Here is a 55,030-nt window from a genome sequence, read left to right as displayed (position 1 = left end):
GCTAACGATTCTGCCGCGTCCGGGCGGCGCCAAACTTCATGCTCAAAGGGGTGTTGCGCCACGCGCGCCCCGCCAAACGAGCAGAAGGCGCCGCGATGGAGTTTGCATTCAGCGACGAACAGGAAATGATCCGCGCATCGGCCGAGGGTTTCCTCGCCGATGTCTCGGATTCTGCCGCCGTGCGCGCGGCAATGGTCAGCGAACGGGGGTTCGACGAAGCCCTCTGGCAGCGTCTGTGCCAGGAAATGTACTGGCCGGCCATTCATATCCCCGAAACCTATGGGGGCCTGGGCCTCGGCTTTGTCGAGCTGACGATCCTGCTGGAACAGATGGGCCGGCGTTTGCTGTGCTCGCCATTTTTCGCCACCGCCTGCATGGCCACCCCTGCGCTGTTGCTGGCGGCCAATGATCAACAGAAGCAGCGCTGGTTGCCGTCGATTGCCGATGGCAGCGTGACCGCGACCCTGGCGTTCAGCAGTGCCAACGGCTGGTCCGCCGACGATGTCCAGGCAACGGTGGTGGCCGAAGGCGACGGGTACGTCCTCGACGGCACCCTCAAGCATGTGCTCGATGGCCATGGCGCTGACCTGTTGATCATTGCCGCACGGCAACCCGGAACCACTGGCGAAAAGGGCATCAGCCTGTTTGCCATGAGCGCGGAGCGGGCCGGCATCGAACGGCAAATGCTGCCGACCATGGACCAGACCCGGCGCCAGGCGCGGATCCAGCTCAAGGGCCTGTACCTTGAAGCCGACTGCCTGCTGGGTGAGTTCGGGAATGGCTGGTCGCACCTTGAGCGAGTCCTGCAACTGGCCTGCATCGGCCTGGCTGCCGAGCAGACCGGCGGCGCGCAGCAGGTACTCGACCTCAGCGTGGCCTACATGCAGGAACGCCAGCAGTTCGGTCGCCCGATTGCCAGTTTCCAGGCCCTCAAACACCGTGCCGCCGACATGATGCTGCAAGTCGAATGCGCCCGTTCGGCCAGTTATTACGCCGCGTGCGTGGCCCAGGAAGTCCTCGATCCCCAGGGTGATCCGCAGGTCGCGGCCGAACTGCCGCTGGCGGCGGCGCTGGCCAAGGCGCAGTGCTCCGAGACCTACTTCTCCTGCGCGTCCGAATCGATCCAGCTACACGGCGGCGTCGGTTTCACCTGGGAATACGACCCGCACCTCTACTTCAAGCGCGCCCGCGCCAGCGAGAGCTTCCTCGGGCTACCGGCCTGGCATCGCGAGCGCATTGCTTCGGTGATTCTGGGAGAGCAGCCATGAAAATCAGTTTCAGCGAGCAGGACGAACGCTTCCGTCGGGAAGTCGCCGACTGGATGAGCGCCAACCTCTGCGGCGAGTTCGAAGCCCTGCGTTTTCGCGGTGGTCCAGGCGATGAGCATATGTTTCCCGAAGAGCGCAAAGCCTGGGAGCGCAAACTCGCCGAGGGTGGCTGGACCTGCGTCGGCTGGGCGCCGGAGCATGGCGGGCGTGGCCTGTCGATCACCCAGCAGGTGATCTTCAACGAAGAATACGCCCGCGCCGGCGGCCCCGGCCGCATGGGGCATATCGGCGAAGGCCTGGCCGGGCCGACCATCGCCGCATTCGGCACGGTCGAACAGCAACAGCGTTTTTTGCCGGGGATCGTCAGCGGTACGTCGTTCTGGTGCCAGGGCTATTCAGAGCCGGGCGCCGGTTCCGACCTGGCCAGCGTCAAGACCCGTGCAACGCTGGATGAAGCCACCGGCAGTTGGATCATCAATGGCCAGAAAGTCTGGACCTCCCTGGCCCACGAATCGGACTGGTGCTTTGTCATCGCCCGCACCGAACCGGGTAGCGTCGGCCATCGCGGTCTGTCGTTCCTGCTGGTGCCCATGGCCCAGACAGAAATAACCGTACGACCCATCGAGCAACTCACCGGCACCTCGGAATTCAACGAAGTGTTCTTCGACGATGCCCGCACCGACGCCACCAACATCATTGGCGCGCCGGGCGAAGGCTGGAAGATCGCCATGGCACTGCTGGGCTTCGAGCGGGGTGTGTCGACCCTCGGCCAGCAGATGCAGTTTCAGAACGAGCTCAACGAAATCATCGCCATTGCCAAGACCAATGGCGCCGACCGCGACCCGATCCTGCGTCAGCGCCTGGCCGAGGCCTGGAGCGGGTTGCGGATCATGCGCTACAACTCGCTGCGCATGCTCTCGGGTAGCCAGGACGGTTCGCTGCGCAAAGAGGCGACCATCTACAAGCTGTTCTGGTCGACCTGGCACGCCAGCCTCGGCAAGTTGGCGATGGACGTCCTCGGCGCCGAGGCGGAATTGCTCGAAGCCGCGCCTTACCAGTTGACCCGTTTGCAGTCGCTTTACCTGTTCAGCCGCGCCGACACCCTCTACGGCGGCAGCAACGAAATCCAGCGCAACATCATCGCCGAGCGTGCCTTGGGCATGCCCAAAGAGCCGCGTCCGCGCGCCTGAAAGGAGAGAGTTCATGTCTGTACCTCAATATGTTGAAGGTCGCGGCCTGCTGCGCGGCAAGTCGGTGCTGATCACCGCCGCCGCAGGCGCCGGGATCGGTTTTTCCGCCGCCGTGCGTGCCGCCGAAGAAGGCTGCCGTGCGCTGATGATCAGCGATATCCATGAAGGCCGGTTGGCCGAAGCGGTGCTGAAAATCCGCGAAACCACCGGGCTGCAACACGTGTTCGGCCAGGTCTGCAACGTTGCCGACGAAGCCCAGGTACAGCAGCTGATCGCCTGCGCCGAGCGTGACCTGCAAGGCGTCGATGTGTTGATCAACAACGCCGGGCTTGGCGGCTCGCGGTTGCTGGTGGACATGGCCGATGAAGAGTGGAATCGGGTCATCGACGTGACGCTCACCGGCACCATGCGCATGACCCGCGCCATGCTGCCGAAAATGATGGAGCGGCGTGCCGGAGTGATCGTCAACAACGCCTCGGTGCTGGGCTGGCGCGCGCAGAAAGAACAGGCGCACTACGCCGCCGCCAAGGCTGGCGTGATGGCGCTGACCCGCTGCGCAGCGGTCGAGGCGGCTGACTACGGCATCCGTATCAACGCGGTCAGCCCGAGCATTGCCCTGCACGATTTCCTGCGCAAATCCGCGCCCCAGGCAGTGCTCGATCAACTCGCCGCCAACGAAGCGTTCGGCCGCGCCGCCGAAGTCTGGGAGGTGGCCAACGTGATGATGTTCCTGGCCAGCGACTACAGCTCCTACATGACCGGCGAAGTGTTGTCGGTGTCCAGCCAGAGGGCGTGACCATGCCACGTATTTTCGACACGCCGATGGCCTTGTTCGACGCCGTGGGCCAGGAGCTCGGTGTCAGCGAATGGCTGCTGCTGGGTCAGGACCGAATCAATCTGTTTGCCGACGCCACGGGCGATCACCAGTGGATTCACGTCGATCCGCTCAAGGCCGCCAACGGTCCGTTTGGCGCCTGCATTGCCCATGGCTACCTGAGCCTGTCGCTGGTCAACCTGTTCTTGCCGCAGATCGTCGAGGTCCGTGGCCTGGCCATGGGTGTCAATTACGGCTGTGAGCGGGTGCGCTTCCCCTCGGTGGTGCGCGTCGGCTCGCGGGTGCGCGGCAGTGCGCAACTGATCGCGGTCGAGGAAGTGAAGGGCGGCGTGCAGGCGACCATCCGCGTCAGCGTCGAAATCGACGGCGAGGAACGCCCCGGCTGCGTGGTCGACACCATCAGTCGCTATTACCCGGCCTGACCTTCAACAGCATTTTCGAGGAATCAAGCATGAAAGAAGCCGTCATCGTTTCCACCGCCCGCACCCCGATCGGTAAAGCCTTTCGCGGTGCGTTCAATGACACCGAAGCGCCGCAACTGGGTGGACATGTGGTGCGCGAAGCCGTACGCCGTGCCGGTATCGAACCGGGTGAAGTGGACGACGTGATCATCGGCGCCGCCGCGCAGCAGGGTACGCAGTCCTATAACCTGGGGCGCCTGTGTGCAATTGCCGGTGGCTTGCCGGCATCGGTTGCCGGGATGGCCGTCGAGCGCCAGTGCTCGTCGGGCCTGATGAGTATCGCCATGGCCGCCAAGGGCATCATGTGCGACGAAATCGACATCGCCGTGGCCGGTGGCCTGGAGTCGATTTCCCTGGTGCAGAACAAGCACAAGAACCTGTATCGCAATCAGTCGGGTTCGGTGATCGAGCTGGACCCGCACGCCTATATCCCGATGATCGAAACCGCCGAGATCGTCTCCGCGCGCTACGGCATCTCCCGCGACGAGCAGGACGAATACAGCTACCAGAGCCAGCTGCGTACCGCACAGGCCCAGAGCGCCGGACGCTTCGACCGGGAGCTCGCGCCGCTGACCAGCCGCAAGGCACTGTTCGACAAGGCCACCGGCGAAACCAGTTATGAAACCGTCACCTTGCTGCGCGACGAGTGCAACCGCATCGACACCACTCTCCAGAGCCTGAAGGCGCTGGAGCCAGTGTGGCCGGGCGGTCAGTGGAGCGACAAGGGTGGTTTCATCACCGCCGGCAACGCCTCCCAGCTCTCCGACGGCGCATCGGCTTCGGTACTGATGAGCGCAAAAATGGCCGAGAAACGTGGCCTGGAACCGCTGGGGATCTATCGCGGCATGGCCGTCGCCGGCTGCAATTCCGACGAGATGGGCATCGGCCCGATCTACGCGATTCCGAAACTGCTCAAGCGTCATGGCCTGACCATGGACCACATCGGCCTCTGGGAGTTGAACGAAGCGTTCGCCTGCCAGGTGCTGCATTGCCGTGACACCCTGGGCATTCCGGCCGAGCGCCTGAACGTCAACGGCGGGGCGATCGCCATCGGCCATCCGTTCGGCATGTCCGGGGCGCGGATGGTCGGCCACGCATTGGTCGAAGGCCAGCGTCGCGGCTTGCGTTACGTGGTGGTGAGCATGTGCATCGGTGGCGGCATGGGCGCTGCTGCTTTGTTCGAGGTGGTCTGAATGATCAGCGCACAACATATCCAGACGACAATGGCGCGTTACGTGGAGTTGGTGGATGCCGGCGACATCGACGGCATCCTCGCGCTCTATGCCAAAGACGCCACCGTTGAAGACCCGGTCGGCCAGGCGCCGTTGCAGGGCATCGACGCTATCGCGCGCTTTTACCGTGAAGGGCTGGGGGCGATGAAAGTCTCCGCAACCCGGACCGGCCCGGTGCGCGCAACGCTCAACGGTTGCGGCGCGATGCCGTTCCGGGTCGACATGGAGTGGGGCGGGCAACCGTGCTCGCTGCATGTGATCGACGTGATGGAATTTGATACCGACGGCAAAGTCCGCTCGATGAAAGCCTACTGGAGTGAAGTTAACGTAATCGCGCGAGGTGCAGCATGAACCTGGAGCAGCGGATCGCCCGCCTGGAAGCGCTGGAGGATATTCGCCAGCTCAAGCATCGCTACCTCAACGCCTGCGATCTCAAGCAGGTCGAGGTGATTGCCGACTGCTTCGCCGAAGGTGAAGTGCTGATCGATTACGGCCCGCTGGGGATCTTTCGTGAGCGCAACAGTTTTGTCGCGCTGTACCGCGAACTGGCTTGCCATGAGCGGGTGATCGACCTGCATCACGGCGCCAATCCGGAAATCCAGGTGCTAAGCGAAGATGAAGCCCAGGGCCGTTGGGCCCTGTGGTATTTCAACCTGGATGGCGAGAGCGGGGCGACGCGGCAGTTGGGTGGGTTCTATCAGGACCGTTATCAGCGTATCGCCGGCCAATGGAAGATCGTCGCCACCCGCTTTACCGCTCACTCGGAAGTGGCGCGTTCCTGAAGGTTGCTCACTCCAGAGGTGGCTCCTGTAGGCGCGAACCTGCTCGCGATGGCGGCATGTCAGGCAACATCAATGTTGAATGTGCCGACCTCATCGCGAGCAAGCTCGCTCCCACAATTTTTGAGGTGACGCCGGCATTGCGAGCCCCCAATCCCCTGTGGGAGCGGGCTTGCTCGCGATGGTGGTGTGTCAGGCAGCATTGATATTGGATGTGCTGACAGCCATATCCGGATTCTGCGTTCGGCCGGTTTCGTAGTAGGCCTTGAGGTTCTCGGCAATCTGCCGAACGACCTTGTTGAAGGCCTTGGCCAGCAACCCTTCAAACAGCTTGCCACCGCGCAGGCTGTAACTCATTTGCAGAGTGATGCGGGTCGCGTTGCCTTCGGCTTGCAAGGCATAACTGAAACTCGCCTGGCGAAACGGAAAGGGCGAGTCATTGCCGCCCTTGTGCAACCGCAGTACGAACCCCGTGCCTTCCTGCCACTGCACCACGCTTTCATCCAGATACTGACCGCCCTTGCGCAACACCCGGCGACTGGCGCCGATACCTTCCGTTGCGCCAGGATGAAACTGGCAACCGGTCAGGCCTGGTACATAGTGCGGGGCAAGGCTCAGGTCGCGCAGTTTAGTCCATGCGGCTTGTCGCGTGAGGTTCAGCACAACGCTGTGGCTGGCTACGGGCATGTCGAAAGTCCTCTTATGGATGGGATTGAGCCGCATCGAGAAATGCCGGGCGTTCTCCCGCGCCATGCACCGCGATGTCCGCGCCGCTGACGTAACGGGCCAATGTCGATGCCAAGTACAGACAGGTGTCGCCAATGTCCTCCGGGGTCGCCAGGCGTTGCAACGGAATGGTCGCGGCCACCCTGGCAATGCCCGCGTCGTCACCATAATGCATGGCCGCCTGCTCGGTGAGAATCAGCCCGGCGGTCACGGCGTTGACCCGCACCTTGGGCGCCCATTCCACCGCCAGCGAGGTCGTCAGGTTGAGCAAGCCGGCCTTGGCCGCGCCATAAGCGGCGGTGCCGGGGGAAGGGCGGGTGGCGCTGACGCTGCAGATGTTGATGATCGCGCCACCGTCGGCCTGGGCCTGCATCACCTGGTTGGCCTGCTGGCACAGGTTCAGTGGCGCAATCAGGTTCAGGCGGATGATTGCCTCGCTGAAGCGCGGCGAAGCCGTGGCGGCGTCGGCATTCGGCGAACCGCCGGCGTTGTTGACCAGCACATCGAGGCGGCCGAAGCGCTCGACGATCTGCGTAATCAAGCGCCCGGACTGCTCGACATCCCGCAGGTCGCAGGCCACGAACAGCGCCTCGCGCCCGGCGCTGGCCGGCAAGGTTTGTGGTGCTTCGCGACCGCAAATCACCACCTCGGCGCCACAGTCCAGAAAGCGCTGGCTGATGCCGCGACCCACACCTTTGCCACCTCCGGTGACCAGTACCACTTTGCCGCGAAAGTCCATTGGATCAAGCATGGGGGTGTCTCATTCAGTCGCTCGGGAATGTAACCGATGCTAGGTCTGCAACCCCGGCAGGCCAACGTCCAAAGGGACTAGAGATTGTCTGTAGGAGCGAGCCTGCTCGCGATGGACCTGAGAGCACCGCGGGGTGTCAGGTATCCAGCGTCATCGTTGACGAGCATCGCGAGCGAGCTCCTACAAGTACAGGCGCGTAGTCCTGTCGGACGATGTTGATGGCCCGACCCATCGGAATAATCCGGCTACAACAACAGGCCGGGAGGACACCTTATGGGCGCTTCAGCGCAAGGGCACTTCGTTACGCTGCCGGATGGTTTGCAGCTGCACTACAAAGACACCGGCAACGGCGAGCCGGTGATTTTCATCCATGGCAGCGGACCGGGTGCCAGCGGTCACAGCAACTTCAAGCAGAACTACCCGCTGTTCACCGAAGCCGGTTACCGGGTGATCGTCCCGGATTTGCCCGGCTACGGCGCTTCGGACAAGCCCGACACCCTCTACACCCTGGACTTCTTTGTCGCCGCCCTCAGCGGTTTGCTCGATGCCCTCGACATCCAGCGTTGCGTGCTGGTCGGCAACTCCCTGGGCGGCGCGATCGCGATCAAACTGGCCCTCGACCAACCGCAGCGTATCAGCCGTCTGGTGCTGATGGCGCCCGGTGGCCTGATGGAAAAAGAACAGTATTACCTGCAGATGGAAGGTATCCAGAAAATGGGCGCGGCTTTCGCCAAGGGTGAGCTGAACGATGCGGCGGGCATGCGTCGCCTGCTGGCCCTGCAACTGTTCGACGAAACCCTGATCAGCGACGAAACGGTGAACGAGCGCGTCGCCGTGGTTAAGCAGCAACCGGTGTGCGTGCTGTCGACCATGCAGGTGCCGAACATGACGTCGCGCCTGGGTGAGTTGCAGTGCCCGATCCTCGGTTTCTGGGGCATGAACGACAAGTTCTGCCCGTCCTCCGGTGCCCAGACCATGCTTGAACACTGCACCCAAATACGTTTCGTGATGCTCAGCGAGTGCGGGCATTGGGTCCAGGTCGAGCACCGTGACTTTTTCAACCGCCAGTGCCTGGCGTTTTTTCAGGAGGCCCGTGGATGAGCGTGCAATTGCGCCGTGAGTTCGGCGAAGAGCTTTATCAGGCGCTGCTCAGCGGCTCCACCTTGGCGCCGCTGACCGAGCGCTGGCCGTCGATCAGCATCGAAGACGCCTATCACATTTCCCTGTACGCCATTGAACGTCGGGTGGCGGCCGGTGACCAGATCGTCGGCAAGAAAATCGGCGTGACCTCGGCGGCAGTGCAGCAGATGCTCAACGTGCATCAGCCGGATTTCGGCTTCATCACGCGGCAGATGTCGTTCGATGACGATGCGCAAATTTCCCTGTCCGCCAACAAACTGATCCAGCCCCGTGCCGAGGGCGAGATCGCCTTCAAGCTCAAGCATGACCTGGTCGGCCCCGGCATCACCGAAGCCGACGTGCTGGCCGCCACCGAATACGTGATGCCGTGTTTCGAGATCGTCGACTCACGGATTCACGACTGGCGCATCCGCATCCAGGACACAGTCGCAGACAACGCTTCTTGCGGAGTGTTTGTGTTGGGCGACAGCAAGGTGGATCCGCGCGAACTGGACCTGCCGAATTTGCGCATGCGTGTGTTCAAAAACGCAGAGCCCCTGAGTGAAGGCCTGGGTTCGGCGGTGCAGGGCAACCCGTTGACGGCGGTGGCCTGGCTGGCCAATACCCTGGGCGCCTTCGGCATTCCGTTCAAGGCCGGGGAAATCATCCTGTCCGGCTCGCTGGTACCGCTGGAACCGGCCCGTGCCGGCGACCGTTTTGAACTGACCATTGATGGCCTGGGCAGTGCCCGGGTGTCTTTCTGCGCCTGACTTTTGGAGTTTGACCCCATGAGCAAAAAACTCAGAGCGGCCATTATCGGCCCGGGCAACATCGGCACCGATCTGCTGATGAAAATGTGCCGATCGCAATGGATCGAGCCGGTGTGGATGGTTGGTGTCGACCCTGATTCCGAAGGCCTGAAACGTGCCCGGGAAATGGGCATCAAAACCACCGCCGGCGGTGTCGATGGCTTGCTGCCTCACGTCCTCGACGATGACATTCGCATTGCCTTCGATGCCACCTCGGCCTACGTGCATGCGGAAAACAGCCGCAAGCTCAACGAACTCGGGGTGATCATGATCGACCTCACGCCGGCGGCCATCGGTCCGTACTGCGTGCCGCCGGTCAACCTCAAGGAGCACGCGTCGAGCCTGGCGATGAACGTCAACATGGTCACTTGCGGTGGCCAGGCGACCATCCCGATGGTGGCGGCGGTGTCGCGGGTGCAGCCAGTGAGCTACGGCGAAATCGTCGCCACGGTCTCTTCCGGTTCGGTGGGCCCGGGCACGCGGCAGAACATCGACGAGTTCACCCGCACCACCGCTGGTGCGGTGGAGAAGATCGGCGGCGCCCGACGCGGCAAGGCGATCATCGTGATCAACCCGGCCGAGCCGCCGCTGATGATGCGCGACACCATCCATTGCCTGACCGATGACGAGCCGAACCAGGATGCAATCCGCACCTCGGTGCTGGAGATGGTCCGTGAAGTGCAGCGCTATGTGCCCGGCTACAAGCTGATCAACGGGCCGGTGTTCGACGGGCGCAAGGTGTCGATTTTCATCGAGGTCGAAGGCCTCGGCGATTTCCTGCCCAAGTCCGCCGGCAACCTCGACATCATGACCGCCGCCGGTTTGCGCACGGCCGAGATGTTCGCCGAAGAAGCCCACAAGGGCACCCTGCAATTGCCTGCCCGTTGAGTGGAGAATCGCTATGAATTTGCAAGGTAAGAGCGTCCGTCTGCATGACATGAGCCTGCGCGACGGCATGCACGCCAAACAGCACCAGATCAGTATCGAACAAATGGTCTCGGTGGCCACCGGTCTCGATGCGGCCGGTGTGCCGCTGATCGAAATCACCCACGGCGATGGTCTGGGCGGTGCTTCGCTGAACTACGGTTTCCCGGCCCACAGCGACGAGGAATACTTCTCTGCGGTGATTCCGAAGATGAAACAGGCCAAGGTTTCGGCCCTGTTGTTGCCGGGGATCGGTACCCTCGACCACCTGAAGATGGCCCACGAACACGGCGTGTCGACCATTCGTGTGGCGACCCACTGCACCGAGGCGGACGTGTCCGGCCAGCACATCGGCATGTCGGCGAAGATGGGCCTGGACACCGTTGGCTTCCTGATGATGGCGCACATGGTCAGCCCGGAAAAACTGCTGGAGCAGGCGCGGTTGATGGAAAGCTACGGCGCCAATTGCATCTATTGCACTGACTCGGCCGGCTACATGCTGCCCGATGAAGTGACGCAAAAGATCGGGGCCCTGCGTGCGGGACTGAACGCCGGGACCGAAGTCGGTTTCCACGGCCACCACAACATGGGCATGGCCATCGCCAACTCCCTGGCTGCCATCGAGGCCGGTGCTGCACGGATCGACGGTTCGGTCGCGGGTCTTGGCGCGGGAGCGGGCAATACGCCGCTGGAAGTGTTCGTCGCGGTGCTGGAGCGCATGGGCGTCAACAGCGGCGTCGACCTGTACAAGATCATGGACGTGGCCGAAGACCTGGTGGTGCCGATGATGGACCAGCCGATCCGCCTCGACCGGGACGCACTGACACTCGGTTACGCCGGGGTCTACAGCTCGTTCCTGTTGTTCGCCAAGCGTGCCGAGCAGAAGTACGGCATCGCTGCTCGCGAACTGCTGGTGGAGCTGGGCCGACGCGGAACCGTGGGAGGTCAGGAAGACATGATCGAAGACCTGGCGCTGACCCTGTCGCGGGCCAGGGGTGTACTGCCGACCTGATTAATGCGGCAACGAAAAAACCACCGATCCGGTGGTTTTTTTATGGCCGGTGGAAACCGTGCTCAAGGCAGCAGATTGCGCACCACGGGCGGGTAGCAGTTGATGGCCGAGCTCGTACAGCTGAAGTAAGCCGTGGTCGGTCGGTAGGCTTCGTTCTTGAACAGCTGGCACAGACTGGTGGAAGCGCCCGCACAGAGGATGATGAACAGAGCACAAGTCGTTTTGCGCATGATGAGTCTCGACACGGTTTTATTGTTGTAGAGACAGGTTATGGCTGCAGCGCGCGAGTCGCCTCGTCCGAATGGACTAGCCGACCAATTTGAAACTGCCCCTTCCGTTGTGGGTGTTTGATCCCCTGTGGGAGCGAGCTTGCTCGCGATGGCGGCCTATCAGGCGACATGGGTGTTGGATTTGCCGGCCTCATCGCGAGCAAGCTCGCTCCCACAGGTTTATTGGGCGTCCCCGGGATCTGTGCCTGGCCGTGATCCCCTGTGGGAGCGAGCTTGCTCGCGATAGCGGCCTATCAGGCGACATGGATGTTGGATGTGCCGGTGTGGTGTCAGGTTCGTCGGGCGAGGGCGCCTATTGCCATGAACAGCGCCGCAATCGCCCTGGCCTCGTGGAGTTCACCGCGGGCCACCAGTTCGGGGATTTGCGCCAGGGGGACACGCAGGCATTCCAGGGGTTCGGGTTCGTCGCCTTCGAGTTGGCAGGGGCTCAGTTGTTCGGCCAGTACGACTCGGTAGCGGTGGCACAAGTGCCCCGGTGCCAGGGTCAGCTCGCCCAGTTCAGTGAGGCGTTCGGCGCGCATGCCGACTTCTTCGCTCAGCTCGCGCTGCGCCGCCTGCAAGTAGTCTTCATTGGGCTCGGCGCCGCCCTTGGGCAGGCCGAGAATGGTTTTTTCCACACCGACCGCGTATTCGCGCACCAGCAGCACATGCTCTGGATCGGGCATCGCCACCAGCATCACCGAGCGATAACCGGTGCCGCGCAGGCGTTCGTAGACCCGCTGCTGGCCGTTGCTGAATTGCAGGTGCAGGGCTTCGATCTGAAAGTGGCCGCTTTGCGCCAGCAGTTCAGTCTTGAGGATGGTTGGGCAGTTGCGCATGGGGCAGTCCCCTGTTTGGGATAAAGACACTGTGCGCTGTGCAACGGGAGCCGCCATCGTCCGAGCGGACGAGGGCGGCAATGAGGGCTAGCCGAGGGTCGCCACGCTACGCAGGATCAGGCGCACCAGCATGGTCTGGCGGGTCACGCCGGTCTTGGAGAAGGTCGAGCGCAGGTGTGCCCGCGAGGTGTTGCGGCTGATGCCCAGCTCCTCCGACGCTTCGTCGAGGGTCAAGCCGTTGGCCAGCAACATCGCCAGCTGGGTTTCCGCCGGGGTGAAGTCGAACAGCGCGCGAACGATTTCCTGCGGTGCGGTGGATTGTTGTTCCGGGTCGCTGATGAAAATCACCACGGTCGGGCACTGCTTGCCTTCGCTCCAGTCGGTCAATGGCACCGAGCGCACGATGATCCCCAGGTCCGCTTTGCCGGACGGCCGCTGCACGCGCAGGGCTTCGACCACCGAGGGGTTGCTGCTTTTTTGCGACAGCAGCGATTGCTTGACTAGGCGACGGAACTCCTGGGTGTCCCGGGCCGTACCGACCTGCAGCCCATCGTTGACCAGTTTGATGCCGTCCTTTTCCTGGATCAGTCGGTCGGCGACCTGGTTGGTCTGCAGTACCTTGCCGGCCTCATCGAGGATGATCGTGCCGACCGCCATCTGGTTCACCGCGCCGGCGTACAGATTGCGTTCGGCTTCGATGCGGTTGAGCTGCATGTGGATCTTGATCGAACGTTCCAGGTGCGCAATGAAATGCGTGAGCATGGCCTTTTCTTCGTTGCCGAACGGCTTGTCGTCACGTCCGCGGCTGATCCGAATGCGGCACTGGGCGCCGTCGACGGTGTTGATGTCGGCACCGAGGATGTGGAACACGTCCACCGGTTCAAGGAAGTTCTTGTAGAACTCGGAATTCTGCCAGTCGTCGTTGGAGACGAACTCGGCGAGGGTCACCACCTGGCGGTTGGGCAGGTCGACAAACGGATCTAGGCTGAAAAAGTGTTTGTTATAGGACGCGGTCGCCTCGGTCGAGGTGCCGGTGGTGTTGACCATCAAGCCGTCCACGTGGGCGCTGGGCGGACGCAGGATGAAGGTCACGTACTTGCTGTTCAGATGCACATTGAGCTGATTGAGAAAAGTAGCCCAGGGAATGGTTTCCAGCGGACCCTGATAGAGGTTGCCGATCAAATCACTGAACGTATCGAGGCTGAGGCTCTGCTGCATAGGGAAAAACCGTTTTTATTATTAGCGTTGGCGGTGGCCGAGAATAAGCGCCGGTATCGACTCCTTGCAACGCTCGGGCTCAGGGCCTGACCGGCGGCTGCCGAACAGGCCCATGACGGGCGAAAAACCGCTGGCGTCAGACCCGTTCGCTGGCGCGCACGACAAACTTCTTGTGTTCGGCAACGTCCGCCGACAGCGCCTCGACGTCGGTGTAGAACTGCTCGTACCAACGGCGCAACTGATAGACCGGACCGTCGCCGTCACACAACAGCGGGTTATCGACGCGGGTCTTGCTGTGCCAGATGGCTACGTCTTCGTAGAAGGCTGCCTGCGCCTGCGCGACGTAGGCCTTGGCCATCGCCTGGTTCTGCTCTTCGCTCAAGCCCGGGATCTTCTTCACCAGCACACCGTAGCGCAGGGTGAAACTGTCGAGGTCGACCGGCACATGGCAGTTGAGCAGGATCGAGTGGATCGGCTGGCCGTTCATGGCACCGTTCATCTCGGTGATCTGATAGGCCGGGCCGAAATAGGTGGCCTCGGTGGTCAGCACGCTGTCGCCGGACAGGCGCTCGCTGCGGGCGCGCATGATCTGGGTGGCCAGGTGGCCCTGGAAAATATTGATGAACTCGTCGACCGGCGCGCCATGGACGGTACCGAAGTGCGCCATATCGGCGATGTTGTCGATCAGTTCGCGGCAGTTGGTGTCAATCTGCAGCTCAGCGACTTCCCACGCCGCCCATTCGTCGCTGTAGCAGGCGTCGATGCGCGGAATGCGTTGTTCCGGCAGCGGGGGGTTGCCTTCGGGGTCATTCCAGACGAACAGCAACTGGTTCTCTTCCATGATCGGCCAGCTTTTGATTTTGGCCCGTGGCGGGATGCGCTTGGCGTAGGGGATGTCATCGCACACGCCATCGGCACCCCAACGCCAGGCGTGGAACGGGCAGCGGATCGAGTTGCCTTCAACGCAACCGGTGCTCAGGTCGGCGCCCATGTGCGGGCAGTAGCCATCAAGAATATGCAGCTCGCCGTCTTCGCCCTGGAACGCCACCAGACGGGTGCCGAACACCTCCAGGCGATGGGCCTTGCCGTCGCGGTATTGCGCGGCCAGGCCCAGGCAATGCCAGCCGCGGGCGTAGCGGTCTTCCAGCAGTTTGGCTTCGATGCGGTGCAGGGTACTCATCTTATTATTCTCCCAAGGGATCACGGGGTTGGCGCATGTAACGGATTCTGCCGCCCCTGTAAAAGCGGGCATCGTCTGAATGGACGATGGCTGCTTTAAGTAGGCCCGCTCTACTGGCGCCATTGGACCCATGGCAGGAGTTGGCGATGAGTAATGAACAAGGGCCGGTAGCGGTGATTACCGGGGCCGCCAGTGGTATTGGCCGTGGCCTGGCCGAACACGCGGCGACACTGGGCATGCGCCTGGTGCTGGCGGATCGGGATGCAGCGGGCCTGCAAGCCCTGTGCGACGAATTGAAGGCCAGCGGTGTGCAAGCGATTGCCTGCGTCACCGATGTCGGTGATGTGAAACAGGTCGAGCGCTTGCGTGACCGGGCTGTCGAGCACTTCGGCGGGGTCGACCTGCTGTTCAACAATGCCGGGGTGATGCAAACCGGCTTCAGCTGGGAAATCACCGAGACGCAATGGCAGCGCATGCTGGACGTCAACCTCAACGGCGTTATCAACGGCATTCGCACCTTTGTGCCGTTGCTGCTCAGTCAGGGCCGGGCAGCTCATGTGATCAACACCGCGTCCCTTGCCGGGCTGGTCAGCAGTCCGCTGATGGCGCCGTACAACGTGACCAAGCAGGCGGTGGTCGCGCTCTCGGAAACCCTGCATTACGAACTCGCCATGATCGGTGCGCCGGTATCGGTTTCGGTGCTGTGCCCGGGGCCGGTGGCCAGTGAAATCATGGCGTCGAACCAGGTGGTGGACACTGCCGGGTCCGACTTCAGCCAACTGCTCGACAGCACCATTCGCCAGGGCATGACCCCGGCGGAACTGGCCGCGCAAGTGTTCGCCGCCATCGCGCAAAAACGCTTCTGGATCCTGCCCCACAAGGGTTTCAAGCCGGCCCTTGAGCGCCGGGTACAAAGCATCCTGGGCGAGACCAATCCGCAGTTTCAAATGGCCGACGTAGAGGACGATGCCCATGCCGCTCGATAAGCAGATCGCTGGGGTGCTCCAGCAATTTCGCGACATCCCCGAGCCCGATTTCAGCCAGGTCGATGCCGCTCAGTACCGGCAGTTCTCCGACAACCTGCTGCCGGCCATCCCCGGCGATCCGATGAGCGAAGTGCGCGACTTGCGGGTGGCCGGCGCGGACGGTGAACTGGACGCACGGCTGTACCGGCCATCGGAAGAACCCGACCTGCCGTTGCTGGTGTTTTTCCATGGCGGCGGGTTTGTCATGGGCAATCTCGATACCCACGACAATCTCTGCCGCTCGCTGGCCCGCCAGACCGAAGCGGTGGTGGTGTCGGTCGCCTACCGACTGGCGCCGGAAAGCAAGTTCCCCGCTGCGCCTCTCGATTGTTATGCGGCCACCTGCTGGCTGGTCGAGCACGCGGCTGAACTGCGCGTCGATGGCAGCCGGCTGGCTGTGGCCGGAGACAGCGCAGGGGGCAATCTGGCGCTGGCGGTCAGTCAGTTGGCGGCACGACGCCAAGGACCGAAGATCAGCTATCAGTGCCTGTTTTACCCGGTCACCGATGCGGGTTGCGACTCTCAGTCCTTCGAAGACTTTGCCGAGAGCTATCTGCTTTCCGCCGCAATGATGCGCTGGTTCTGGCAGCAGTATCTGCAAGACGTCGGGCAGGCGGATGACCCACTGGCCTCGCCGTTGCGTGCCGAGAGCCTGGCGGGATTGCCGCCAACCACCCTGATGACTGCCGAATTCGATCCGTTGCGCGATGAGGGCGAGGCAATGGCCGAATGTCTGCGCGAGGCCGGCGTGCCTGTGCGCGTACAGCGTTGTGACGGCATGATCCATGGTTTTATCAGCATGGCGCCGTTTGTTGAAGGTGCGGCACATGCCCTGACTGACGCGGCGGCCGACCTGCGCGGGGCGCTCAAATGAACGGTCTGGCATTCAATACGGTTCCGCAACTGATCGAGGCCATCGGCGCCGGTCGGATGGTGGTGATCACCGACGACGAACACAACGGCGAAGGCTCGTTGCTGATGGCCGCCGAACAGGCCGGGGCCGAAGCCGTCACTTTCATGGCGGTGCAGGCACGCGGGCTGATTTGCCTGGCCCTGACCGAGCAGCGCTGTCGCGCGCTGGGCCTGGACCTGATGGTGCCCAACTCCCGGGCGCAGCATGGCGTGGGTTTTACCCGCTCGATCGAAGCCGCCACCGGGGTGTCCACGGGTATCTCGGCGGCGGACCGGGCGCGGTCGATTCAGGTGGCGGTCGACCCGGCCAGCGTTCCGACGGACCTGGTGCAACCGGGGCATATCTTCCCGGTGCAAGCCTTGCCCGGTGGCGTGATGCAGCGGGCCGGACATGTCGAGGCCGCTTGCGACCTGACGCGACTGGCGGGGCTGCAACCGGCGGCAACCCTGGTGGGCATACTCAATGAGGACGGCGAACTGGCCCGTGGTGCCGAATTGCATGAGTTCGCCCAACGTCATGGCTTGCGGATCGGCACCATTGCCGACCTGATTCACTACCGCATCCTGCATGAAGGCACAATCGAGCGCGGCGGCGAATATCCGTTGCATACTCGCCACGGTGAGTTCCAGGTGACCACCTATCAGGACACCTACCAGGGCTCGCTGCACCTGGCGCTGGTCAAGGGCCGGATCGACAGTACGCAACCGGTGTTGGTGCGGGTGCAAAGCATCGAGACGTTGCGTGACGTGCTGGGGTGTGAAAGCGAAGGCGGGCCGCAACAGTGGACGCTGGAGCGTTCGCTGGCCAGTATCGCGGCGGCCGGTAGCGGTGTGCTGGTGCTGCTGGCGCAAAAGGAATCCGCCGAGGGCGTGCTTGAGCAACTGCGTCAGCGCAGCGGCGGCAAGCACCGGGCGCCACAGTTTCCGCAACGGACTTTGGGCATCGGCGCGCAGATCCTGCGCGACCAGAGCGTGCGCAAAATGCGCCTGATGAGTTCGCCGGTGCCGTACACCGCCGTGTCCGGGTTTGATCTGGAAGTGACGGAGTTTGTGCCGTTTCAACCTGTAGTCTGAAGCAAACACAAAACCTGTGGGAGCGAGCTTGCTCGCGATAGCTTTCGATTGGTCACATCCGGTCAAAGGTTGACCCAACGCCCAAGCATCCACCGGTCTAGCCTTGCTCCTGAATTCACCATGGAGAGGGCAAAGGAATGCCTGATTTACCTGCTTCATTTCGTCTGCGCATCGGCCGCTATGCCGAGCCCAACAGGGTTTACCTGTTGACGAGCAACACGCTGGATCGAGAACCGGTTTTCAAGGATTTCGGTTTGGGCAGGCTGGTCGTCAAGCAATTTCAATATGCACAGGAACAATACTGGGCGAACTCTTTAGCGTGGGTCGTCATGCCCGATCATTTTCATTGGTTGATCGAGTTGCAGCAGTGCTCACTCAGTCAGCTGATGCAAAAAACCAAATCATTGAGTACGCGGGCCGTGAACATGTCCGTCGGACGTAAAGGCAGTCTATGGCAGCAGGGCTATCACGATCGGGCGTTGAGGCGGGATGAGGACCTGGTCAAGCTTGCTCGATATGTTGTCGCGAACCCGTTGCGGGCTGGGCTGGTTGAGAAGCTTGGCGACTATCCGTTGTGGGATGCGATCTGGGTTTGATCCGTAACCGCGTAGCCACCATCGCGAGCAAGCTCGCTCCCACAATGATTTTTGGATAGCCGCAGATGTTGTGCACACCCGGTAACCCTGTGGGAGCGAGCTTGCTCGCGATGGCGGACAGTCAGGCGAGATTGATGTGGACTGGGCCGGCCTCATCGCGAGCAAGCTCGCTCCCACAATGATTTTTGGATAACCGCAGATGTTGCGCACACCCGGTAACCCTGTGGGAGCGAGCTTGCTCGCGATGGCGGAGTGTCAGTCGACATCGGTGTTGAATGTGTCGGTCTCATCGCGAGCAATGGTTTTGTGATTAACACCGTTCCGTGCTTGCTTAAGGCCTGACCCCGCGCAATATCTTCTTCGCCTGATCTTGCATCGCCTGCGGCGCGGTCATGTTGCCGTCGATCACGGTGATCACCGCGTGGCCTTGCCACAGTTGATAGGCATCGGCCTTTTGCTGGGTTTCGGTCGGTGTCGACGGGGCGGCCAGGTTGACGTGGACCACGCCGTCGGCGCCGCGCTGAGAGGTGAAGTTGACCCGATCCCAGTTGCCGATCGGCGCAAAGCTCACGCCTTTGACTTCATCGGGTTTCAGGGGCGGGTAGTTGAGGTTCAGGCCGCTGACACCCGGCAGGCCGAGCACGTTCAAATCACACTGATGTTTGTTCCTGGCACAGGCCTGTTTGGCGTCTGTACCGGCCAGGCCCGCCTGTTCGATGACCTTCACGGCAAAGCGCGCCGTGTCGTCCATGGCGCCGAGGGTCTTGCGGTAACCGGCCTGCTGGTCGCGGATGATCAGGTCCATGTCGATACCCGTGGACACCGCCACCGCCGGAATTCCCTTGAACATCGCGCGAACGGCGGCGTTGAGGGTGCCGGACATCTGCGTAAGCGGGCCGACGTTTTCGCCGAAGTTGCTGCCTGACACCACCAGGTCTGGTGGCGAATCCTTGAGGATCACATCAAGGCCGACGTTGACCGCATCCACCGGCGTGCCGATGGCGGAGGTCTTGCCGGCGGGCGGGGTGTAGTCCTGCGGCGGCCCGACGCAAAATTTGCCTGACGCCAGTTCGGTCACCGCCAGGGCCTGGCCAGGTACGACCACGCTGGCGGCGCTGATGCCGCTGCTGTCGTTCAACGGGCCGACCAGGGTGACCTTGTGCCCGGCGGCGGTTAGCGCCCGGTACATCGCATCGATGCCGGGCGCGCGGCAGCCATCGTCGTTGGTCAGCAGGATGTTCAGGGCGTTGGCTTGCATCGACAGGCCAACGCTGGCCATGGCGATGATGCCGGTGAGGAGTTTGTTCATGGTGAAGTCTTCCGTGGGCGCAGCGGTTTTTACAAAGCACAACGCCCCGACCGAATGATTCGGTCGGGGCGCGGTGAGTTTAGCGGGTGCCGAGTTTGCGCAGGTTGCCAGGGGTGAATTCGTCTTCAGTGAAGGCGGTGGCGTTGAGCTTGGCCGGCTTTTGATCGATCAGCATGCGGTCAACCAGGTAAGAGCCGGCGATCAGGTCGTGGTAGATGCCCAGACGAGCGTGGTAGCGCTGCATCTCATAGGCGTAGATCGAGGTCTGCATGTTGGTGCGCCACAACTGGCCACGGCTGTCGTAATTGTCGGCCATGGTCGCGGACCAGGTGTCCTCGTCCAGGTACAGCACGCGCTTGGCGTATACGTGGCGGGCACCTTCCTTGAGGTTGGCCTGCAACACCCAGACGCGGTGTTTCTCGTAGCGCATGTACTGCGGATCGACGTGGCCGGTGGTGTCCAGGATCTGGTCGGCCGTTACGCTCGGGTCGTCGATCTTGTAGTTGTGGTACGGAATGTAGATTTCCTTCTTACCGACGATGGTCCAGTTGTAGCGGTCTGGCGCACCGTTGAACAGGCGGTCTTCGTCGTACACCCGAAAGCCTCCCGCGCCGGTCGGCGAGTCATAACCCACGGTCGGAGCGCGACGTACCCGGCGTTGGCCGGGGCTGTACTGCCAGGCCTGGCGCGGGGAGGCGGTAGGATTGATGAACTCGTGACCGACCACGATCTCGCCTTTCTTGCGCACCGGTTCCAGGGTGGTGAGCAGGAAGTGGGTGGATACACCGTTCGCGGCCTCCAGGGTTTTGTCCGGGCTCGACCAGATCGAGAAGATCTTGTAGTTGACCTCTTCCAGCACCTTTTCCTTGTTGGAGTACACCACCGCCTGGCCGTAGTTGGCCTCTTCAGTGTTGGCGCGCCCTTGCAAGGTATGGTTGAACATCAACTCGCTGCCGTTCTTCGGGATCGGGAACGGCGAGGCACCCCAGGCGTTTTTGGTGTCGTTGTTGTCATTCTCGAGTTCGGCAGTGACGGCGTTTTTCTTGATCTGGTCTTCCAGGCGCTGATCAAGGCGGAAGTCGCGGTGGCTCGGGTAGACCGGGATCTTGAAAGTATCCGGGTATCGCTTGAACAGCGCCTTCTGGCCATCGGTCAGGTTGTCGGCGTACTTGTCCATGTTCTTCGAATCGATCACGAACAGCGGTTTTTCCGCGGCGTACGGATCCGGGTACGGCGTGCCGGGGCCGGCGTATTTGAGTCCTGGCGGCAGGCCGCGCCATTTGCCGGACCAGGCCGGGATGCTGCCGTCGGCGTTGCCGGCTTTTTCGGCGCCCATCGGGGTCAGGTCCTGGCCCAGGCGGGCGGCTTCTTCGGGGCTGACCTTGGCGTAGGCCAGGCCACTGCCGAGCAGGCCGACGGTCAGCGCAGTGCTCAATAATGTTTGGGTGAATCTGGACATGCTGTGCTCCTCCGACAGGGGAATCAGAACCGGTACTTGAAGTTGAGCGCGACGTTGTCGCGGTCGGCCAACGGGCTGTTGTTGGCGCTGCCGAGGTAGGCGTTGTAGCGGGCCTCGACGGTGAAGTTGCCCAAGTAGCGCCACGAACTGCCGATGCTGGCGCGGTTATCGTTCTGGCCGGCGTTGATCGAACCGACCATCGAGCTGTCGCCGTGGGCGGCGGCGCTGAAGGTGACAGGCACCGACATGTCCCATCCGCTGAACACGTCGTTGTAGTCAAAGTTCGCCTGCACCGTGTAGCCCCAGGCATCGCGGTCATAGACCAGGCTGTCGGTGCCCGGCAGCGCGAAACCAGGGGCCAGGGTCACTGGCTGCGACTCGTCGTTGCTGACCACGGTGTTGTAGACCAGCTCGCCGGTCAGGCTGGTGTTGTCGGCGAAGGAGGTCGGGCCGAGCACGTAGATCATCGACGTTTGCGCTTGTATGGTCTTGCCGCGCACGGGGCTGGAGAAACCGTTGTCGACCATCACTGGCGTGCCGTCTCGGTAGCTGACTTCACCGGCCCAGCTGACATCGCCCAGCACCGTGGCGAAACTCGCACCGAACAGGTCGATGTTGTCGAAGTAGCGCACCTGGTAGCGGCCCAGGTTCGTCGCAAAGTCCAGCGACGGCGTCTTGTCGTGATAGCGCGAGTAGAAGAGGCCGAACTCGGTGTTGTTCAGTGACTCGGCGGCGTAGGTGAAGGCCACACCGTACTGGCCGCTGTCGCTCGGCTTGTCGTCCTTGAGGCGGGTGACGAAACCGGAAGCGTCGTTGAAGCCGCCCTCGTCGATGAAGTCGGTGGTGGAGAAGTAACTACCCACGCCGAACAGCTCGGTTTTCTCCCACTTGTATTGGTAGTAGGCCTGGATACCCAGGCTTTCGGTCAGGGCGAACTGGGTGAACAGTTGGCCGACCGGCAGCAGGATTTCCTTGACCTCGACGCCCGGGGTGGTCGCCTTGGTCGCATCCACCGGGCTCTGGGCCGCGGAAATACCCGGATAGAACAGACTTTCACCCCAGCTCACCACCTGATTACCCAGGCGCGCATTGAGGGCGTGGCCGCTCACGTCCCAGGTGCCATAGGCGTAGTAGTCGAGCATGCGCAACTCATTGCGATGCTGGTCGATGGTGTCCTGGGAGAAACGGTCGGGTTTGCTGCAATGGCCGCCGGCGAAGCAGTTGGAAGTGCCGGTGGTGTTGTCGTTGTCCTGATCGTAGACGTTGTCGTAGAAGCCCGTCGCCCGGACGAACACGCCGTAGTCGTCTTGCCACTTGATGTTGGCTTCGGTGAGAAAGCCGCTGCGGTTGTTGATCAGGCTGCCTTTGTCGAACGCGTTGTCGCCGTCGTTGCCGTTGGCATTGGCGGTCAGCTTGTGATCGCGAGACTCGGTCCGCCAGGCGAGGCTGTAGGTCAGTGTGGTGTCCCAGTCGATGCTCAAGTCTTCGCTTGGCTGAAAGCTCATGGCGTTAACGTGAGCGCTAAGTCCACCAGCCAGCATCAATAGAACAAGCTGTGTGCGAGGGTGCTGTGTTGGTGGGGCGATTATTGTTTTTATCATGTCGTCCTCATGGCCCAGGTCAGACCTGCCCGACCTGCATTTCAGGGGAGTGATTGGTGCTGTGGGCGACTATGGAGTCACGACTTGCGCGCAACATCGTCCAAGCGGACTAAGCGATTTGTACGGGGCGGGCGCAGTCCCGGCCTTAGTCTTATCGGACGATGAACACCCGGCGCACGGGGCGAACAATCCCGAGACCGACTGCACCGGGCGAAGATCCGGCGGTGGCGGTTTCTGCCTGATGGGCGCTGAACAAGGGTGATCGCATGAACGCTGCCGGGATCAAATGGGACGAGTGCTGTGATGTGTTGGTGATTGGCTCGGGAGCTGGGGGCATGACCGCAGCGCTGCGCGCCCACGACCTGGGCCTGAATGCGCTGCTGATCGAAAAGAGCGGCGAGTACGGCGGCACCTCGGCGGTGTCCGGCGGCGGCATCTGGATCCCCAACAACCACCGGATCAACGCCATTGGCGGCAGTGATTCGGCGGCCGAAGCGATTGCCTACATCCGCGCCGTGACCCATGGCGAGATCGACGATGGGCGCATCGAAGCCTATGTCGAACACGGCCGGGAGATGGTCGAGTACCTGGAAAAACACACCCGCGTGCGCTTCGAGGCGCAACCGCGCTACGCCGATTACTACCCGGAAGTCGAGGGCGGAAAACCGGGCTATCGTTCGATGGATCCGCAACCGTTCGATGCCGCCGAACTCGGCGAAGAATTTTTGCGCATGCGCGCACCGTCCCCCGGCACCCTGATGATGGGACGCATGGCGATGACCATGAAAGAGGCGCAAGTGCTGCTGTGCCGTGGCCCCGGCTGGTTGCGCCTGACCCTGCGGGTGATGTGGCGCTACTGGCGTGATCGCGAGGGGCGGCGTTTATCCCGTCGCGACCGTTTCCTGACCCTGGGCAATGCCTTGATCGGTGCCTTGCGCTGTTCGTTGCAGGATCGCGGCAAGTCGCTGTGGCTCAATTGTGCACTCGAAGAGCTGCTGCTGGTCGGCGACCGGGTCGGCGGGGCACGGGTCAATCGCAACGGTCAGTTGCTCAACGTCAAGGCGCGCTACGGGGTGATCATCGCCGCCGGTGGTTTCGAGCGTAACCAGGCAATGCGTGAGCAGTACCTGCCGCAGCCGTCCCGGGCCAACTGGAGTGCCACGCCACCCAACAATACCGGCGACGGTATTCGCGCTGGCCAGGCCATCGGAGCTCGGACCGCGTTGATGGAGCACAGCTGGTGGGCGCCGACCACTTACGTCAAGGGCGAAGAAAAACAGCGGGCGCTGTTCGTCGAACGCACCCTGCCGGGGTGTGTGATGGTCAACGCGGCGGGGGAGCGTTTCGTCAACGAAGCCGCGCCCTATACCGATATCGTTTACGCGATGTACGCCAACAACCGCGAAGGTGCCGCGAGCGTGCCGTGCTGGATGGTGTTCGACGCCGAGTTCCGCCGCAAATATCCGTGCGGCGCCTTGTTGCCGGGCTATGCCCAGCGCGATTGGCAATTGCCCGAGCATTTGCGTGATTACTTCCACAAGGCGTCGAGCCTGGAAGAACTGGCGACGAAAATCGGCGTCGACGCTGGCGGGCTGTTGCGCACCGTGCAGCGTTTCAACGGCATGGCCGTGCAGGGCGTCGACGAGGATTTCCACAAGGGCGAATCACTGTTCGATCGCTACTACGGCGATCCGAACGTGCAACCCAATCCGTGCCTGGCGCCGTTGCTCAAGGGGCCGTTCTACGCCGTGCGCATCGACGCCGGCGACATCGGCACCAAGGGTGGCCTGCTGACCGACGTGCACGCCCGCGTGTTGCATGAAGACGGCGAACCGATCAACGGTCTGTACGCCATCGGCAACAGCGCCGCCTCGATGATGGGCCGCACCTATCCGGGTGCCGGTTCGACCATCGGCCCGGCCATGACCTTCGGTTACCTGGCCGCCAATCACATCAAGCGCCAGAGCGAAACCGCTTCGGCGAAAACCTTGTCCGGGAGTGTCGAATGAACAACCAGCGTCCACAGATCGCCGTAGTGACCGGCGCCAGTCGCGGAGTCGGTCAGGGCATTGCCCTGGCCCTTGGAGCGGCGGGCATGACGGTGTATGTCACCGGTCGCGCCCCGGCGCAGGGTGGGTCCAATTTGTACGGGCATGCCTTGCGCGGCTCGCTGGAGGACACCGCCGCCGCGATCACCGACGCCGGTGGGCGCGGTATCGCGGTGGTCTGTGATCACGCCGATGACGCGCAGGTTCAGGCGCTGTTTACCCGTGTGGAAAATGAGTGCGGGCATCTGGATCTGCTGGTGAACAACGCCGCGTTCATCCATGACCAGTTGATCGAGCCAGGGCCGTTCTGGGCTAAACCGCTGGACCTGGTGCGCATTCTCGATGTCGGCCTGCGCTCGGCCTACATCGCCAGCTTCTATGCCGCGCCGCTGTTGCTCAAAAGTGCACAAGGGCTGATTTGCTTCACTTCGTCGTTCGGTGCCGGGTGCTACATGCATGGCCCGGCGTACGGCGCGCAAAAGGCCGGCGTCGACAAGCTGGCGGCGGACATGGCGATCGATTTCGAAGGGCAGGGCGTGGCGGCATTGTCGCTGTGGCTCGGCCCGCAACTGACCGAACGTACGAAGATTGCCGGCGAACAGCATGGCGAGCAGTACCAGGCGTTTCTGGCCCACGCCGAAACCCCGCAATTCAACGGGCGGGTGATTCATGCCTTGCTCAATGATCCGCAGTTGATGGCGTTGTCCGGGCAGACCCTGATCACCGCCGAAATCGCCCCTGGCTACGGCATCAGCGAAGCCGAAGGCCGCCAGCCACCGTCCCACCGCGCCATGCTCGGCGACCCGCGCCAGCAGCATCCGGCGCGGGTGGTTTAACTACGTCATCTCGGCACACACAAAACCTGTGGGAGCGGGCTTGCTCGCGATGACGGAGTGTCAGCCAACATCTATGTCGACTGACCTGACGCTATCGCGAGCAAGCTCGCTCCCACAGTTGAGCTGTGTCGGACTCGAAATCTGTGTACGCCCCCGAACACTGTAGGAGCGGGCTTGCTCGCGATGACGGAGTGTCAGCCAACATCTATCTCGACTGACCTGACGCTATCGCGAGCAAGCTCGCTCCCACAGTTGATCTGTGTCGGACTCGAAACCTGTGTACACCCTCGAACATTGTGGGAGCGAGCTTGCTCGCGATGGTCTATCAGTTGCATTGATGTCGACTGACACACCATCGCGAGCAGGTTCGCTCCTACAGGGATTGTGTTTAGTCGACTGGCTGCAATGCCCACTCGCGCAACACATTCTTGGTCACTTTCCCCGCCGCATTGATCGGCATCTTCTGCAGCACCTGCACCCGACGCGGAACCTTGTAGTTGGCCATCTGCTCACGGCACCAGGCGAGGAATCGGGTCTGCTCGATTTCCATACCTGGAGCAGGCAGCAGAAACGCCATCGCCACTTCGCCCAAGCGTTCGTCGGGAATCCCGATCACCGCTGCCTGGGCCACGCCCGGATAGGTCAGCAAACACTGTTCGATCTCCGCCGGGTACACATTGAAGCCACCGGTGATGAACATGTCCTTGAGGCGGTCGGTGATGCGCAGGTAACCCTGTTCGTCGAGCATGCCGATGTCGCCGGTGTGCAGCCAGCCGTCGGCGTCGAGAATTTCCTGGCTGGCTTCGGGGTTGTTGAGATAGCCCTGCATCAGGTTGTAGCCGCGAATCTGCACTTCACCGGGAATGTTGGCCGGCTGGCTGCGACCGCTGTTGCCGACACAGCGCACTTGCACCCCCGGCATCGCCCGGCCACTGGTGTTGGCGACCAGTTCCGCCGAGTCGCCGGACCGGCAGATCGTGGCGAACCCGCAGACTTCCGTCAGGCCATACGCGGTGACGATGGTGGCAAAGCCCAGTTCGTCGCGCATGCGGTGGATCATCTCCACCGGAATCGCTGCCGCCCCGGTCACCGCCACGCGCAAGGAGCTCAGATCGAATTCACTGCGTTGCGGATGGGCAAGCAACGACTGATACAACGTCGGTGGCCCGGGCAACACGGTGATGCGTTCGCGCTGCACGCATTCGAGCACGGCCTGCACGTCGAACACCTGTTGCGGCAGGAGGGTGCAGCCACGCATCAGCGCTGCCAGCCAGCCGGCCTTGTAGCCGAAGGAGTGGAAAAACGGATTGACGATCAGGTAGCGATCGCCCTCGCGCAAACCGACGATATCGCTCCAGTCGCGCACGATTCGCAGGTTCTGGCCGTGGCTGGTCATCACGCCTTTGGGTTTACCAGTGGTGCCCGAGGTGAACAACACGTCGGACAAGGCCTGCGGACCAACGCTCTGTTCGCGGGTGCGCAGGGCCAGTTGCGGCACATCGGCCGCCAGATCCATAAACCGCTCCCAGGCCAGGGTGCCCGAATTGGCACCACGCACGCTGACGATGTGGCGCAGGGCTGGCAGGTCTTCCGGCGTCAGCATGCCGGGGTAGTCCGCGCCGAGGAATTCGCCGATGGCAAACAGTACACAGGTGCCGCTTTCGCGCAGGATGTAGCCGGCCTCGCTGCCCTTCATCCGGGTATTGAGCGGCACCAGGGCGGCGCCGACACTTTGCAGGGCGCCAGCCGCAACGATCCACTCCCACACGTTCGGCGCCCAGATCGCCACGCGGTCCCCGACCTGTACGTCGAGGGCCAGCAGTGCGCGGGCAGCCTGGCGGCGCAGTTGGTCCAGTTGTCGGTAGCTGATGGTGTGGTCCGCGTCCTCGATGGCCGGGCGGTCGCCGTAGGCCTGGGCCGCGTTGGCGAACAGTTGAGCAATGGTCAGTGCGGTGGCGACAGGCGGCATGGGGCCTCCCCGGTTAGAAGACAAGTACGAAAAAGGGAGTAGGCCGGGCAGGGCGCCCGGCCGGATTGCGAATTACTGGGCGGGCGGGGCGAAACGGCGACCGGCGGAGAAACCACCGTCCACGGCGATCATCTGGCCGCTGACAAAGGAGGCTTCGTCGGACGCCAGGAACAGCGCGACGTTGGCCACTTCTTCCGGTTGCCCGGAGCGGTTGAGCATGTGCTGCGAGGCGAAGAAGGCGTGGAACGCGTCATTGTCGCGGACCATGCTGGTCATCGGCGTTTCGATCAGGCCGGGGCACAGGCCGTTGACACGAATGTTGGCGTAGCCGTAGTCGATGGCCATCGAGCGGGTCAGCTGGTTGATGCCACCCTTGGACACGTTATAGGCCACGTTGCCGTCGCAGCCTTGCAGGCCGAAGATCGAACCGACGTTGATGATCGAGCCATTGCGTTGTTCAACCATCGACGCCAGTGCGTATTTGCTGGTGAGCATGCTGCCGGTCAGGTTGATGTCCATCACCCGTTGCCAGTTGGCGGTGGTGGTCTGGGTTACGCTGCCCTGGTCGGCGACGCCGGCGGCGTTGACCAGTACGTCGATGCGCCCGAAGCGGCTGATGACTTCTTGCATGACCTGCTGTACCTGCGCTTCGTCGCGCACGTCCAGGGTCATGAACAGGCCGGGAAAGTCTGCCGGTGCGCTGCCGATGTCCAGCCCAATCACTTGCGCGCCTTCGGCCGAGAAACGGCGCACGCAGGCCAGACCGATACCCGAAGCGCCGCCGGTGACCACCGCGACCTTATTCTGCAAACGAGCCATAACTGCACCTCTTTATTTTTGTGGGCTAATGCTGTGGTCGAGTCTAACCGCAGACCCGGCCTGGGTGATCGTCCATTGGGACTAAGGCGACAGAGCGCCTTTGATCATGCCTTCCTGTAGGAGCGAGCATGCTCGCGAAAAATGCCCTGACAACGCGGGTATTCAGATACCCCGCGTTATCGTTGACGACCATCGCGAGCATGCTCGCTCCTACAGGGGGGGAGGGTCTCAGTCGGGGAATTTAAGGCGTACCCGGGCACCGGTCGGTCGGCTCTGGCAGGCCAGTGTCCAGCCGTCGGCGAGTTCCTTCGGGGTCAAGACGTCGTTGCGCGCCAACTGGACTTCACCTTCCCTGACCACGCACATGCAGGCCCCGCAAAAACCTTCTTCACAGGACGACGGCACGTCCAGACCGGCGGCCTTGCAACTTTGCAGCAGGGTGTCGCCGGGTTTGCAGGCAATTTCGTGTTGCTGACCATCGAGCTCGACGATCAGCGCTTCGCATTGCGAATCCATGGCCGCCGCTCGTGCCACGGCCTCTTCGGCCAGCAGTTCATCGGGGTCCGGCGGCGAGACGAAGCGTTCGACATGGATCCGCTCGGCCGCTTCGCCCACTGCCAGCAGCGTGCGCTCCACGGTGTCCATGAACGGTCCCGGCCCACAGATGAAGTAATCGCCGCCGGCCGATCCGCGCAGCAGATGACGGACCTGATGGTCCGTCAAAAAACCCTGCACCGAATCGAGGACATGCACCACGTGCAGTTGATCAGGATGCGCCTTGATCAACTGGCACAGCTCGTCCTTGAAAATCACCGACGCCTCATCGCGGTTGGCGTAGATCAACTTGATCGGTCGCCGACTGCTGTGCAGCACCGATTTGAGAATGGAAAACACCGGGGTGATGCCCGAGCCGCCCCCGAACAAGACCAGGGGCTTTTCGGTGTCCGCCTGCGGGTCCAGGCAGAAATGCCCGGCCGGTGGCAGCACTTCCAGCCAGTCGCCGACCTGCACTTCGTTCATCCAGTTCGACACCCGGCCACCGTCGACCCGTTTCACCGTGACCTTGGGCAGCGCGTCCGCGAGGGGCGAGCTGGCCATGGAGTAGCAGCGGGTCAACAGTTTGCCGGCGAAGGGCACGCGAAAACTCAGGAACTGGCCCGGTTTGTAGCGAAAGCGCTCACGCAGGGCTGGCGGTACGTCCAGCACCAGCGAGCGCGCATCCAGGGTCTCGTCGATCACCGCGCACACTTGCAATGAGACGCTTGCCGTCGTGTGCTCGGCCGGGGTCAGGTTCTGTTGTTGCGTGCCCATGTTCACCTCGACCTCAGAGACTGCTGATCAGTTGGGCGTTGTCGACGCGAATCTCGGCACCGTTGACGAATCGCGACTCGTCGGTGGCCAGGAACAGCACCACGTTGGCAATGTCCCGTGGCGCGGCCATGCGGTTCATCGGGTCCTGGTCCAGCGCTTCCTGCGGGATCGGCTGACCACCGGCCAGGGCCTGGGTCATCGGCGTGTTCACGCCATCGGGGTGCACGCTGTTGCAGCGGATGCGGTAACCCTGCTGCTTGCAGTGCAGGGCAATCGAACGGGTCATCGCCGCGACCGCGCCTTTGGACGCCGAATAAGCGCAGAACATCGGCATCGCGCCCAACGCGGCCACCGACGACATGTTGATGATCGACCCGCCACCGGTTTCCTTCATCGCCTGGATCGCGTACTTGCAGCCGAGGAAGTAGCCTTCGCCGTTGATCTTCTGCACCTTCTGCCACAGCTCCAGCGTGGTGTCTTCAATGCTGCCCAGGGCCAGGATCGCGGCGTTGTTGACCAGTACGTCGAGACGGCCGAAGTGTTCGACGGTGGTCTTGATCACCTGTTGCCAATCGCTTTCGCTGGCGATGTCGTGGCGGATGAACAGCGCGTTGGCGCCGATTTCTGCAGCCACCTGGCGACCGGCCTGTTCGTTGAGGTCGGTCAGTACTACTTTGGCGCCTTCGCGGGCCAGCAGCAGGGCGTCTTCGCGACCGATGCCGCTGGCGGCGCCGGTGATGATGCAGACTTTGCCTTCTACACGTTGCATTGTTGTTCTCCTGATCGTGCGGTTTGAAGTGCGAATTGGTCGGCCACGTGGGCGGCAGCCCGGCGACCGGAATAAATGCAATCGGCCAGGGACAGGCCGGAGACATACAGGTTGGAAGCGACCCCGACCGCATTGCGGCCGGCGCTGTAGAGACCGTTTATTGGCTGGCCGGCGTGGTCCAGAACCCGACCGCTGTCCTCGCAGACCTTCAGCCCGCCCAGGGTGATGACCGGGCAGGGGAAGAGTTTGCTGTCGAAGGATAGGTCGAGGGCGTACCAAGGGCCTTGGTCGAGGTTGGCAAGCATTGCGGCGGATTTGCCGAACTCGTCGGCGACCTCACCGTGTGCCGCGCGGGAATAGCGTTCGACGCTCTGGCGCAGCAGTTCGGGCGGCAGGTTGCAGCGCTTGGCCAATCCGGCGAGGGTGTTGCTGCGCTTGGCGTTGAACAGCAGATTGAGCAGCACCGGCAGGCGCTGGAAATTCCACACCTTGCCCGGGCCCACCTGACGCAACGCTTCGCGCATCAGCTCACGGTTGAGCACCAGGATCGCGCGACCGTCTTGTTCTTCGACCATGGCGTGGCCGAGGGTCGCGCCGTAGATTTCTTCGTTGGCGTAACGCTGTCCGCGGGCATTGACGATCAGCCCGCGGGCCCAGGCCAGTGGCGGATTGATGAAACGCCACGCGCTGATCTTGTCCATCCGCGCCACGCTGCCCCCGGCGCTCTGGCCCAGGGCGATGCCGCTGCCATTGCACCCGGTGGCGCCCAGGGGCAACCCGGCCAGGTACTGCGGCGCGTGTTGGCGCACCAGGTCGCGATTGAAGATAAAACCGCCGCTGCTCAATAGCACCGCCTGTTCGGCGCGAATCAATTGCCGAATGGCGCTGGTCTGCTCGATGCGACGCTGACGGGCGCGTAAGCGGTCAGCCAATGCGGGGGCGTACATATGAATGGCGGCGGCCCAGCGCGACAGACGCGCATGTTGTCGGGCTGCGCGACTGCCGGAAGGCAACTGCCAGGCTTCGACGCCGATGACCTTGTCGTCGAGGTCGAGCACCAGTCGCCGCACTTCGCACTGGCTGCGCAGGCGCGCACCGTGACGCAAGGCGCTGGCCTTGAGCGGGGCGAACAGGCTGGCGCCGGACATGCCCGGACCTTTGGTGCGGTGGCCACGGGGTGCCGGTTTGGCGCTGGCGGCATAGGCCGGCACGGCTTCGTTGCCAGAGTAATAGAGGTAGTACTGGTCACTAGGGTACGAGGTTTTATGCGGCGGCACGCTGGCTTCGAACGCCGCGCCCTGTCGCTCCAGCCAGGCCAGTTGTTCGCGGCTGCCGTCACAGAAATTGCGCAATGTCGCGTGGCTGACGGCTTCGCCGACTTCCTGACGCAGGTAATTGAACATGGCTTCGCTGGTGTCTTCATAGCCGGCCTGACGCTGATACGGCGTGCCACCACCGGCGTACACCACGCCACCACTGAGCGCCGTGGCGCCGCCGCCTTCGAAGCGATCCAGTGCGAGCACTGACAGGCCGCGAGTGCTGGCTTCGATGGCGGCACAGGCGCCGGCACCGCCAAACCCGACGATCAGCAAGTCGCAACGGTCATCCCATGGCAACTGGTCGGCGCTGTTCACTCGCAACGCCGTCAACCCGTTCAGGCTGTCCATGTTCGGGCCTCAGCCAGCAGCAGCGAGAGAGGGTGCGGGTTTGGCGGTGGTGGTGTAGCTGCCGTCGAGGTAGACCAGCGGGGTGATTTCGGCGGTGGTGTGGATCTGCAGGATGCGCCCGATGAAAACGGTGTGGGTGCCGTAGCTGAAGTGGCCGTCCTGGCGGCAGAGGATCGCCGACTGTGCGTCACCCAGGTAAGGAATGCCGCCGGGGCTGGTCAGCCAGTTGCCGCGGTCGAAGCGCGCTTCGCCCTTGATCGCGCCGCTGCACAGGTTGGCCAGGTCTTGTTGTTCGACGCCGAGGATGTTGACGCAGAAGTCGGCACCGGTCGCCAGTGCGGCGTGGGGCGAGGCGGTCTTGTTGACGCAGATCAGCAGCGATGGTGGCTCGGTGCTCAGCGAGTCGACGGCCGTGGCGGCCATGGCGAAGCGTTCGGTGCCGTTGCTGGTGCTGATAATGGTGACTGACTTGGCCAGGCGGCGCATGGCCTGGAGCATGTCGGCTTTGAGATTGACGTCGTTCATCGCACTGGGCCTTTTTTGTTGGGTGGGGAGTGCGATGGATTCTTGCTCTGGCTCTTGTCTGGAGCATCGTCCGAGGGGACTAGGCCTTGGCGGCCTCTGGGCCGACCAGGCTCTTGGTTGATTGAGTACATATCCGTTTCTGCGGTAACGGCGGCTGGCGGTTTCGCCCTTACGGCGAGTCCCTTTTGTCAAACGACACAAAAGGAACCAAAAAGTCTCGCCCCTTACGTACGGCCCCTCGCTGAGGCTCGGGGTTCCTTCGCTGCGGCATTCATCCGGGGGCATTGCCCTCCGGTCGGCTTCGCTTCGACCTACATGCAATGAGTTCGACTGCGTCGAACGGCGCTGCGCGCCAATCCCCGGATGAACACCTCCACTCAGCCTGCCGAGGGGGCGGGTGGATCAAGATCAAAAGCTGCAGGCGAGCTAACGCTCGGCCTGATGAGTGGTGAGAAGCGACGCGGTGGTGCGGGATGCTCTGCTTTTGCTCTGCTCTTCTGTGGGAGCGAGCTTGCTCGCGATGGCGGCCTGCCAGCCGACCGAAATCTTGCAGATGTACTCGATACCTGTGGGAGCGAGCTTGCTCGCGATAGCGGCCTGCTAGCCGACGAGGTACCCCACAGACGAACGCATCCAGCAAACAGGCCGGCCGGTAGGCCGCCTCGGGCGCTGCTGCGGTGTACGCCCCCTCGTGAGGCCGAGTGGAGGTTCTGCGCAGTGGGCAACCCGGCATGGATGCCGGGTTAGCCGCCCCCGGCCATGGATGGCCGATGGCGGCGGGCACACGGAGCAGGACCGGAGCGAGGGCATGCCGAGCCTAAGCGAGGCACCGAACGAAAGGGGCAGGAGCCCTTGGTTACTTGGGGCTTTTCCAAGTGACCCGCCGTAAGGGCGGAACCCTGAGTGGCCGTTACCGCAGCAACGGATATGTACACCCACAAAACACTTATCGCCTGACACAAAGCCATCGCGAGCAAGCTCGCTCCCACCGGGATCTTCAGTGGCCATAGGTCCCGAGTTAAACCGGAGACCCAATGTGAGAGCGAGCCTGCTCGCGATGGCAGCCTGCCAAGCAACACATCCCGTCCAGATACACCGCCAAAGACCAGTTCCCCAATCCCACATGGTCCGTTTGAGGGATGTCCCCTGCGTTGCGCATTGTTTGAATGCCAGTGTAGGGGCGCTACATCCGCCCCGTTGCACGCGCGCCCCGGCGGATGGGGTGAACAAAGGAGAACAATAAAAATGCTCAACCAAGACCTGATTCGCCAGCGTCTGAGCCAACGTGCCCGCGAGTTGGTGCCGATCCTGCGTGAACGTGCCCTGAATGCCGCGCAAGCAGGCCAGTTGCCCGAAGAAACCCTGAAGGATTTCCAGGACGCCGGGTTCTTTCGCATCCTGCAACCGTCCCGTTGGGAAGGCTATGAGCTGGAGCCCAAGGACTTCTTCGACGTACAGATGACCCTTGCCGAAGGCTGCATGTCCTCGGCCTGGGTACTGGGGGTGGTGGCGATCCACAACTGGCAACTGGCGCTGTTCGACGACCGCGCCGCGCAGGATGTCTGGGGCAGGGATTCCAGCGTGCTGATCTCCTCTTCCTATATGCCGGTGGGCAAGGTCGAGCGGGTCGAGGGTGGTTTCAAATTGAGCGGTCGCTGGGGCTTTTCCTCCGGCAGCAAGCATTGCGAGTGGGCGTTCCTCGGTGCGCTGGTGCCGCCGGAAGAGGCGGGCGGTGCGCCGGATTATAGGACGTTCCTGGTGCCGCGCAGCGATTACCAGATTCTCGACAACTGGAACGTCATGGGCCTGGAAGCCACCGGCTCCCACGACATTCTGGTGGAGAACGCCTTCGTTCCCGAGTACCGCACCCATCGCGCCCTCGATGGTTTCATGCAGAACAGTCCGGGCAATGCGGTCAACACCGCGCCGTTGTTCCGCCTGCCATTCGGGCAGATCTTCGTGCGTGCGGTTTCGTCCTCGGCCATCGGTGCCCTGCAAGGCGCGGTGGATCAGTTTGTCGAGCACAACCGCGCCCGGGTCGGGGTCAATGACGGCCGCAAGATGGTCCAGGACCCGGCCGCGCAATCGGCGCTGGCCAACGCCATGGTCTGCGTCGATGAGTGCAAGACCGTGCTGCATCGCAACTTCGCCCTGATGCTGGAGCGCGCGCAGAAGGGTGAGCCGTTGAGCATGCCCGAGCGGGTGAAGATGCGTTACGACTCGGCGCTGGTGGCCGACAAGTGCGCCAAGGCCGCTGGTGACCTGATGTTCAACAGCGGTGCTTCGACGATCTTCCGCAGCCATCCGATCAACCGAGCGTTCCGTGATATTCACACCGGTCGCGCCCACGTCGCCAACAGCCCGGCCAAGTACGCCTGGAACCTCGGCGGGGTCAGCATGGGGCAGGACAGCAGCGACTTTTTCCTCTGACGCTGGCGTACAGCTCTTTTCTATGAATCGGGCTAGTCCGTTTGCGTGATTCGAGCGCCCCGCCGATGCCCGAGCATTGGCGGTAAGGCGAAGGTCTACGGCGCCGACTGCGCATCCAAATAAGCACAAGGATCAACCATGAAATTTTCCCTGATTTACGAAGCCCAGACGGTGGACTCCAGCCGCGAAGGCGACCGCAAGATTTTCGAAGACACCGTCGAGCAGGCCGTGCTGGCCGACAAGCTGGGTTTTGACACCTTCTGGTGCGTGGAACACACGGCGCTGAGCAACTACTCGCACATGTCCGCGCCGGAAACCATGCTGGCTTTCGTGGCCGGTAAAACCGAGCGCATCGGTATCGGCCACGGCGTGGTCTGCCTGCCTCCGGCGATGAACCACCCGGTCAAGGTCGCCGAGCGCATCGCCACCCTCGACCTGCTGTCCAAGGGTCGTGTGCACTTTGGCGTGGGCAAGGGCGGTACCCAGCAGGAAGCCGGCACCTTCGGTTACGACCTGGCGACCTTGCAGCCGCAGGTCGACGAGATGATGTACCTGATTCCGAAAATGTTCGTGCAGGACGAGATCGAGCACAACGGCGACTTCGTGCAGATCCCCAAGCGTCCGATCCATCCAAAGCCGTATCAGGACCCGCACCCGCCGATGTACCTGGCGTGCACCAACACCGAGTCGCTGAAAAATGCCGGCGGTCGCGGCATGGGCGCGTTGGTGCTGGGCTTTGGTGGCCCGGAAGAAATCGCCAAGAAGGTTGAGGTGTATCACACGGCCTACGACAACCGCGATGAAAAGAAGCAAGTGGGCTTCCGCCCTAACCGTCACATTGCCGCGCTGTGCCCGGCCATCGTGCTGGACGACAACGCAGAAGCGCGCCGCATCGGAATCCGTGGCCAGCGTTACTTCATGGAGTCGCTGGGCTACTGGTACGGCGGTGGCGAGCGTCCGGATCCGGAGAAGTGGAAGGACGACACCTTCGTCGATGGCAATGGCCAGAGCGTGATCAAGTCGCGCTTCGCCTCTGAAGAAGTCAGTGTCGACTTCTCCGACCCGACCATGGCCATGATGAACCCGAACCACGCCTACGGCACCGTCGAGGATTGCATCGGCTACGTGCAGCGCCTGATCGATGCCGGCGCCGACGAAATCCTGTTCATCTGCCAGATGGGCACCGTGCCGCAGTGGGCGCAGCTGGAGACCTTGAAGAACATTGGCGAGAAGGTGATTCCGCATTTCCGCAAGGCGTGATAGTTGACGCTAAACGCATGAACACCGCATACCCCTTGTAGGAGCGAGCCTGCTCGCGATAAACCGGAGAACGCCGCGGGGTGCCAGGCTTGCAGCGTTATCGTTGGCGACCATCGCGAGCAGGCTCGCTCCTACAGTTGAACGCATTTCAGGCCTGGCACGGACGTCAGGCCAATTTTCCAACGGGTCCCCAAGGCCCGTTTTTTTATGCCTGCACTAACTTGACCATCACATGCCCTCTGTTGGAGCGAGCTTGCTCGCGATGGCGGTCTTGCATTCAACATCGATGTTGAGTGGTATGGCCCCATCGCGAGCAAGCTCGCTCCCACAGGTTTTTCAGGTTCCGCGCCATCATTTCCGCTAGTCCCATTGGACGATGTTGCCCCTCCCCGAACCCGTTTGAATAGGCCCTACATAAAGTCTCCCCCGGCAGTCGCCGAAGGGCGGCACCGCCTGAGAAAAACGAGGAGTGCATCCATGGATATCCGTGGTCTGGGTTACGTCACCCTGTTATCCAGCGACCTGGCGCAATGGCGCCATTACGCAAGCCAGGTGCTGGGCATGATGGTCATCGGCTCTGATGACGACGCGCACCTGTACCTGAAGATGGACGAGCGCCACTACCGCATCCTGGTGCAGAAGAACGTCGAGAACGGCTTCGGTGCCTGCGGCTGGGAAGTGGCCGGCAAGGCGGCGCTGGAACAGGCGGTCAGCGAGTTGCAACAGGCCGATGTGCAAGTGACCCGTGGTACCGCGGCCGAGGCCGAGCTGCGCAAGGTCCAGGAGCTGGTGCATTTCAGCGACCCGGATGGCAACCGTCACGAAATCTTCTGGGGCCCGTTGCAGGACTTCGCCCGTTTCGTCTCGCCGGTGGGCGTCAAAGGGTTCGTTACCAACGAACTGGGCATGGGCCACGTAGTGCTGCCGGCACCTGCCTTCGAGCGCTGCCGCGACTTCTACGAACAGGTGCTGGGTTTTGGCCTGTCGGACCTGATGAAAGTCCGCTTCACCCCGGACCCGGCCGAGCCGCAAAAGCGTATCCACTTCCTGCACTGCAACAACGGCCGCCACCACTCGCTGGCGATTTTCGAGTGCCCGATGCCCCACGGCTGCGTGCACATGATGGTCGAGGTCAACGCGCTGGACGAAGTCGGCCGCGCCCTGGACCGCGTCCACGCCAATGGCGTGAAGCTGTCGGCCACCCTCGGCCAGCACACCAACGACCAGATGATTTCTTTCTATATCAAGACCCCGTCCGGGTTTGACCTGGAATACGGCTGCGATGGCCTGGTGGTCGACTGGGACCGCCACACGCCGTTCGAAAGCACCGTGGTCAGCCACTGGGGCCACGACTTCAGTGTCGGTCGCCAATGAGGAACATGACGATGGACAAGCAAATGACCACCGCCGAGATTGTCGGCCAACTGCGTGACGGCATGACCATCGGTATCGGTGGCTGGGGCCCGCGGCGCAAGCCGATGGCGCTGGTGCGAGAGATCCTGCGCTCGGACCTCAAGGACCTGACCGTGGTTGCCTACGGCGGTGCCGATGTCGGCATGCTCTGCGCGGCCGGCAAGATCAAGAAACTGGTGTTCGCCTTCGTTTCCCTGGACTTTATTCCGCTGGAACCATACTTCCGCAAGGCGCGCCAGGAAGCGGCGCTGGAAGTGATGGAGATCGACGAAGGCATGCTGCTGCTCGGTCTGCGCGCGGCGGCGATGAATGTGCCGTTCATTCCGACGGCGGTGGGCCTGGGCACCGATGTGTTGCGCCACAACCGCCAGATCAAGTTGATCGCCTCGCCCTATGCCGATGGCAAGGACTGGGTGGCGATGCCGGCGCTCAAGCTCGACGCGGCGCTGGTGCACGTCGACCGTGCCGATGCACGCGGCGTGTGCCAGATCAGCGGTCCGGATCACTACATGGACGACCTGTTCGTGCGGGCCGCGACCCACAGCTACGTGACCTGCGATGAGCTGGTCGACAGCGAGTATTTCCATCAGGACAGCGCCCACGCGCATCAGGTGTTCTGGGAACGCAACCTGACCACCGCCGTGGCCCATGTGCCGGGCGGGGCGCATCCGTCTTCGTGCGCGCCGCTGTACGGTTTCGACGTCGCGCACTTCAAGGCCTACAACGCCACGGTCCAGGCGGCCGATGGCTGGCAGGGCTATGTCCGCGACTACGTCGACTGCACCCACGAACAGTATCTGGAAAAGGTCGGCGGCCTGGCTGCGATCCGTGAACTGCCGTTGCCGATTTTCTAAGGGAACCTTCCGATGAGCACTACTGATTACAGCCTCGCCGAGTTGATGATCTGCGCGGCCTCCGAAGCCTGGCGCGAAGACGGCGAAGTATTGGCCTCCGGCATCGGCGTGATTCCGCGTCTGGCCGCTTCGCTGGCCATGCTGACCAGCAACCCGCAACTGCTGATGACCGACTCCGAAGCCTACATGGTTGCCGAGCCGGTGCCGTTGGGCGCGCGCAAAGGCTATGAACCCAAGCGTGACAGCTGGATGGGTTTCTCGCGGATTTTCGACAACGTCTGGGGCGGCAAGCGCCATGCCCTGGTGGGCCCGACCCAGATCGACCGCTTTGGTCAGGCCAACATTTCCTGCATCGGCGACTACGCCAAACCCAAGGCGCAGATGCTCGGTGTACGCGGTTTCCCCGGCAACTCGATCAGCCACGCCAACTCGTTTTGCGTACCGAGCCACAACCGCCGGTTATTCGTCGAAGGCGAGGTCGATATGGTCGCCTCGGTCGGCTACAACCCGGCCCGACTGGCACGGGGCTGGTCGCTGAACGACATCGACATCCGCCTGATCATCACCGACCTCTGCGTGCTGGATTTCCAGGGCCCGCAACGGCAGATGCGCATCCGTTCGCTGCACCCCGGCGTGACGGCGGCGCAAGTCCAGGACAACACCGGCTTCGAGCTGCACGTGCCGGACGATTGCCCGACCACTGCCGCGCCGACGGCCGAGCAGTTGCAGCTGATCCAGCGTCTGGACCCGCACAACCTGCGCGCCCTGCAACTCAAAGACAACCCGCCAGGCCAACGCTGAGCAAGGCGTTGCGGAGAAAAGTGATGGCTGAAAATAACGATAAAGACCAGGCCGACGTGGTGCTTTACGAAGTGCAAGGCGCGGTGGCCCTTGTCACCATGAACCGCCCCGAGTTCCACAACGCGCAGAACTCGCAGATGACCTATGCGCTGGACGCGGCGTTTCGCCGGGCCTGCGATGACGATGAAGTGAAGGTCATTGTGTTGCGTGGCGCCGGCAAGCATTTCTCCGCCGGGCATGACATCGGCACCCCGGGCCGCGACGTCGACAAGACGTTCGACCGCGCCAGCCTGTGGTACGACCATGTGAACAAACCGGGCGGCGAGTTTTTGTATGCCCGTGAGCAGGAAGTCTATCTGGGCATGTGCCGCCGTTGGCGCGAGATGCCCAAGCCGACCATCGCCATGGTCCAGGGCGCGTGCATTGCCGGTGGGTTGATGCTGGCCTGGGTCTGCGACCTGATCGTCGCCAGCGAGGATGCTTACTTCGCCGATCCGGTGGTGCGCATGGGCATTCCCGGGGTCGAGTATTTCGCCCACGTGCATGAACTCAATCCGCGCATCGCCAAGGAGTTCCTGTTCCTCGGCGAGCGCATGCCGGCACCGCGTGCCTATCAGATGGGCATGCTCAATCGGGTGGTTGCTCGCGACGAGCTGGAACAACAGACCCTCGACATCGCCGGGCGCATCGCACAGATGCCGCGCCTGGGCCTGCAGCTGAGCAAGCAGGCGGTGAACAACGCCGAAGACCTGATGGGCAAGCGCGCGACCATGGACATGGTGTTCGGTCTGCATCACTTCGCTCATGCCCACAACGAACTGGTGTCCGGCGACCGCCTCGGCGGCTACGACGCCAAGGCCATGGCCAGTTCCCAGCGTAAAACGGGCGAGGCGTGAGCATGGCGATCTCGTTGAATACCCGTTTGACACAACTGCTCGGGTGCCGTTATCCGATCATCCAGACCGCCATGGGCTGGGTCGCCGACCCGAAACTGGTGGCGGCCACGGGCAATGCCGGTGGTTTCGGTTTCCTGGCCGGGGCGACCATCGAACCGCAGCAGATGGAAGCGGCGATTATCGAAACCCGGCGCCTGACCGATCAGCCGTTCGGGGTGAATTTCCACATGTACCAGGCCAACGCCGGCGAGATCGTCGAGTTGGTGTTGCGTCACAAAGTCCGGGCGGTCAGCTACAGCCGTTCGCCGGGCAAGCAAATGATCAGTCGCCTGAAGGACGCCGGCGTGGTGTGCATTCCCACGGTGGGCGCGCTCAAGCATGCGCAGAAAGCCGTGGAAATGGGCGCCGATGCGGTGACCGTACAGGGCGGCGAGGGCGGTGGGCATACCGGCTCCGTGCCGACCTCGATGCTGCTGGATCAAGTGGTCAATGCGGTGTCGGTGCCCGTGGTGGCGGCCGGCGGTTTCAAGGACGGCAGGGGCCTGGTTTCTGCCCTGGCCTACGGCGCCGAAGGCATCGCCATGGGTACGCGCTTCCTGATGTGCGCCGACAGCCCGGTGCCCCAGGCGACGCTTGCCCGTTACCTGGCGGTCAAGGACCCGGCGGCGATCATCATCAGCCGCGCCATCGACGGCATGCCGCAACGGATGATCCGCAACGAATTGCTCAACCAACTGGAAAACAGCGGCGGCCTCAAGCGCCTGTTGCTGGCATTGCGCAGTGGCCTGGCCTACCGCCGCCACACCGGCATGAGCCTGACTCAGTTGCTCGGCAGTGCCTTGAAGATGCGCGGCGCCGGGGAGCTGACCGCCGCGCAAAGCATCATGGCCGCCAACGCGCCGATGGTGATCCAGAAAGCCATGGTCGATGGCCAACCGGCCGCGGGCGTCTTGCCCGCCGGGCAGATCGCCGCCTCCATCGACAGCTTGCCCAGCTGCGCCCAATTGATTGAACAGATCGTCCGCGACGCCGAAGTGCGCCTGGGCGAGCTGTGCCGCCGTGTGTCGTAAGGGGAAAGCATGAAACCATTTAGCGTCAGCATCGATAACGGCATTGCCGAACTGGTCTTCAACCGACCACCGGTCAACGCCTTCAACTGCCAGGGCTGGGCCGATATCGCCAGCGAAATCGAAAGCCTGGGGCGCAATGCCGAGGTGCGGGTGATCCTGATCCGGGCCGAAGGGCGCGGCTTCTGCGCCGGGGTCGACATCAAGGAACTGGCCGCCGACGGCAACCTGATCGTCGCGGTGAACAAGGGCAACTACGACAGTTTCAAGGCGATCCACCGCAACCCGAAACCGGTGATCGTCGCCGTGCACGGCTTCGTGCTCGGTGGCGGCATCGGTATCTGCGGCGCCGCCGACATCATCGTCGCGTCCGAGTGCGCCACCTTCGGCGTGCCGGAAGTGGATCGTGGGGCCATGGGCGGCGGTGCGCATTTGCAGCGGTTGTTCCCGGTGCAGAAAGTCCGCCACATGTACTTCACCGGCGAGGCCATCGACGCCGCCGAAGCGTACCGTCTGGGCGCGGTGGAGCGGGTGGTCAAGCGCGAAGACTTGCGCGAAGCCGCGTTGCAGATCGCCCGCACCATCGCCGCCAAGAGCCCGGGCATGATCAGCCTGGCCAAGGAAGCGCTGAGCGGCATCGAAGACGGCAATCTGGAAGACAAATACCGCTGGGAGCAGGGCTTCACCCTCGAAGCCTACCGCTCACTGGACTCTCAGGAAGCACGCGACTCGTTCGTCGAGAAACGCGATGCCCGATTCAACGGCTGAAGGCATATCCATGGACCTGACCTATACCCCGGCCCAGCAGGCCTTTCGCTTTGATGCGCGGACCTGGCTGGCGGCCAATGTACCGAGTGAACCGCTGCAATCGTTCGACACCGAGCAAGGTTTTGCCGAGCACCGCGCTTGGGAAGCCAAGCTCAATGAAGGCCGTTGGGGCATGGTCACCTGGCCGACCGAACTCGGTGGCCGTGGTTGCGACCTGATCGAGTGGCTGATTTTCGAAGAGGAATACTACCGTTCCGGGGCGCCGGCACGGGTCAACCAGAACGGCATCTTCCTGCTCGGCCCGACCCTGATGGAGTACGGCAGCGAAGAGCAGAAAGCGCGATTCCTGCCGCGCATGGCCACCGGTGAAGACATCTGGGCCCAGGCCTGGTCCGAGCCGGGAGCCGGCTCCGATATGGCGGCGATCCGCTCCAAGGCTGAGCGGGTGGGCGACCACTACGTGATCAACGGCCAGAAAACCTGGTCGACCCGCGCGGTGTGGGCTGACTGGGCCTTCGGTATTTTCCGCACCGACCCGCAGTCTCAGCGCCATCACGGCCTGACGTTCATCCTGCTGCCGCTGAACACGCCGGGGATCACCGTGCGGCCGATTCCGCAGCTCAATGGCTTGCCGGGTTTCGCCGAGATTTTCTTCGACGACGTCAAGGTGCCGGTGGAGAACGCCCTCGGTGGCGAAGGCATGGGCTGGCACGTGGCGATGTCCACCGCCGGTTTCGAGCGCGGTTTGTTGCTGCGCTCGCCTGCGCGTTTCCAGGAAACCGCCAAGCGCCTGGTGCAGTTGTACTTGGCCAACCGCGAGCAGGCCGACCGCGACCCGGCCATTGGCGAAGCAGTGATGCGCGCCTGGCTCGATGCCGAGGCCTACACCCTGGGCACCTACATGACCGCCTCGCAGCTGGTGCAGGGCGGCAAGATCGGGCCGGAATCGTCGACCAACAAGATCTTCTGGTCCGAACTCGACCAGCGCATGCACGACACCGCCATGAGCATTCTCGGTTTGCGTGGCGAACTGCTGCCCCAAGCTCCGGCCGCCGGTGACGTCGGCCATTGGCTGGAAGGTTTCCTGTTTGCCCAGGCCGGGCCGATCTACGCCGGCACCAACGAGATCCAGCGCAACATCATTGCCGAACGCATGCTCGGCATGCCGCGTGCCTGAGGAATAGACCATGGACTTTAGTTTCAGCCGCGACCAACTGCTGTTTCAGGACAACGTCCGCAGCTTTCTGATCAACGAAGTCACCCCGGAACGCATTCGCGAACTGTGGCAGAGCGACAGCGGGCGCAGTGAGCAACTCTGGGCGCAATTGGTGGAACTGGGCCTGACCGCCCTGACCGTGCCCGAGGCACAGGACGGCATGGGCATGAATGAGCTGGACTTCGTGCTGATTGCCCAGGAATGCGGTTACGCCGGTCTGCCTGAGCCGCTGGTGGACACCATGCTGGTCGGCGTGCCGTTGCTCGCCGCCCTGGATGAGCAACACGCCCCGCTCAAACAAAAATGGCTGTCGCGAGTGGCCGAGGGCCGTGCACGTCTCGCGGTTTCCGAGCCGGGCAACCCGCTGGTCAGCGATGCCCATGTCGCCGATCTGCTGTTGCTGGCCCATGGCGATGAAGTGCATGCGCTGGAGCGTGATGCCGTGCGCCTGACCCGCAACGAGTCGGTCGACCCGAGCCGTCAGTTGTACCAGGTCGAGTGGACGCCAACGCCCGCTACCTGCGTCGCCAGTGGCGAGCAAGGCCGGCGTTTGTGGGCCGCTGCCTTCAACCGTGGCGCCCTCGCCAGTGCCGCGCAATTGCTCGGGCTGGCCAAGCGCATGGTCGACCTGGCGGTGGACTACACCTTCGAGCGCAAGCAGTTCGGCAAACCGGTGGGGTCGTTCCAGGCGGTCAAGCATTTGATGGCTAACGTCGCGGTGCAGATCGAGTTCGCTAAAGGCCCGCTGTATCGCGCCGCCTATGCGCTCGCAGAGCAGCAGGCAGATCAGGACGTATTCGTCTCCCACGCCAAGCTGGCAACGGCGGAAGCGGCCATGCTTGCGGCGAAGAACACCATCCAGGCCCACGGCGCCATGGGGTACACCTGGGAAGTCGACTTGCATCTGTTCATGAAGCGCGCCTGGGCGCTGGACAAGGTCTGGGGCGATCGCGGTGTGCACAAGGGGCGGATTCGCGCTGTGTTGCTGGACGGCAAGCCTGCGCTGGGTGTGGGCAGTACGTTCTAACCCGTCAGTAAGGGTGACTACATCCCTGTGGGAGCGAGCTTGCTCGCGATGGCGGCAGCACATTCAACATTTTTGTCGACTGAACTGACGCAATCGCGAGCAAGCTCGCTCCCACAGGTTTTTCGGCGCTCTTAATACCAGATTTCAATTTTTCACAGAGGTAGACCATGCCTGAAGCCTACATAGTCGACGCCCTGCGTACGCCCACCGGGCGGCGCAAAGGTGGTCTGAGCCAGATCCACGCCGCCGACCTGGGCGCCCACGTATTGCGCGCGCTGGTCGAGCGCAATGCCATTCCCGACGAGGATTACGACGACGTGATCTTCGGCTGTGTCGACACCATCGGCCCGCTGGCCGGTGACATCGCCCGCACCAGTTGGCTGGCGGCCGGCCTGTCGCAATCGGTGCCGGGCACCACTATCGATCGCCAGTGCGGTTCGTCGCAGCAAGCGGTGCACTTCGCCGCCCAGGCGGTGATGAGCGGCACTCAGGATGTGGTCATCGCCGGTGGCGTGCAGACCATGACCCAGATCCCGATTTCCTCGGCGATGATCGCCGCCGAACCCTTGGGCTTCACCGATCCGTTCAGCGGTTCCGAAGGCTGGGTGAGGCGCTATGGCGCGCAACCCCCAACGCAGTTCCGTTCGGCGCAGATGATCGCCGAAAAGTGGGACCTGTCCCGGGCGCAACTTGAAGCCTATTCGCTTGAGTCCCATCGACGTGCCTTGCAGGCCATCGAGCAAGGCCGCTTCAACCGCGAGATCGTGCCGCTGGCCGGTGTGCTGCATGACGAAACCCCGCGCCAGACCAGCCTGGAAAAAATGGCCGAGCTGGAATTCCTGTTTGGCTGTGACCGGGTCACCGCCGCGGTGTCGAGCCAGACCTGCGACGCGGCCAGTGCGATGCTGATCGTCTCGGAGGCGGCGCTCAAGCGTTACGGCCTGACGCCACGGGCACGCATCCATCACCTGAGCGTGCGCGCCGAAGACCCGATCTGGATGCTCACCGCACCGATCCCGGCCACCGCCTACGCACTCAAGCGCGCCGGCATGAAGCTCGAAGACATTGACCGGGTGGAGATCAACGAAGCCTTCGCCTCGGTGGCCATGGCCTGGTTGAAAGAGACTGGCTACCCCCACGAACAAACCAACGTCAATGGCGGCGCGATTGCCCTCGGCCATCCGCTGGGCGCCACCGGCACCCGTTTGATGTGCACCTTGCTGCATGAACTGGAGCGCAGCGGCGGACGCTTCGGCATGCAGACCATGTGCGAAGGCGGCGGTCAGGCCAACGTGACGATCATCGAACGCTTGTAAACCAGGATGTACACCGATCCTGTAGGAGCGAGCCTGCTCGCGATGGACTCAAAAACGATGCGGTTATTCAGATACCCCGCGTATTCGTTAACGACCATCGCGAGCGGGCTCGCTCCTACAGGGAATTGTGGCGACCCGTGATGAATTTGAAGGATGTAGAACATGAAAATCTGTGAAAACCGCGTCGTGATCATCACCGGTGCCGGCGGTGGTCTGGGCCGTGCCTACGCGTTGGCCTTCGCCGCCGAAGGTGCAAAAGTAGTGGTTAACGACATCAATCGTGAAGCGGCGTTGGCCGTGGTCGGCGAAATCCTCGGCCAGGGCGGCAGCGCCGTGGCCAACAGCGATGACATTACCCGCTATGACTCGGCGGGGTTGATCGTACGCCAGGCCATCGAAACCTTCGGCGACCTGAACGTGGTGGTCAACAACGCTGGCATCTGCCGCGATCGCATGTTCGCCAGCCTCAGTGAAGCCGATTGGGATGCCGTGGTGGCCGTGCACCTCAAGGGCCATTTCTGCATTTCCAGCCACGCCGTGAAGTACTGGCGTGAGCAGGCCAAGGGCGGCGCCAAGGTCGATGCGCGGATCATCAACACCAGCTCCGGCGCCGGTTTGCAGGGCTCCATCGGTCAGTCCAACTACGCGGCGGCCAAGGGCGGCATTGCTTCGCTGACGCTGGTGCAGGCGGCTGAACTGCGCCGCTACGGGATCACCGCCAACGCCCTGGCGCCGGCCGCGCGCACCGGGATGACCGAGCAAGTGTTCGCCGACACCATGAAAAAGCCTGAAGAGGGCTTTGACTATTTCGCCCCGGAAAACGTCGCGCCGCTGGTGGTGTGGCTCGGCTCCGAGGCTTCCGCCGAGGTGACCGGGCAGATGTTCGAAGTCGAGGGCGGCAAGTTGTCGATCGCCGATGGCTGGCGCCGTGGTCCGCAACTGGATCGCCAGGGCCGCTGGGCGGTCGGCGAGATGGGCGATGCCGTCGCTCAACTGATGACGCAGGCGGTTCCTGCGGCCAAAGTTTACGGCAGCTGAAAAAGACCGGTCTCGGGAGGCGTGTGCATGGCTATAATCGGCCCACGTTTCAACGCTGATCACCTGTAGGAGCGAGCTCGCTCGCGATGGACTCCAGCGCTACGCGTTTATTCAGACAGAACGCGTTATCGTTCGCGTCCATCGCGAGCAAGCTCGCTCCCACAGGTTACCTGCGATCCCTCCAGTCACCATACGAGACCTGCCATGACCATTTCCCTGTACGACGCTTCCGTGCCTGTTTTCCAGCAAATGCTCAACGCCCTGAGCGATGTACTGAAAAAGGCCGAGGCTCACGCCACCGAAAAAAACATCGACCCTAACGCGTTCCTGCAAGCGCGCCTGTTCCCGGACATGTTCCCTCTGGTGCGTCAGGTGCAGATCGCCGTTGATTTCAGCAAGGGTGTTACCGGTCGTCTGGCTGAAGTCGAGCTGCCGAAGTACGACGACAGCGAAACCACCTTCGCTGAACTGCAAGCGTTGATTGCCAAGGCACTGGCCTTCATCGGCTCGATCAAGCCGGAGCAGATCAACGGCAAGGAAGGCATCGAGATTGTCACCCGTCCGGGCACGCCTAAAGAGAAGCGCTTCAGTGGCCAGTCCTACCTGCTGACCTACGGCCTGCCGCAGTTCTTCTTCCACATCACCACCACTTACGCACTGCTGCGCCATAACGGCGTGGAAGTGGGCAAGCGGGACTATATGGGCGCGTTCTAAACCGTCCGGGTACAAAAAAGCCCCCGGAGCCTGAGGCTGCGGGGGCTTTTTCATGGGGCCGCATTTTTCATTTACACCGCAGACCCCTGTGGGAGCGAGCTTGCTCGCGATAGCGGCGGGTCATTCAACTTTGATGTCGACTGACACTCCCTCATCGCGAGCAAGCTCGCTCCCACAGGGGCGGCGGGGTCAGGCCAGGCGTTCTGCTTTCGCCTCTTCACCCAGGCAAGCCGCCGCGGTGAACAGCACATCGGTGGACGAGTTGAGCGCGGTTTCCGCCGAGTCCTGCAACACGCCGATGATGAAACCGACCGCCACCACCTGCATGGCGATTTCGCTCGGGATGCCGAACAGGCTGCACGCCAGTGGAATCAGCAACAGCGAACCACCGGCTACACCGGAAGCACCGCAGGCGCAGATCGCCGCGACGACGCTCAGCAGGATCGCCGTCGGAACGTCCACGGTGATGCCGAGGGTGTGCACGGCCGCCAGGGTCAGTACGGTGATGGTGATCGCAGCACCCGCCATGTTGATGGTCGCGCCCAGCGGGATCGATACCGAGTAGGTGTCTTCGTGCAGGCCCAGACGCTTGCTCAACTCCAGGTTGACCGGAATGTTCGCCGCCGAGCTGCGGGTGAAGAACGCCGTGATGCCGCTCTCGCGCAGGCAGGTCAGCACCAGCGGGTACGGGTTGCGACGCAGTTTCCAGAACACGATGAGCGGGTTCATCACCAGCGCCACGAACAGCATGCAGCCCAGCAGCACGGCCAGCAGGTGCGCGTAGCCGATCAGCGCGCCGAAGCCGGAGGTGGCCAGGGTCGAGGCCACCAGGCCGAAGATGCCCAGCGGGGCGAAGCTGATCACCAGGCGCACGATCACCGTCACGCCGTTGGACAGGTCGCCCAGCACTTCACGGGTGGTGTCGCCGGCGTGGCGGATGGCAATACCCATACCGATGGCCCACGCCAGGATGCCGATGAAATTGGCATTCATCAGGGCGCTGACCGGATTATCGACCACGCTCAGCAACAGGCTTTGCAACACTTCGCCAATCCCGCCTGGTGCAGTGACCGCGACGTCCTGGGTCGACAGCACCAGGCTCGACGGGAACGTCATGCTGGCAACCACCGCGACCACGGCCGCGGCGAAAGTGCCCAGCAGATACAGGAACAGAATCGGCCGGATGTGGGTTTCCTGGCCGTGCTTGTGGTTGGCAATCGACGCCATGACCAGCACGAACACCAGAATCGGCGCGACGGCTTTGAGCGCCGAGACAAACACTTTGCCGATGAACGCCGTGGACTTCGCCATGTCGGGGGCGATCAGCGCCAGGGCAATACCGGCGATCAGGCCGATCACGATCTGTGTGACCAGGCTCAGGCGTTTAAGGCGTTGCAATAGAGAAGGGGATGAAGCTGTCATAAAACGGCATCTCTGAATTTTTATAAGTGCATGGTTTCGTCGCAGTTGCAGCAACAAGCAGGGCAGGCCGCAGACCGGAAACCGGGAGGGGAATACAGGGTGTAGAACACTGCATTCCTTGTGGGAGCGAGCTTGCTCGCGATGACGCTGGCACAGTCGACACTTGCGTTGTCTGACGGTCCGCCATCGCGAGCAAGCTCGCTCCCACAGGTTTTGCCCCTTAAATGATCGGCATTGATCACAGGGTGTACGTTTTTCAGGGCGCGGACTTTATCACAGCGCAGGAACGATCTTTCAGACCTGTGACGAACTGCCACCCTGGTCTTCAACGCGAATTGCAGGTTCGTGCAACCGCATCCGAAAACACTCTGTTAAGATTCGCCATCCTCATTTTCATGTCTGCCAGTGGGCCTTCGGGCTATCGCTGGTGTTTTCGTTTTCTGGAGTTTTGCATGCTGCTGCCCATTCTTCTGTTGTCCGCCGCCGGCTTCACGGTGCTGACCACGGAATTCATCATTGTTGGCCTGTTGCCGGCTATCGCCAGGGACCTGGAGGTCAGCATCCCGCAGGCCGGTTTGCTGGTGACCCTGTTCGCCTTCACCGTGGCCGCGTTCGGGCCGTTCCTGACGGCGTATTTCGCCCGCTTCGAGCGTCGCAAGTTGTTCATCTCGGTGCTGATCATGTTTGGCCTGGCCAACACGGTCGCGGCGCTGGCGCCGAACATCTGGGTGATGGCGTTTGCCCGCTTGATCCCGGCGCTGGGGTTGCCAGTGTTCTGGGCCTTGGCCAGCGAAACGGCGGTGGACATCGTCGGGCCGGATTACGCCGGTCGCGCCATCGCCAAGATCGGCTTCGGCATCGTTTGCGCCACGGTGTTCGGCATTCCCGTGGGCACGCTGATTTCCGATGCGTTCGGCTGGCGCAGTGCCTTCGCGATTCTGGCGGTCATCGCCTTTGCCAAGGCGCTGCTGCTGTTTATCTATCTGCCGAAGACCAACCTGCACCAGCATCAGGTGAGCTTGCGGTCGCAGTTCAAGATCCTGCGCAGCCCGCTGATGCTCGGACACGTGCTGCTGTCAGTGATTGTGTTCAGCGGCATGTTCACCGCGTACACCTATCTGGCGGACATCCTTGAGCGACTGGCCGGTTTCAACGGCACCGTGGTCGGCTGGTGCTTGATGGGCTTTGGTGCGGTCGGGCTGATCGGCAACTCACTGGGTGGCCGTGCGGTGGATCGTCATCCGCTGATGGCGTCGATGATGTTCTGTGCGTTCATGATTGCCGGCCTGGTGGCGCTGGTGCCGAACATCCACTCGCCGCTGGGTCTGGCAGCAGCGATGGGCATCTGGGGCGTGACCCAGGCAGCGTTGTTCCTGGTCAGCCATGTGCGCCTGATGAAAGCTGCGCCCGAGGCGCCAGCGTTCGCCGCGTCGCTGAACATCGCCGGGGCCAACCTCGGTATCGGTCTGGGCGCGATGATCGGTGGCCGGGTAATCGACAGCGTCGGGCTGCAAGGCCTTGGCTTCGCCGCGGCGGCGTTCATTCTCGCCTCGATCCTGCTGGCCATTGCGCTGATGACCTTCAAACCCCGGGAAGTCTGCGCCTGAGTGTCCTAAAACTCGGTAAACAGCTCGCGTCGGGCACCTTCGGTAATGGCGACAATGCCGGGGTGCTTGACCTTGCGTTCCACTGAGATGGCATAGAACGACTCGCTCACCGCGTCGGTCTGGCCGATCACCTGCACGCCATATTGGCGTCGCACCTCATCGGCAATCACGCTCGGGCCGATGAAGATCCCGCTGCCGGATTGGCCGAAGGCCTGCATCAGGGCGCTGTCGTCGAACTCGCCGACAATTTGCGGCTGGATCTGCTGCTCGGCAAACCACCGTTGCAAACGGCTGCGCACCACGGTTTCCGGCCCGGGAATCAATAGCGGCGCACCGTGCAGGTTGCGCGGAAAGTCGTGGCCGTAACGGGCCGCCAGCTCTGGGGTGGCGAAGAAGCTGATCCCGCACTCACCAAGTTTCTGGCTGTAGCCCTTGATGTCCAGGTGCGATGGCATCGGGCTGTCGGATATCACCAGGTCCAGGCGCTGGATCGCCAGGTCGGCCAACAAACGTTCAAGCTTGTCTTCGCGACAAGTGATGCGCAGCGGTTCGCTCAGCTCCATGGTCGGTGCAATCAGGCGATAGACGATGGACTTGGGCACCACGTCGGCCACGCCGACGCGAAACAGGATCTGCTGCTCATTGGGTTGTGCCCGCAGCATCAGTTCCAGTTCGCCACCCAGCTGGAACATTTGTTCGGCGTAGGGCAGTGCCTGCCGGCCGGCCTCGGTGAGTTCGAGTTGCCGTCCGACACGCCGAAACAACTCGATGCCAAAGGTCTGTTCCAGTAATGAAATCTGCCCACTGATGGTTTGTGGCGTGAGATTGAGCTGCTCACAGGCGCGCACGATGCTGCCGGTCTTGGCCACCACCCAGAAGTAATGCAATTGCCGATAGTTGAGCATGGCGATCTACAGTTCGTAAAAACCGAAGTATAGCCGCTGAAAATACGAATTTTCCTGAAGTATTCACTTCCCTAGAATGCATCGCTATCAACGGGCCATCGTTTAGGTCCCGTTCGTTCTATCGAGGAAAGCATCATGAAGCTTAAAGCCACGGCATTGCTGATCACGTCTTTACTGGTACTGGCCGGTTGCGACCAGGCCGAGAAAAGCGCGCAACAATTGATGGGCAAGGCTGCCGAAAGCGCCAAACAGGCGATTGACGATACCCATAAGGCCGCCGAGCAAGCACTCAGTGACGCCACCGGCGGGTTGATCAGCAAAAAAGAATCATCGGAAAAAGACTCGGACAAAACCGAATCTTCCTCCCAGGAAATCTAAACCGTATTACAACGAGTCAGGACTGACCCATGGACTACCTTTTACAACTTGCCGCCAGCCCCACCGCCTGGGTCGCCCTTGCCACCCTGATCGTGATGGAGATCGTGCTCGGCATCGATAACCTGATCTTCATCTCGATCCTGACCAACAAGCTGCCCTTGCACAATCGACAGCGGGCACGGCGCATCGGTATCGGCATGGCGTTGATCCTGCGTCTGGGCTTGCTGAGCACCATCGCGTTCATCGTCCAGTTGACCAATCCGGTGATCGAGATTGTCGGCCACGCGTTTTCCTGGAAAGACATGATCCTGATTGCCGGTGGCCTGTTCCTGTTGTGGAAGGCGACCACCGAGATCCATCACAGCATGGACCCGGCACCGGAAGATCCGAAGTCGGCGACCTCGACCGTGACCCTGGGCTTCGCGGCCGCGATCGGTCAGATCCTGATGCTGGATATGGTGTTCTCCATCGACAGCATCATTACCGCTGTCGGCATGACCGAGCATTTGCCGATCATGGTCATCGCGGTGGTGGTGTCGGTACTGGTGATGTTGCTGGCGGCTGATCCGCTGGCCAAGTTCATCAACGACAACCCGACAGTGGTGATGCTGGCCCTGGGCTTCCTGATCATGATCGGCATGACACTGATTGCCGAAGGCTTTGGCGCCCATGTACCGAAAGGCTACGTCTATGCGGCCATGGCATTCTCGGCTGCGATCGAGGTGTTGAACATGATGTCCCGTCGGTCCAGGCAGAAGCGGGTTGCCACTGAAGTCTGACCGCCGCTAAAAGAAACGGCCGCCTGAACTCGAAGGAGTGCAGGCGGCCGTTTTTGTTGGTCTCGGATAAAGGTGGTGTCAGTGAGCGTTGGCGTGCTGGCTCGGTGCCTTGTCCGCTTCTTGCGCAGGCGCCGGCTGGACAGGGTGATGGTGGCGGCGAGTAATGCGCAGCACGCCCCACAGCATGGCGGCGGCTACCGCCAGCCAGCCGCAAACCAACATTACAATGATCATGGTCAGGCTCATCGGTGCCTCCTCTTTGCCCTTCAATGGGCACTCACGCTTCGCTGTCGTCTCTTCAAGGAACAGTCTAGCCGTTGCTGTATTTCAGGCTATTGACCGAAAGTCGGCAGTCACCAACCAGTTCGCTCTATCGAATGCAAACAACTGCCGGTTAAGGCTATACCGCTGTCGCGCGGCGTCCTATGATCAACGGCCTTGCCGGGAATATTGTTGCCTGGCGCCTGAACAAGAGAGTGATGATGGTGCGGGTATTTTCTCGAATGCTGTCGGCGGCGCTGATGGCGGGATGTGTGGTGGCGCTGGCGGGTTGCGCCGGGAGTGTTGCACCTGAGATCAAGCGTCTGCCGGAGCGGGTCGAACTCAGTGGCCGCTTCTACAAGGGCGTGGCCAATCAAAGCGGACCGCAGGTGCTGGCCAGCATGCTGTCCCAGCAGAACATCGTGATTACGCCGGGTTTGCTCGACAAACCGCTGCATTTGCCGGGCGCCGAAGCCCAGCTGCAACAGAACATGGTGAACCTCGCGCGTGAGTACGGGATGGTGGTCTATCCCCTTGACGCGACCTTGCCGGCCTTGTTGACCCAGGTCGCGGCCGGTTATCCGGTGATGGTGCGCTTCACCGAAGGCTCGGCGATGTGGGCCGAACCGCGTTATGCGATTCTCACCGGGTACAACCGTCAGAAGCAGACCGTGCTGCTGCGCGCTGGCATGAGTCAGCGGACGTTGATGAGCTTCGGTTCTTTTGAATCGGCGTTCAAGGATGCCGGCGGTTGGGCAGTGTTGATCCAGAATCCGACGCAGATTCCCGCCCAGGTCGATCAGCAACGCTGGCTCAAGGCAGCCAATGATCTGGCGCAGGCGGGCCAGGAGCCGGCGGCAGCAAAGGCTAAAAAAGCCCTGGTCGCACAGTAAGTCCGTTCGTCACCCTCCGGGCACCAGCGCCCGATGCCAGCCTCTAATCTGCAAAGGCCCGGATCTTTCCGGGCCTTGATACAGGAGGCGCCCATGGCTCATTCAACTACGCCCGTCGGTCCACACTCATCCGAGCATTCGTCTGGCAATGAGCTGGGTTTCGATCCCGATTCCCCGGACCTTGCCGATCCTCAGGTCGACCCGATCGGGCCCGCCAAGGCACCGAGGGACGTGAAACCGGGTGACAACCCCAAGGCTCCGGCCAAGCCCTACGATCCACTGGGTGATCTGAAGCCTTAGGTCCAATGGAGGTGTGTATGTCTACCGATTCCAGTTTCGATGACAAACGTCCGGAAACTGTCCCCACAACCCCCGAGCAAAGCACCGATCCGGTGATGGATCCCGACAGCCCGTTGAGGGATCCCCTGGCGCGGCCAACGGTGGCGCCCACTGAAAAGCCGAAGGGTTGGAGAGATCCAAGTACCGGCGATGGTATCCCGGATGACGACCAGATGCCGCTGCCTAACGACTGACTTTGCGACGAAAAAAAGCCCCGGATGTCCGGGGCTTTTTCATGCGTTTGCAGCAAGGTTACTTCGACGCTTCTACCACGCCGCTCTGCCGCTGCTTGAGGTTCTTGTCTGCCTTGTACTGCAAGGCTACGGAAGGCACGTCCGCGCTCTTTCCGCTCTCTACCCAATTACGCATGCGCGTGGCATCGGCAAAGTGTGTGTACTTGCCATAGGCGTCAAGGATCACCAAGGCCACCGGGCGGTTAGCCATCCGGGTCACCAGCACCAGGCAGTGGCCGGCCTCGTTGGTGAAGCCGGTTTTTGTCAGCTGGATGTCCCAATCCGGCTTGCGGACCAAATGGTCGGTGTTGCGGAAACCCAGGCTGTAGTTCGGTTTGCGAAACGAAACGGTCTTTTCCTTGGTTGTACTCAGCTCGGTCAGCAGCGGGTACTTGTGCGCGGCGATCAACAGTTTGCTTAAATCGCGAGCGGTCGAAACGTTGCGCGGCGAGAGACCGGTCGGCTCGACGAAATGGGTATTGGTCATGCCCAAGGCCCGGGCCTTGGCGTTCATTGCAGCAATGAACGCGGCATAGCCACCCGGATAGTGGTGGGCCAGGCTTGCAGCGGCTCGGTTTTCAGATGACATCAGGGCGATCAGCAGCATTTCCCGGCGCGGCAGTTCGCTCTTGAGCTTGACCCGGGAGTACACACCTTTCATTTCCGGTGTGTCGCTGATGTTGATGTTGATGTATTCGTCCATGTTCTGCCGAGACTCGACCACGACCAGGCCAGTCATCAACTTGCTGACGGAAGCGATCGGTACCACCACGTCAGGATTGCTGGCGTAGATGACTTTGTTGGTCTGCATGTCCAGCAGCAAGGAGCTGCCGGAAGCGAGCTTGAGTGTTTTCGTATCTCGCGGTGCTGCGGTGGTTTCG

At 62.3% G+C, this 55,030-nt stretch carries 55 protein-coding genes (1 of these 55 only partly in view); 36 read left to right on the top strand and 19 right to left on the bottom strand.

The annotated features are described in order from the left end of the window. Positions 1–95 precede the first annotated feature (95 nt). From J4D25_RS16210 to J4D25_RS16180, 7 genes are read left to right on the top strand one after another with little or no spacing between them, the layout of a single operon-like run. Positions 96–1,268, top strand: coding sequence for an acyl-CoA dehydrogenase family protein (locus J4D25_RS16210; protein ID WP_057714039.1), 1,173 nt, complete (start codon positions 96–98; stop codon positions 1,266–1,268). After that, positions 1,265–2,458, top strand: coding sequence for an acyl-CoA dehydrogenase family protein (locus J4D25_RS16205; RefSeq protein ID WP_057714040.1), 1,194 nt, complete (start codon positions 1,265–1,267; stop codon positions 2,456–2,458). Before J4D25_RS16210 ends, J4D25_RS16205 begins: the two co-directional genes overlap by 4 nt. Positions 2,459–2,471: 13 nt before the next feature. Beyond that, positions 2,472–3,254: an SDR family oxidoreductase gene (locus tag J4D25_RS16200; RefSeq protein ID WP_057714041.1), complete on the top strand. Its 783-nt coding sequence runs from the start codon at positions 2,472–2,474 to the stop codon at positions 3,252–3,254. A 2-nt stretch (positions 3,255–3,256) separates the two neighbouring features. After that, on the top strand, positions 3,257–3,715 hold the full coding sequence (locus J4D25_RS16195) for a MaoC family dehydratase (RefSeq protein ID WP_057714042.1): 459 nt from the start codon (positions 3,257–3,259) through the stop codon (positions 3,713–3,715). Positions 3,716–3,744: 29 nt separating this feature from the next. Then, the gene (locus tag J4D25_RS16190) at positions 3,745–4,947 is read left to right on the top strand and encodes an acetyl-CoA C-acyltransferase (RefSeq protein WP_057714043.1); all 1,203 of its coding nucleotides are present in this window, start codon (positions 3,745–3,747) and stop codon (positions 4,945–4,947) included. After that, positions 4,948–5,337: a steroid Delta-isomerase gene (locus J4D25_RS16185; protein WP_057714044.1), complete on the top strand. Its 390-nt coding sequence runs from the start codon at positions 4,948–4,950 to the stop codon at positions 5,335–5,337. After that, positions 5,334–5,768, top strand: a complete 435-nt coding sequence (locus J4D25_RS16180) for a nuclear transport factor 2 family protein (RefSeq protein WP_057714045.1) — start codon at positions 5,334–5,336, stop codon at positions 5,766–5,768. The genes J4D25_RS16185 and J4D25_RS16180 overlap by 4 nt, the downstream gene beginning before the upstream one ends. A 189-nt stretch (positions 5,769–5,957) precedes the next feature. On the opposite strand, the gene J4D25_RS16175 is transcribed toward J4D25_RS16180, so the two are convergent. Next, the gene (locus tag J4D25_RS16175) at positions 5,958–6,452 is read right to left on the bottom strand and encodes an SRPBCC family protein (RefSeq protein WP_057714046.1); all 495 of its coding nucleotides are present in this window, start codon (positions 6,450–6,452) and stop codon (positions 5,958–5,960) included. A gap of 13 nt (positions 6,453–6,465) precedes the next feature. Further along, positions 6,466–7,242 carry an SDR family oxidoreductase gene (locus J4D25_RS16170; RefSeq protein WP_057714047.1) on the bottom strand — a complete coding sequence of 259 codons (777 nt, stop codon included), beginning with the start codon at positions 7,240–7,242 and terminating at the stop codon, positions 6,466–6,468. A gap of 273 nt (positions 7,243–7,515) precedes the next feature. On the opposite strand from J4D25_RS16170, the gene J4D25_RS16165 reads away from it, so the two are divergent. Genes J4D25_RS16165 through dmpG form a run of 4 tightly spaced genes read left to right on the top strand, consistent with a single transcriptional unit; the run spans position 7,516 to position 11,106 of the window. Continuing rightward, complete coding sequence (locus J4D25_RS16165; RefSeq protein ID WP_057714048.1) at positions 7,516–8,343, top strand: alpha/beta fold hydrolase; 828 nt, start codon at positions 7,516–7,518, stop codon at positions 8,341–8,343. Next, positions 8,340–9,131, top strand: a complete 792-nt coding sequence (locus J4D25_RS16160; protein WP_057714049.1) for a fumarylacetoacetate hydrolase family protein — start codon at positions 8,340–8,342, stop codon at positions 9,129–9,131. The genes J4D25_RS16165 and J4D25_RS16160 overlap by 4 nt, the downstream gene beginning before the upstream one ends. An 18-nt stretch (positions 9,132–9,149) precedes the next feature. Continuing rightward, positions 9,150–10,058: an acetaldehyde dehydrogenase (acetylating) gene (locus J4D25_RS16155; RefSeq protein ID WP_057714050.1), complete on the top strand. Its 909-nt coding sequence runs from the start codon at positions 9,150–9,152 to the stop codon at positions 10,056–10,058. A gap of 13 nt (positions 10,059–10,071) precedes the next feature. Then, positions 10,072–11,106 (top strand): 4-hydroxy-2-oxovalerate aldolase, encoded by a 1,035-nt coding sequence (dmpG, locus tag J4D25_RS16150; protein WP_057714051.1) that lies wholly within the window; start codon positions 10,072–10,074, stop codon positions 11,104–11,106. 62 nt (positions 11,107–11,168) lie between these two features. On the opposite strand, the gene J4D25_RS16145 is transcribed toward dmpG, so the two are convergent. The 4 genes from J4D25_RS16145 to J4D25_RS16130 all read right to left on the bottom strand — a co-directional run bounded on the left by J4D25_RS16145 (position 11,169) and on the right by J4D25_RS16130 (position 14,612). Continuing rightward, positions 11,169–11,336 (bottom strand): hypothetical protein, encoded by a 168-nt coding sequence (locus tag J4D25_RS16145; RefSeq protein ID WP_198530235.1) that lies wholly within the window; start codon positions 11,334–11,336, stop codon positions 11,169–11,171. 329 nt (positions 11,337–11,665) lie between these two features. Then, positions 11,666–12,214, bottom strand: coding sequence for an ADP compounds hydrolase NudE (gene nudE, locus J4D25_RS16140; RefSeq protein ID WP_057714052.1), 549 nt, complete (start codon positions 12,212–12,214; stop codon positions 11,666–11,668). Between the two features lie 87 nt (positions 12,215–12,301). After that, positions 12,302–13,432 (bottom strand): helix-turn-helix transcriptional regulator, encoded by a 1,131-nt coding sequence (locus tag J4D25_RS16135; RefSeq protein WP_057714053.1) that lies wholly within the window; start codon positions 13,430–13,432, stop codon positions 12,302–12,304. A gap of 136 nt (positions 13,433–13,568) precedes the next feature. Further along, complete coding sequence (locus J4D25_RS16130; protein ID WP_057714054.1) at positions 13,569–14,612, bottom strand: Rieske 2Fe-2S domain-containing protein; 1,044 nt, start codon at positions 14,610–14,612, stop codon at positions 13,569–13,571. Positions 14,613–14,758: 146 nt separating this feature from the next. Between J4D25_RS16130 and J4D25_RS16125 the strand changes: the two genes are divergently transcribed. The 4 genes from J4D25_RS16125 (at position 14,759) to J4D25_RS16110 (ending at position 18,219) form a co-directional block, all read left to right on the top strand. After that, positions 14,759–15,598 (top strand): SDR family NAD(P)-dependent oxidoreductase, encoded by an 840-nt coding sequence (locus tag J4D25_RS16125; protein ID WP_057714055.1) that lies wholly within the window; start codon positions 14,759–14,761, stop codon positions 15,596–15,598. Then, positions 15,585–16,511, top strand: coding sequence for an alpha/beta hydrolase (locus J4D25_RS16120; RefSeq protein WP_057714056.1), 927 nt, complete (start codon positions 15,585–15,587; stop codon positions 16,509–16,511). The genes J4D25_RS16125 and J4D25_RS16120 overlap by 14 nt, the downstream gene beginning before the upstream one ends. After that, positions 16,508–17,623 (top strand): 3,4-dihydroxy-2-butanone-4-phosphate synthase, encoded by a 1,116-nt coding sequence (locus J4D25_RS16115; RefSeq protein WP_057714057.1) that lies wholly within the window; start codon positions 16,508–16,510, stop codon positions 17,621–17,623. Before J4D25_RS16120 ends, J4D25_RS16115 begins: the two co-directional genes overlap by 4 nt. Positions 17,624–17,760: 137 nt before the next feature. Next, the gene (locus tag J4D25_RS16110) at positions 17,761–18,219 is read left to right on the top strand and encodes a transposase (RefSeq protein WP_057714058.1); all 459 of its coding nucleotides are present in this window, start codon (positions 17,761–17,763) and stop codon (positions 18,217–18,219) included. Positions 18,220–18,550: 331 nt separating this feature from the next. On the opposite strand, the gene surE is transcribed toward J4D25_RS16110, so the two are convergent. The 3 genes from surE to J4D25_RS16095 form a co-directional block, all read right to left on the bottom strand. After that, positions 18,551–19,528: a 5'/3'-nucleotidase SurE gene (gene surE, locus J4D25_RS16105; protein WP_057714059.1), complete on the bottom strand. Its 978-nt coding sequence runs from the start codon at positions 19,526–19,528 to the stop codon at positions 18,551–18,553. A 79-nt stretch (positions 19,529–19,607) separates the two neighbouring features. Further along, positions 19,608–20,987, bottom strand: coding sequence for a DUF1329 domain-containing protein (locus tag J4D25_RS16100; protein WP_057714060.1), 1,380 nt, complete (start codon positions 20,985–20,987; stop codon positions 19,608–19,610). A gap of 23 nt (positions 20,988–21,010) precedes the next feature. After that, positions 21,011–22,528, bottom strand: a complete 1,518-nt coding sequence (locus J4D25_RS16095; protein WP_306345028.1) for a DUF1302 domain-containing protein — start codon at positions 22,526–22,528, stop codon at positions 21,011–21,013. A 326-nt stretch (positions 22,529–22,854) separates the two neighbouring features. Between J4D25_RS16095 and J4D25_RS16090 the strand changes: the two genes are divergently transcribed. After that, entirely contained in the window at positions 22,855–24,597 is a 1,743-nt protein-coding gene (locus J4D25_RS16090) for an FAD-binding protein (RefSeq protein WP_057714062.1), read from the top strand. Further along, the gene (locus J4D25_RS16085; protein WP_057714063.1) at positions 24,594–25,472 is read left to right on the top strand and encodes an SDR family NAD(P)-dependent oxidoreductase; all 879 of its coding nucleotides are present in this window, start codon (positions 24,594–24,596) and stop codon (positions 25,470–25,472) included. Before J4D25_RS16090 ends, J4D25_RS16085 begins: the two co-directional genes overlap by 4 nt. A gap of 388 nt (positions 25,473–25,860) precedes the next feature. Here J4D25_RS16085 and J4D25_RS16080 read toward each other — a convergent pair whose 3' ends face one another. The 6 genes from J4D25_RS16080 to J4D25_RS16055 form a co-directional block, all read right to left on the bottom strand. Next, entirely contained in the window at positions 25,861–27,441 is a 1,581-nt protein-coding gene (locus J4D25_RS16080; protein ID WP_057714064.1) for a FadD3 family acyl-CoA ligase, read from the bottom strand. Positions 27,442–27,513: 72 nt separating this feature from the next. Continuing rightward, complete coding sequence (locus tag J4D25_RS16075; protein ID WP_057714065.1) at positions 27,514–28,260, bottom strand: SDR family NAD(P)-dependent oxidoreductase; 747 nt, start codon at positions 28,258–28,260, stop codon at positions 27,514–27,516. A 228-nt stretch (positions 28,261–28,488) separates the two neighbouring features. Continuing rightward, the gene (locus J4D25_RS16070) at positions 28,489–29,571 is read right to left on the bottom strand and encodes a ferredoxin--NADP reductase (protein WP_057714066.1); all 1,083 of its coding nucleotides are present in this window, start codon (positions 29,569–29,571) and stop codon (positions 28,489–28,491) included. Positions 29,572–29,584: 13 nt separating this feature from the next. Then, positions 29,585–30,340, bottom strand: coding sequence for a glucose 1-dehydrogenase (locus tag J4D25_RS16065; protein WP_057714067.1), 756 nt, complete (start codon positions 30,338–30,340; stop codon positions 29,585–29,587). Continuing rightward, positions 30,328–32,007 (bottom strand): FAD-binding protein, encoded by a 1,680-nt coding sequence (locus tag J4D25_RS16060; RefSeq protein ID WP_057714068.1) that lies wholly within the window; start codon positions 32,005–32,007, stop codon positions 30,328–30,330. The genes J4D25_RS16065 and J4D25_RS16060 overlap by 13 nt, the downstream gene beginning before the upstream one ends. A gap of 9 nt (positions 32,008–32,016) precedes the next feature. Continuing rightward, positions 32,017–32,532 carry a flavin reductase family protein gene (locus J4D25_RS16055; RefSeq protein WP_057714069.1) on the bottom strand — a complete coding sequence of 172 codons (516 nt, stop codon included), beginning with the start codon at positions 32,530–32,532 and terminating at the stop codon, positions 32,017–32,019. A gap of 1,245 nt (positions 32,533–33,777) precedes the next feature. Here J4D25_RS16055 and J4D25_RS16050 point away from each other — a divergent pair. The 13 genes from J4D25_RS16050 (at position 33,778) to J4D25_RS15990 (ending at position 47,332) form a co-directional block, all read left to right on the top strand. Beyond that, positions 33,778–34,962, top strand: coding sequence for a flavin-dependent monooxygenase (locus J4D25_RS16050; protein ID WP_057714070.1), 1,185 nt, complete (start codon positions 33,778–33,780; stop codon positions 34,960–34,962). 138 nt (positions 34,963–35,100) lie between these two features. Beyond that, a complete protein-coding gene (locus J4D25_RS16045) occupies positions 35,101–36,222 on the top strand; it encodes an LLM class flavin-dependent oxidoreductase (RefSeq protein WP_057714071.1) in 1,122 nt (373 codons plus the stop codon). 477 nt (positions 36,223–36,699) lie between these two features. Then, positions 36,700–37,596, top strand: coding sequence for a VOC family protein (locus J4D25_RS16040; protein WP_057714072.1), 897 nt, complete (start codon positions 36,700–36,702; stop codon positions 37,594–37,596). Positions 37,597–37,607: 11 nt separating this feature from the next. Next, entirely contained in the window at positions 37,608–38,489 is an 882-nt protein-coding gene (locus tag J4D25_RS16035; RefSeq protein WP_057714073.1) for a CoA transferase subunit A, read from the top strand. Positions 38,490–38,501: 12 nt separating this feature from the next. After that, a complete protein-coding gene (locus J4D25_RS16030) occupies positions 38,502–39,290 on the top strand; it encodes a CoA-transferase subunit beta (protein WP_057714074.1) in 789 nt (262 codons plus the stop codon). Positions 39,291–39,313: 23 nt separating this feature from the next. Continuing rightward, positions 39,314–40,186, top strand: a complete 873-nt coding sequence (locus J4D25_RS16025) for an enoyl-CoA hydratase (protein ID WP_057714075.1) — start codon at positions 39,314–39,316, stop codon at positions 40,184–40,186. A gap of 2 nt (positions 40,187–40,188) precedes the next feature. Beyond that, entirely contained in the window at positions 40,189–41,256 is a 1,068-nt protein-coding gene (locus J4D25_RS16020; protein ID WP_057714076.1) for a nitronate monooxygenase family protein, read from the top strand. Between the two features lie 9 nt (positions 41,257–41,265). Continuing rightward, positions 41,266–42,021 (top strand): enoyl-CoA hydratase family protein, encoded by a 756-nt coding sequence (locus tag J4D25_RS16015; RefSeq protein ID WP_057714077.1) that lies wholly within the window; start codon positions 41,266–41,268, stop codon positions 42,019–42,021. A 10-nt stretch (positions 42,022–42,031) separates the two neighbouring features. Further along, positions 42,032–43,198: an acyl-CoA dehydrogenase family protein gene (locus tag J4D25_RS16010; RefSeq protein ID WP_057714078.1), complete on the top strand. Its 1,167-nt coding sequence runs from the start codon at positions 42,032–42,034 to the stop codon at positions 43,196–43,198. 10 nt (positions 43,199–43,208) lie between these two features. Continuing rightward, positions 43,209–44,264, top strand: a complete 1,056-nt coding sequence (locus tag J4D25_RS16005) for an acyl-CoA dehydrogenase family protein (RefSeq protein ID WP_057714079.1) — start codon at positions 43,209–43,211, stop codon at positions 44,262–44,264. A 167-nt stretch (positions 44,265–44,431) separates the two neighbouring features. Next, positions 44,432–45,580: an acetyl-CoA C-acetyltransferase gene (locus J4D25_RS16000; RefSeq protein ID WP_057714080.1), complete on the top strand. Its 1,149-nt coding sequence runs from the start codon at positions 44,432–44,434 to the stop codon at positions 45,578–45,580. A gap of 162 nt (positions 45,581–45,742) precedes the next feature. After that, positions 45,743–46,618 carry an SDR family oxidoreductase gene (locus J4D25_RS15995; RefSeq protein ID WP_057714081.1) on the top strand — a complete coding sequence of 292 codons (876 nt, stop codon included), beginning with the start codon at positions 45,743–45,745 and terminating at the stop codon, positions 46,616–46,618. Positions 46,619–46,822: 204 nt separating this feature from the next. Then, complete coding sequence (locus J4D25_RS15990; protein ID WP_057714082.1) at positions 46,823–47,332, top strand: DUF1993 family protein; 510 nt, start codon at positions 46,823–46,825, stop codon at positions 47,330–47,332. A gap of 189 nt (positions 47,333–47,521) precedes the next feature. Here the strand turns inward: J4D25_RS15990 and sstT are convergent, their stop codons facing one another. Beyond that, positions 47,522–48,754 (bottom strand): serine/threonine transporter SstT, encoded by a 1,233-nt coding sequence (gene sstT / locus J4D25_RS15985; protein ID WP_057714083.1) that lies wholly within the window; start codon positions 48,752–48,754, stop codon positions 47,522–47,524. A gap of 452 nt (positions 48,755–49,206) precedes the next feature. Between sstT and J4D25_RS15980 the strand changes: the two genes are divergently transcribed. After that, positions 49,207–50,361 (top strand): MFS transporter, encoded by a 1,155-nt coding sequence (locus J4D25_RS15980; protein ID WP_057714084.1) that lies wholly within the window; start codon positions 49,207–49,209, stop codon positions 50,359–50,361. Positions 50,362–50,366: 5 nt separating this feature from the next. Here the strand turns inward: J4D25_RS15980 and nhaR are convergent, their stop codons facing one another. Then, on the bottom strand, positions 50,367–51,266 hold the full coding sequence (gene nhaR, locus J4D25_RS15975) for a transcriptional activator NhaR (RefSeq protein WP_057714085.1): 900 nt from the start codon (positions 51,264–51,266) through the stop codon (positions 50,367–50,369). Positions 51,267–51,401: 135 nt separating this feature from the next. Between nhaR and J4D25_RS15970 the strand changes: the two genes are divergently transcribed. Together J4D25_RS15970 and J4D25_RS15965 are read left to right on the top strand one after the other, a co-directional pair. Further along, positions 51,402–51,644: a hypothetical protein gene (locus tag J4D25_RS15970; protein ID WP_057714086.1), complete on the top strand. Its 243-nt coding sequence runs from the start codon at positions 51,402–51,404 to the stop codon at positions 51,642–51,644. Positions 51,645–51,673: 29 nt separating this feature from the next. Continuing rightward, positions 51,674–52,423 carry a TerC family protein gene (locus J4D25_RS15965; protein WP_057714087.1) on the top strand — a complete coding sequence of 250 codons (750 nt, stop codon included), beginning with the start codon at positions 51,674–51,676 and terminating at the stop codon, positions 52,421–52,423. A 78-nt stretch (positions 52,424–52,501) separates the two neighbouring features. Here J4D25_RS15965 and J4D25_RS15960 read toward each other — a convergent pair whose 3' ends face one another. Continuing rightward, positions 52,502–52,669: a hypothetical protein gene (locus J4D25_RS15960; RefSeq protein WP_167362872.1), complete on the bottom strand. Its 168-nt coding sequence runs from the start codon at positions 52,667–52,669 to the stop codon at positions 52,502–52,504. A 179-nt stretch (positions 52,670–52,848) separates the two neighbouring features. Here J4D25_RS15960 and J4D25_RS15955 point away from each other — a divergent pair, with 179 nt between their 5' ends. The 3 genes from J4D25_RS15955 to J4D25_RS15945 all read left to right on the top strand — a co-directional run bounded on the left by J4D25_RS15955 (position 52,849) and on the right by J4D25_RS15945 (position 54,110). After that, positions 52,849–53,577, top strand: coding sequence for a peptidase C39 family protein (locus J4D25_RS15955; RefSeq protein ID WP_057714088.1), 729 nt, complete (start codon positions 52,849–52,851; stop codon positions 53,575–53,577). Between the two features lie 93 nt (positions 53,578–53,670). Beyond that, positions 53,671–53,877, top strand: coding sequence for a DUF6021 family protein (locus J4D25_RS15950; RefSeq protein ID WP_057714089.1), 207 nt, complete (start codon positions 53,671–53,673; stop codon positions 53,875–53,877). A gap of 17 nt (positions 53,878–53,894) precedes the next feature. After that, entirely contained in the window at positions 53,895–54,110 is a 216-nt protein-coding gene (locus J4D25_RS15945) for a hypothetical protein (protein WP_057714090.1), read from the top strand. 58 nt (positions 54,111–54,168) lie between these two features. Here the strand turns inward: J4D25_RS15945 and pbpG are convergent, their stop codons facing one another. Next, positions 54,169–55,030 carry the 3' portion of a D-alanyl-D-alanine endopeptidase gene (gene pbpG, locus J4D25_RS15940; RefSeq protein WP_057714091.1) on the bottom strand. The gene runs 77 nt beyond the window's last position, so only the last 862 of its 939 coding nucleotides appear in the window; its start codon lies beyond the right edge, outside the window — the gene reads right to left on this strand; it ends in the stop codon at positions 54,169–54,171.

This window comes from Pseudomonas sp. GW456-L13, from assembly GCF_017350115.1.
GTDB classification, from domain to species: domain Bacteria; phylum Pseudomonadota; class Gammaproteobacteria; order Pseudomonadales; family Pseudomonadaceae; genus Aquipseudomonas; species Aquipseudomonas jessenii.
This window is presented reverse-complemented; position numbering and strand designations above follow the sequence as displayed.

What these genes read in the sequence shown, in the direction of transcription:
- J4D25_RS16210 (WP_057714039.1), top strand. Translation starts at nt 96, where the DNA reads ATGGAGTTTGCATTCAGCGACGAACAGGAAATGATCCGCGCATCGGCC.
- J4D25_RS16205 (WP_057714040.1), top strand. Translation starts at nt 1,265, where the DNA reads ATGAAAATCAGTTTCAGCGAGCAGGACGAACGCTTCCGTCGGGAAGTC.
- J4D25_RS16200 (WP_057714041.1), top strand. Translation starts at nt 2,472, where the DNA reads ATGTCTGTACCTCAATATGTTGAAGGTCGCGGCCTGCTGCGCGGCAAG.
- J4D25_RS16195 (WP_057714042.1), top strand. Translation starts at nt 3,257, where the DNA reads ATGCCACGTATTTTCGACACGCCGATGGCCTTGTTCGACGCCGTGGGC.
- J4D25_RS16190 (WP_057714043.1), top strand. Translation starts at nt 3,745, where the DNA reads ATGAAAGAAGCCGTCATCGTTTCCACCGCCCGCACCCCGATCGGTAAA.
- J4D25_RS16185 (WP_057714044.1), top strand. Translation starts at nt 4,948, where the DNA reads ATGATCAGCGCACAACATATCCAGACGACAATGGCGCGTTACGTGGAG.
- J4D25_RS16180 (WP_057714045.1), top strand. Translation starts at nt 5,334, where the DNA reads ATGAACCTGGAGCAGCGGATCGCCCGCCTGGAAGCGCTGGAGGATATT.
- J4D25_RS16175 (WP_057714046.1), bottom strand. Translation starts at nt 6,452, where the DNA reads ATGCCCGTAGCCAGCCACAGCGTTGTGCTGAACCTCACGCGACAAGCC.
- J4D25_RS16170 (WP_057714047.1), bottom strand. Translation starts at nt 7,242, where the DNA reads ATGCTTGATCCAATGGACTTTCGCGGCAAAGTGGTACTGGTCACCGGA.
- J4D25_RS16165 (WP_057714048.1), top strand. Translation starts at nt 7,516, where the DNA reads ATGGGCGCTTCAGCGCAAGGGCACTTCGTTACGCTGCCGGATGGTTTG.
- J4D25_RS16160 (WP_057714049.1), top strand. Translation starts at nt 8,340, where the DNA reads ATGAGCGTGCAATTGCGCCGTGAGTTCGGCGAAGAGCTTTATCAGGCG.
- J4D25_RS16155 (WP_057714050.1), top strand. Translation starts at nt 9,150, where the DNA reads ATGAGCAAAAAACTCAGAGCGGCCATTATCGGCCCGGGCAACATCGGC.
- dmpG (WP_057714051.1), top strand. Translation starts at nt 10,072, where the DNA reads ATGAATTTGCAAGGTAAGAGCGTCCGTCTGCATGACATGAGCCTGCGC.
- J4D25_RS16145 (WP_198530235.1), bottom strand. Translation starts at nt 11,336, where the DNA reads ATGCGCAAAACGACTTGTGCTCTGTTCATCATCCTCTGTGCGGGCGCT.
- nudE (WP_057714052.1), bottom strand. Translation starts at nt 12,214, where the DNA reads ATGCGCAACTGCCCAACCATCCTCAAGACTGAACTGCTGGCGCAAAGC.
- J4D25_RS16135 (WP_057714053.1), bottom strand. Translation starts at nt 13,432, where the DNA reads ATGCAGCAGAGCCTCAGCCTCGATACGTTCAGTGATTTGATCGGCAAC.
- J4D25_RS16130 (WP_057714054.1), bottom strand. Translation starts at nt 14,612, where the DNA reads ATGAGTACCCTGCACCGCATCGAAGCCAAACTGCTGGAAGACCGCTAC.
- J4D25_RS16125 (WP_057714055.1), top strand. Translation starts at nt 14,759, where the DNA reads ATGAGTAATGAACAAGGGCCGGTAGCGGTGATTACCGGGGCCGCCAGT.
- J4D25_RS16120 (WP_057714056.1), top strand. Translation starts at nt 15,585, where the DNA reads ATGCCGCTCGATAAGCAGATCGCTGGGGTGCTCCAGCAATTTCGCGAC.
- J4D25_RS16115 (WP_057714057.1), top strand. Translation starts at nt 16,508, where the DNA reads ATGAACGGTCTGGCATTCAATACGGTTCCGCAACTGATCGAGGCCATC.
- J4D25_RS16110 (WP_057714058.1), top strand. Translation starts at nt 17,761, where the DNA reads ATGCCTGATTTACCTGCTTCATTTCGTCTGCGCATCGGCCGCTATGCC.
- surE (WP_057714059.1), bottom strand. Translation starts at nt 19,528, where the DNA reads ATGAACAAACTCCTCACCGGCATCATCGCCATGGCCAGCGTTGGCCTG.
- J4D25_RS16100 (WP_057714060.1), bottom strand. Translation starts at nt 20,987, where the DNA reads ATGTCCAGATTCACCCAAACATTATTGAGCACTGCGCTGACCGTCGGC.
- J4D25_RS16095 (WP_306345028.1), bottom strand. Translation starts at nt 22,528, where the DNA reads ATGCTGGCTGGTGGACTTAGCGCTCACGTTAACGCCATGAGCTTTCAG.
- J4D25_RS16090 (WP_057714062.1), top strand. Translation starts at nt 22,855, where the DNA reads ATGAACGCTGCCGGGATCAAATGGGACGAGTGCTGTGATGTGTTGGTG.
- J4D25_RS16085 (WP_057714063.1), top strand. Translation starts at nt 24,594, where the DNA reads ATGAACAACCAGCGTCCACAGATCGCCGTAGTGACCGGCGCCAGTCGC.
- J4D25_RS16080 (WP_057714064.1), bottom strand. Translation starts at nt 27,441, where the DNA reads ATGCCGCCTGTCGCCACCGCACTGACCATTGCTCAACTGTTCGCCAAC.
- J4D25_RS16075 (WP_057714065.1), bottom strand. Translation starts at nt 28,260, where the DNA reads ATGGCTCGTTTGCAGAATAAGGTCGCGGTGGTCACCGGCGGCGCTTCG.
- J4D25_RS16070 (WP_057714066.1), bottom strand. Translation starts at nt 29,571, where the DNA reads ATGGGCACGCAACAACAGAACCTGACCCCGGCCGAGCACACGACGGCA.
- J4D25_RS16065 (WP_057714067.1), bottom strand. Translation starts at nt 30,340, where the DNA reads ATGCAACGTGTAGAAGGCAAAGTCTGCATCATCACCGGCGCCGCCAGC.
- J4D25_RS16060 (WP_057714068.1), bottom strand. Translation starts at nt 32,007, where the DNA reads ATGGACAGCCTGAACGGGTTGACGGCGTTGCGAGTGAACAGCGCCGAC.
- J4D25_RS16055 (WP_057714069.1), bottom strand. Translation starts at nt 32,532, where the DNA reads ATGAACGACGTCAATCTCAAAGCCGACATGCTCCAGGCCATGCGCCGC.
- J4D25_RS16050 (WP_057714070.1), top strand. Translation starts at nt 33,778, where the DNA reads ATGCTCAACCAAGACCTGATTCGCCAGCGTCTGAGCCAACGTGCCCGC.
- J4D25_RS16045 (WP_057714071.1), top strand. Translation starts at nt 35,101, where the DNA reads ATGAAATTTTCCCTGATTTACGAAGCCCAGACGGTGGACTCCAGCCGC.
- J4D25_RS16040 (WP_057714072.1), top strand. Translation starts at nt 36,700, where the DNA reads ATGGATATCCGTGGTCTGGGTTACGTCACCCTGTTATCCAGCGACCTG.
- J4D25_RS16035 (WP_057714073.1), top strand. Translation starts at nt 37,608, where the DNA reads ATGGACAAGCAAATGACCACCGCCGAGATTGTCGGCCAACTGCGTGAC.
- J4D25_RS16030 (WP_057714074.1), top strand. Translation starts at nt 38,502, where the DNA reads ATGAGCACTACTGATTACAGCCTCGCCGAGTTGATGATCTGCGCGGCC.
- J4D25_RS16025 (WP_057714075.1), top strand. Translation starts at nt 39,314, where the DNA reads ATGGCTGAAAATAACGATAAAGACCAGGCCGACGTGGTGCTTTACGAA.
- J4D25_RS16020 (WP_057714076.1), top strand. Translation starts at nt 40,189, where the DNA reads ATGGCGATCTCGTTGAATACCCGTTTGACACAACTGCTCGGGTGCCGT.
- J4D25_RS16015 (WP_057714077.1), top strand. Translation starts at nt 41,266, where the DNA reads ATGAAACCATTTAGCGTCAGCATCGATAACGGCATTGCCGAACTGGTC.
- J4D25_RS16010 (WP_057714078.1), top strand. Translation starts at nt 42,032, where the DNA reads ATGGACCTGACCTATACCCCGGCCCAGCAGGCCTTTCGCTTTGATGCG.
- J4D25_RS16005 (WP_057714079.1), top strand. Translation starts at nt 43,209, where the DNA reads ATGGACTTTAGTTTCAGCCGCGACCAACTGCTGTTTCAGGACAACGTC.
- J4D25_RS16000 (WP_057714080.1), top strand. Translation starts at nt 44,432, where the DNA reads ATGCCTGAAGCCTACATAGTCGACGCCCTGCGTACGCCCACCGGGCGG.
- J4D25_RS15995 (WP_057714081.1), top strand. Translation starts at nt 45,743, where the DNA reads ATGAAAATCTGTGAAAACCGCGTCGTGATCATCACCGGTGCCGGCGGT.
- J4D25_RS15990 (WP_057714082.1), top strand. Translation starts at nt 46,823, where the DNA reads ATGACCATTTCCCTGTACGACGCTTCCGTGCCTGTTTTCCAGCAAATG.
- sstT (WP_057714083.1), bottom strand. Translation starts at nt 48,754, where the DNA reads ATGACAGCTTCATCCCCTTCTCTATTGCAACGCCTTAAACGCCTGAGC.
- J4D25_RS15980 (WP_057714084.1), top strand. Translation starts at nt 49,207, where the DNA reads ATGCTGCTGCCCATTCTTCTGTTGTCCGCCGCCGGCTTCACGGTGCTG.
- nhaR (WP_057714085.1), bottom strand. Translation starts at nt 51,266, where the DNA reads ATGCTCAACTATCGGCAATTGCATTACTTCTGGGTGGTGGCCAAGACC.
- J4D25_RS15970 (WP_057714086.1), top strand. Translation starts at nt 51,402, where the DNA reads ATGAAGCTTAAAGCCACGGCATTGCTGATCACGTCTTTACTGGTACTG.
- J4D25_RS15965 (WP_057714087.1), top strand. Translation starts at nt 51,674, where the DNA reads ATGGACTACCTTTTACAACTTGCCGCCAGCCCCACCGCCTGGGTCGCC.
- J4D25_RS15960 (WP_167362872.1), bottom strand. Translation starts at nt 52,669, where the DNA reads ATGAGCCTGACCATGATCATTGTAATGTTGGTTTGCGGCTGGCTGGCG.
- J4D25_RS15955 (WP_057714088.1), top strand. Translation starts at nt 52,849, where the DNA reads ATGATCAACGGCCTTGCCGGGAATATTGTTGCCTGGCGCCTGAACAAG.
- J4D25_RS15950 (WP_057714089.1), top strand. Translation starts at nt 53,671, where the DNA reads ATGGCTCATTCAACTACGCCCGTCGGTCCACACTCATCCGAGCATTCG.
- J4D25_RS15945 (WP_057714090.1), top strand. Translation starts at nt 53,895, where the DNA reads ATGTCTACCGATTCCAGTTTCGATGACAAACGTCCGGAAACTGTCCCC.